Origin of the sequence: Frischella sp. Ac48 (assembly GCF_019641635.1) — a bacterium.
Classification (GTDB): Bacteria; Pseudomonadota; Gammaproteobacteria; order Enterobacterales; family Orbaceae; genus Frischella; species Frischella japonica.
Genome location: NZ_JAETXP010000009.1, coordinates 639,323 through 696,993 on the forward strand (window position 1 = coordinate 639,323; position 57,671 = coordinate 696,993).

The following is a 57,671-nucleotide window of genomic DNA, read 5'->3' on the forward strand; positions in this document are numbered from 1 at the left end:
GGAAGTTTGATCCCAACCCATTAGACCATAATACCCAAGGGATTGTGACGGCGACGGATGCGGCGGGTAATACCAGTAACAATGCTGGTACGGGGATTGCCGATAAGATACCACCAACATTACCGACTATACATACGGCTAACATTGCTGGCGTAACAGGAATAGGAGAGCCTGGAACTACGGTCAAGTTAAAAGGGAGCAGCTCTAATATTGAACAAGAAGTTAGAGTTGATGATGATGGCAAGTGGGCACTTAGTTCAAATCCATTCGATGATGGTGAGTATATTTCTGCAAGTGCCGTTGATCAGGCAGGTAACGTAACAATTCCATCTACAAATGATAGTAATGGAATATTTAATGATGTGACCGCTCCAAATGATCCAAGAATAGAGACTAATACTGACCAAACATTAATAATTGCTTCAACACCCGGTGCAACAATAGTATTAAAAGATTCGAATGGTAACATTATTGCGCAAGAGCAAACGGATAATCGTGGTAAGGCGACATTCGAGCCTAATCCATTCAATCATTCGGGTTCATCGACTGGAACAATAGTTGCGGTAGATGCTGCAGGCAATGAATCCGAAACAATAAGCTATCCTACTAATAATAGTAATCAACAATATTCATCGGCAATCTCTCAAACTATTGAAGGTGATACCGCTGATAATATAATCAATGAAAATGAACACATTAAGGATAAAAGTGATTCAAATGCTGATATGCTTGAAGCAAATAATACCGCGTTAGCGAATCATCATGAGGTTAAAGGTCAAAGTATGTCGATTGATGATTCAAATCCTAAAACTGAAGAATCTGTTGAAGATCCACAGCCCATCGATACGAACGCAAACAATATTGCTGTTGACAACGAACAAGCAATGGCTGACGTGGAAAATAATAAAATAACAACGACAGAGCAAGCACTTGAACAAACTGATGCTGACATGATGACGAATAACACAACTGAACCAAGTGATAAACCCGCAACTAACGCCGTAGTAAATGAACCTGTTATTGACAATATTCATGAAGGCACCGCTGCTGATGATATCTTTAATTTAATCGATGGTACTCAACAAACATTAATTTATAAATTGTTAGATGCAGTAGATGCAACGGGAGGAAATGGTCATGATGTGGTTAATAACTTTACGATAGGTGATGCAACTATTAATAAAGATGCTGATATTATCAATTTAAAAGAATTATTAAATTTCAAAGGTACGGTATCTTTTTATAATGATGATGGAGAACTAAAACTTGATGATAGTTCAAAAGAAATCTTGGACTATATTAGAGTTGATCATGAAGGTAATGATACGATTATTAGTATTGATCGTGATGGATTAGCTGATGGTTATGAATTTACCAAAATATTAACGTTGAAAGATACAGATACTGATTTGCTAACATTGTTGTCGAATCATCAAATTATCTTTTAGTATACTTAACCTATTGTAGATAAACCTTCTTGCCATTGTGAAAGCAAGAGGGTTTTTTTCATTATAATAATAAGAAGGATAAGATTTTGCTTTCTATAAAAAAAATAATGATATTGTTATCGATAGTATTGGTAACACCTTGTATAGCGCAAAAACCACAACTAATGAAAATATCTGGTGAAGAGCCATTTATTTTAGCTAATGAATGCCAAGCAGGTAAATCATCCACTTTAAAAGAACTCACTTTAGTTGATGTTGTTTGCATTGCCGTTCAGCGTTATCCAACAATTGCTTCTGCAATATCAGGTTATCAAGGGCAAATGGATATGATTGATGCTGCACAATCAGGTTATTATCCACAAATTAATTTTGAGATACAGACCAGCAAGTCCAGTGGCATTCGCGATGGCTATGCTAATACACCAAAATTAACTGTGCGCCAAAAACTATATGATTTTGGCAAACAGCATAGTTTTGTTGAGCAATCTAAGGCTGAAGTCGAACGGCAAAGAGGTTATTTACAGCAAGAAATTGATAATGTCATAATTAATTCCAGTAGTATAGCTCTAGAAATACAACGTTTAGAATATATTGAAATAAAAAGTAAATATTTGATACAAGAGATTAAAAAAATATTAGAAATAGCTGCATCACGTGCCAATTCTGGGATCAGTACACATTCGGATTATATTCAGGCAAAATCTCGTTTAGAAGCAGCTGAAGCAAATTTATTTGATATACAAACACAATTGCAAACTGCAAGACGAAAATTGGTGACATATTTAGGTCATAATTATCAAAATAGCAAGATAGTGACAATTGGGGATAAATTTTTCAACCGTACTATTTTAAAATATAAAATTAATGAACAAGAGATCCCTAACTTAATCATAAACCAGGCTTCCTATGCTCTGGCGCAGGCTCAATTGGATGGCGCAAATGCGGGATTACTGCCAACTATTTCAATGGTAGGGTCAATAGAAAAAACATTGCATGGCTATAATCCCAATAATGGTAAATATCACGGCAATTATAATTATGTCGGTTTATCGGTGGAACAAAGTATTTCAAGTGGCGGTGAAAATGTAGCCAAGATTAAATCAGCACAACGAATGCTAAATTCGGCTAGTTACAATATCAAAACTGCAAGATTAGAGTTAAATGATCAAATTGATTCATTGAAATTGAATATTTACGGTATCGAATCGCGTTTAAAAGTTTTAAACGATAGATTAAAAAGTATCAATGAAACACGGATTTTATATCGTGAACAGTATACCTTAGGAAGTCGGCCAATTTTAGATTTACTCAACTCAGAAGAAGAAACATTTCGGGCTGAAGAAAATTTAGTCAATGCTAATCATGACAAATGGTTATACTATCTTCAATATCTTGTTTATACAGGAAATGCACGACAAGTTTTCAAATTAAATTCAATCATTGATAAGATATTAGGGCAGAAGAATGCAGAATAATCCTTATAAGCAATGGTTGGCATGTTTTTTGATTGTAGCCAATCATTATGGTTTAGATGTATCAAAAGAGAGTGCAAAGACATTTGTTGATTGGGGTAATACACTCAATAAAAAACAATTTTTAGTACAGTTAGCAAAACAGTTGGGACTTTCTATTCGATTTCAATCAGTGACCAAAGCCATATTTGATCCCTGGCGGTTACCGTTAGTGATTGACATGGGAAACGACAATATTGGCGTGATCATTAAATCAGATAGCAACAATAAAGTATCGTTGATGATGGCGAACGATGATGGTTTATCGATAGATATCACTTTTAAAGAATTATTGGCTAAAGCCAAACAAGTCATCGTGTTGCGTCCAGAATCTTCAATTCCAGATGCCAGAGTTGACGAATATATCAAACGCCCAGAAAGAAATTGGTTCTGGCAAATCGTTTTAAAAGATTGGAAAAGTTATTTCCATATTATAATCGCTTCCCTATTTGCAAATTTATTAGCATTAGCATCCATTATTTTTTCAATGCAGGTTTATGATCGGGTGATTCCAGCCCAGTCACAATCGACATTATGGGTATTATTTAGTGGTGTGATGATGGCAATTATTTTTGAGTTTTTACTGCGTTTTTCAAGAACGCATGTTTCGGATGCAATTGGAAAAAAAATTGATTTGCAAATTTCTGATAAAGTATTTGGTCGAGCATTGCGGTTACGCAATGATCAGCGTTCTTCTTCGACAGGATCATTTGTTTCTCAATTACGCGAAATCGATCATCTTAGAGAAATAGTTACCTCTACGACAATTAGTGCTATTGCCGATGTGCCGTTTGTCATCGTATTTTTGGTGATTTTGTTTTTTATTGGTGGACCGCTAACAGTAATAGCTTTGTTCATGATCCCTTTATTAATCATACCGGGTCTTCTCGCTCAACGAACTTTGGCCAATTTAGCTAGAGAGGGAGTAAGGGAATCGGCTATTCGTAATGCCATCATTATCGAATCGGTTGAGGCGATTGAAGACATTAAATTAATGCGGGCGGAATATCGTTATCAAAACCAATGGAACCATGTCAATACCGTAGCTGGTAGCGTGAGTTTAAAACAACGACGAATTATAAGTTTTCTGGTTTCATGGTCGCATGAACTACAATCATTAACTTATGCCGCTGTGTTATTAATTGGTGCATATTTAGTCATTCAAGGAGATATTACTACTGGTACATTAGTTGGCAGTTCGATTTTATCATCGCGTTTAATAGGGCCGTTAGGACAATGGACAGGCGTGTTATCGCGATTACAACACGCTAAAGCAGCTTATCATAGTATCAACGAATTGATGTCAAAATCTGTGGATTATCCCGAAAACAGTAATATGTTACATAAACCGAGTATAAAAGGTGATTACGAACTCAATTCGTTAGAGTTAACCTATAATATTAAAGATAAATCCCCTGCTTTAGATATAAAATCACTAAAGATTAATGCTGGTGAACGGATCGCCATTTTAGGTCGTATGGGATCTGGCAAGTCAACACTATTAAATTTATTATGTGGTATGAGTATTGCCAGTAAGGGGGCAGTATATGTTGATCATTCCAATATTCGTAATATTGATCCATCAGATGTGCGTCGTGATATCGCCTTACTGGGGCAAAACTCAAGACTATTATTTGGTTCGATTCGCGATAATTTATTAATGGGAAATCCGCAAGCGACGGATCAAGAAATGATAGACGCCATTATGATTTCTGGTGCCTTTCCGGTTATTCAAAAGCATGGAATTGATTATTTAATTAAAGAAGGTGGTCATGGTTTATCCGGTGGACAAAAGCAAACATTATTGTTAGCCAGAATTCTATTAAAAAATCCTAACGTTTTGTTACTTGATGAACCAACTGCGGCAGTAGATGAACTTACTGAAGCGCATATTATTAATTCGTTAGAACAATGGTTAGCAAATCGCACCTTGATTTTATCAACCCATAAACCTGCCTTATTAAAATTGGTTAATCGTATTATTGTATTGGAGCAAGGGAAGATAGTGATCGACGGTTCAAAGGAAGCGGTTTTATCGTATCTAACTAAACAAGGACAAAAAAAGGCCGTAGATGCAGTTGAAGGAAATGAGTTATGAGCAGGAAATCTTTAAATAGTTGGGATATTGTAGAGGGTGGTGCAACAAAAACTAAAGTAATCATCTGGCTTATAACGTTTTTTTTAGTCTGTTTTTTTATTTGGGCCTCAAGTTTTAAATTAGTGGAAGTATCTTCAGGAATCGGTAAAGTGATTGCATCATCGAAAGAACAGGTAATTCAATCCTTAGAAGGGGGAGTTCTCAAACAATTAAACGTTAAAGAAGGGGATTTAGTCGAGCTTAATCAAGTTTTAGCTATTATCGATCCGACCCGAATGGAATCAAGTGTGGGAGAATCACAAGCAAAATTGAAAGCAGCTAAAGCAACGGTTGCTCGATTGCAAGCTGAAGTTAACGAAATGCCATTAGTATTCCCCGAAGATGTTATTAATGATAGCAATTTAGTCAAATATGAAAGTGATCTGTATGACTCCAGACGTAAAGCATTAACTGAATCGATCGAAGGATTACAACAATCACAACAATTAATCTTAGAAGAATTGGAATTAACTGAACCACTGGTGTTGAAAGGGGCGGCAAGCAATGTTGAGATTCTTAGATTGAAACGACAGTTAACTGAACTAAAATCCAAAGAAACTGATATTAAAGGTCAATATATAGTTAAAGCCCGTGAAGAATTAGCTAGAGCAACTGCTGAAGTTGAATCTCAAATGGAAATTTTACGCGGTCGCCAGGATGCTTTAATGAGAACTACAATAGAATCACCCGTTAGAGGTATTGTTAAAAATATCACTATATCGACTTTAGGTGGAGTTATTCCACCTGGTGGACGTTTAATGGAGATAATTCCAGTTGATGAGCGTTTACAGATTGAAGCTCGTATTTCACCAAGAGATATAGCTTATATCCGTGATGGTTTACCTGCTATTGTGCGTATAACTGCTTATGATTATTCAATTTATGGCGCCTTAAATGGCGTAGTTGAAACCATATCACCCGATACGATACAAGATGAGGTAAATCGGGATAATTACTATTATCGGGTTTACATTAAAACTGATAGCGACCAACTCGTCGACAAAAATGGTCGCAGTCATATTATTAAGCCTGGTATGATTGCAACCGTTGATATTCGTACTGGTGAAAAAACGGTTTTAGATTATTTAATCAAACCATTTAATAAAATGGGTGAGGCACTTAGGGAACGTTAATTTAAAATTAAAGGTATGTTAAATTTAGCACAATATTAGTCAAACCAGCCTAATACCTTCTTATATCATTCCTATATTACACAATTATTAAAACGACAGATCATAATACAATATTTATACCTATAGATAATAAGGTATAAATATTGCATAAGTTAATGTAGCGTCGCTAAGGCGATAACTAATTTTTTATTATTTTTTTATAATTGGGAATTTAAGTTAGCTTATATTTTATCTCAATAAGCAATTTGATTTAATAGCTAGTAGGGATGAATTTATATCACTATTGATGTCTATTTCTTGCTTAAAAGGAATAAATCACTAATAGGGTTATAATTTTTATTTAATAGAAATTCAATTCATCAACAATCACTTTAGTCAGTTATCAGTCTGATATACTGTAGATATTACCGATAACCATCAAGTAAATTAATCATCTAAATTGGAAACTTTATGATGATGAACAATAACGATCAGGGAAGATATAAAATATCTTTAGGTTTATAATGGCTTTTGTCGAAGTTATTACTTTAAGTTTTATGAGAGATTTAAGGGTAAATCTATAATAGGGTGTATTTAATTTTTGATAAATCATAAATGTTTTTAGTGTGACCAGTTAATATGTCGCTATTTCACTGATCACAGTTCATCAATAACGTTTATTTAAAGCTGACTGCATTAAGCAGTGAATGCGGATCTTTTAATAGTTTACCAACAGGGACTGCAAAAGATTCTGCTCGACCAGGTGATGGCGACCATATAACCGCTGTGATAGCATAAGCAATGGCCACGTCTTGCCAATTATCATAAGCATTTTGAACGGGCTCTTTTATTTGGCTAACATAATGCATAAATTCATCATGATTAATGTAGCCACAATTTAACGACCATCGACAAAGATTGACCAAACGTACAGCATCCCATGCCCACAAATTAGTGACAGCCATATAATCAGCAATGTGTTCTTTATAAAGTTCTGGACAATATGAAACGATATTAAGTAATTTTCCTAACATGGCCGGTTTTAGATCATTATCTTTCATAAACTGTTTCAAAATATTTTTATTTTTAAATTGGTAATAAACGATTCCAATATTAGGGATAGTTTCATAAATCGATTTAAAGAAATTATTGGCATGTTCAATTTCTAAATGGTAATGTTTAATTAAGTTTAGTCTTGGTAAATATTTTGTTCTATGACCTTCATTAATTAACCAATTTGCTGTGTCTTTAAAGGTTTCATTGTCGGTAACTCCCCACATGGTTTCAAGGCTTTGTTTTATCCAATCTATGTGAAGATTATTTTTGATATCATTGACATAATCACCGTTATAAGCACTGAGAATCGATCCTAATGCAAGATACCATTGATATTCTTTAGGATAATGACAATCTGTAGAAAAAAATAAATCTTCATTGTAAGGTTCAAAAATTGACATGCCTATTCCTTATTATTTTTTATATAATTTTTTTGATTAAATAATTCGGCAATTATAAAACATTAAATTTGTCGGCAATAGTGGAATTTTATAAAATTATTTTTATATACATTGAACTTATATTAAGTGATTTAATTGTATTGAATTATGCAATTACAGTGATCTACCAAGATGGTTAAAGTTTTTATCAGAAATCGCCCATATTTCCAAGTGCAACAATCTTATAACGGATAATTAATGATGCTAGAAATTTTATTGTACTCATTGGTTAGCCGATATTAAAAGCTACATCAATCTAATGTTTGGCTAATAAATAATAGGTTATTTGTTAAAGCCTGATATCAAGAAGATATAAAATACCGTTTGCCGCATGACGCTGTCTTAATCATCATTTGCCATTGATTAAAAAAAATCACACTATGATAGACAATAGACATTTCTCTTATGAGGGCGATTTATCGCCCATCTTTGTGTTTATTAACTTAAATTAAAATAACTTTATTTATATATCCCCTTCATACCTTCGGGTGTATAACGTTCACCTTTTATACAAATCTGATTTTTCAAATCATTCAGTATCATGACATCTTCTTTTGTTAGCTTAACCGAACAAGCATTGATATTTTCTAGCAAGAATTTTTCTTGTTTTGTTCCAGGAATGGGAACAATACAATCCCATTGCGCAAGTAACCATGCTAAAGCAATCTTACCACTAGTACATTGGTATTTTATGGTCATTGGTTTTATAGCGGTTAAAAGTTGTTTATTATGTTCGATATTGGTATCTAAAAACCTTGGATTAGATTTACGAAAATCACCATCGGCAAAGTCTTTAGCAGATTGATATTTACCGGTTAAAAAACCACGACCAAGCGGAGAATATGGTACTAAGCCAATATCTAACTCTTTTAATAATGGTAAAATATCATCCTCAATATCGCGTGTCCAAAGGGAATATTCGCTTTGGATTACATCGACAGGAAATGTCGAATGTGCACGAATTAATAAGTCGGCAGTTACTTCACAAAGTCCGATATGTTTAATTTTACCTTCTTGTACCAATTTAGCCAACGTTGCCATTGTTTCCTCAATTGGATTTTCAGTATTAATACGATGAATATAAAATAGATCAATTTGTTCAACCCCTAAGCGTTTTAGTGAGGCCTCGCAACAAGATTGTATATAATTAGGTGAATTATTGATGCTTCGTTCATACCCATTTGAATGACTTCTGTCTATACCACATTTTGTTGCGATAATTAATTGTTCTCGTTGGGATGGTGTTAATTGTTTAAGAAAGGAACCAATCAGTAATTCATTTTGACCACGACCATACATATCAGCCGTATCAATCAAGGTTACACCATTATTTATAGCGGTATGCAATAATTTTATTGATTGTTGTTCGTTTGTCGGACCATAGAATTCACTTAATCCCATCGCGCCATATCCTAAAGCGCTAACTTTAAGATTTCTACCTAATGCTCTTTGTGGTATTTTTTTCATCAATATTTCTCCATATTGTCGTTGTAAAAATTAATTTTAAGATTGTAAGTTAAACTTATTGCAACGCATTAATTGACAGGTGATTTGGGTAATATTAATATTTCGTGAATAAAGCCTTCATTATGGATGTAAAAAAAGAAACTAAGATTAACAATCACAAAACATGTTTGTGTACATCCTAATTATTCTTTGTGTATTGCCATATTCATTTCCAACACAAGCAAATTAAACTTATGGTATAAAAGATTATACAAAAAAGACTAAATCCCGAAATACTTATTTAGTGATAGGAAATTTATATCGAAGCATGTGGCAAAATATCATTTATGCCAATTATAGTTATGCTGTTTTTTATTTGCTAAGTTGTTATAAAAAAGAGTCAAATCATTTTTAAGAACAAAATAATTGGGTTACAAAGTTACTCTCATATGTTATAAAAAGCAGTATTTATTAAAGATAACCAATTGAAATATTTACATATATTTTATTTAACTTTTTGTTATGATAATTAAATCATTAAAGGCTAGATTTAATCAAATAACGCGGCGATTAGCCGCATTATTTAAACAATAGCGAAATAATTATTTTTAATTAATTATTCATTTTAAATATTTTGTAGCCCCCAGTGGCATAAATCACACCACTTATCACCAAAATTGCTCCAATTAATTGTAATAAATCTGGAATTAAGCCAGTGATAAGAGTGAGTAACATAGTGAAAACGGGGACTAAATTAAAAAATATTGATGTATTAGCTGTACCAAGTTGTTTTACACCGACATTCCAAAATAAATATGCTAATACGGATCCGAAAATAGCCATATAAATAAGTATTATGTGGTGATAGAGAGTAATATCGGCAATTTCCTTCACTAAGGTTCCTTGATAAATCGAAAATATGACAATCCCTAATGTGCCAAATAACATCGTAAAACTGGTGGTTTGTAATGGTGTCGAATGGGATATAAATTTTCGACATCCAATAGTATAAATTGCCCAGACTATATTTCCTGACAGAATGATTATATCACCATAATTAAAACGTAATTTCATTATATTATTTATATCGCCATTACTAATCACAAATGCTACCCCGATTAAACTAATAAACATACCAACTCCTTGAGAGAATGAGATATGGTGCTTATTCGCAATTAAGGCTATTAATGCAGTTGTCACTGGGGATGTCGCCATAATGAGCGCGCCATTGATTGGTGAAGTAGTCTGTAATCCTATGAAAAAGGCTAAGTTGAATCCAGTGATGCCACATAAACCAAGTAAAATAAAGGGGAACCAATTCAGTTTAAATGTAATGATATTATCTTTATCCTTAATTATCATAAAAATAAAGATTATTAAAGTAGCAATAATAAAACGTTCTGATGCCGCAGTAAGAGGGGATATTACTGTAACAGCTTGTGCACCAACATTAAAATTAGATCCCCAAAAAAAGGCAGATAATGTCACAAGTAAAAGTGCTATTTTATTTTTTTTCATTTTCATCTCCATTTTGTAACAAAAAGTACCTATAGTTATCTAGGGAATCAATAATATTTTCTAGAGTTGTTTTAACTACATAAATATGAATGTTTTTTCTTTTTAGATCAGATAATTAGTAATAAAACTAATTAACAGGCTATGATTTTATTTATATTTCATTTATAGTGCAATAAACAAAATTGTAATATCAAATTTCAAAAATGAAATTATCTATTGATGACTTAGTAATTTTTGTAAAGGTAATTAAAGAAGGAAGTATTGTTAAAGCTTCAGAAAAGCTTTCAATACCCTCACCTACTATAAGTCGACGCTTAACTCAATTGGAAAAAGCGATCGGTGGTCTTTTAATGTATAGAAGTCATCGAAAAATTATGTTGACTGCGTTAGGGCAAATGTATATCACTAAATTTACTAATTTAGTTGAAGAATTTATTGAGACAGCTGAAAATTTAGAGGATTATTATAAAAAATTGTCGGGAACGATTAGAATAACTGCACCAATAAGTTTAACTCATCAATGGTTTGGTAAATGCATTTTTTCATTCATGAGGCAATACCCTGATATCAAAATAGATTTAATAGCAACTAATAAAATTATTGATTTAGCGGATATGAATATTGATATTGCTATCAGAGTTGGGGATCTGAAGGATAGTGATTGGATAGCAAAAAAAATATTATTATCTAAAAATATACTGTGTTCATCAAAAGATTATTTAAATCAAATTCATAACTGTGTTAATCCGGCTGATCTATTGGATAAAAATTTACTTAATATTACCCAGAATTTAAGTTGGTCATTAACCAATACCAATTTACATGAATATTATGAAGTGCGAGCAAACCCATATTTAATTATGGATGATACTGATCTTATTATTGATGCAGCAAAGGAAGGAATGGGGATCTGCTTTGTACCATCTGAGTTTGTAAAAGAAAGTATATCTAATGGTGAATTAGTGCAAATTTTACCTGACTGGGTGGGTAATCCTAGACCTATCTCCCTCATATTTAAAGATAGAACCTACCTGCCAAATCGAGTTAGATTTTTTAAAGAATACATTGAAAATTATGTCAGTTTAAATAAATAGGCTTTTAGACATCGTGGATATTTATAACAAAAAGTTACCTACAGTTAAGCAATTACAGTATTTTGTCGCTGTGTGTGAAGAACGTAGCTTTAGAGGTGCGGCTGAAAAGTTAGGTGTTAGTCAACCGCCACTTTCTGTACAAATTAAGGAGTTAGAAGAAAAGTTAGATGTGATGTTATTTTTAAGAAATTCACATAATGTAGTTTTAACCACAGAAGGAGAAGCGCTTAAGTTAAGAGTAACACGGTTATTAAATGAACTTTGTACAATAACGCATGCGATTAAGACAAAAGATGTTGCAAAGCCCGTATTTGGCACAACTAAAACACTTAGTTTTGACTTTATTCCTAGTATTAAATTATTTTTCTCTAATTTTGGTGAGCAAATCGAAATTTATAAACATAACTACACATCCAAGGAACTTTTACTGGAATTACAAAAAGAAAATATTGATTTCGCGTTAGTTTCCGATTACCCAATGCGGAATCAAAATGACAATTCACTTTTAATACATCGAGAACCATTGCTCTTAGTACTACCAGAAAGCCATCCTTGTAGTCAACAAGAAAAAGTTGATCTTAATGACGTAACCGATTTACCGCTTTTTTGGTTCAGATCCTATTTGAATCCTGTTTTTTATCAGCAGTGTGAACACGTATTTAAAACACTCAATTTTCCACTTATTCGTCGTGCAGAATTACCGGATAGTTTATCTATGTTACTTGAAGTGTCGTTAGGTAAAGGTATGATGCTTTTACCACAGTCAATGGCACAAGCAAAAGTAACGGGTGTGGTATATAAGCAATTAATTAGAAATCAAGATAGAAAATTAAGCATTCCAGTATATCTTATGTGGCGCAAAAATTTGCCAAAAAATTCGCTAAATGATGTGATTATTACTTACTTTCAAGATAAATTATGTGATGTTTAATTTAAACATCGCCTTTTTCAAATGTTGCAAAAGAACAAGTTCAGGCGTCTATCAAATCGACATTAAATACGTGAGATATATAATCCGTATATAATAGTGTAAATTGTTTTTCATTGTCGTAAAGAAACAGCACATCGCTGTTATAACGTCACTATGAGTAATTAGTTTTTTTGTTTTGAATTATTTTTCTTATAAATTAATATTTAAAGTGTCATGCATTAAATCAATAAAGAATATAAAATTAACATCTCATTTATCATTCGGTACGATTCTATTATTTGATGACTTAGATAATGTTTTTTGGGTTGGAAAAGCGTTAGATATATTAAGTTACTTGGATAGTAAATGTAGATATATTTAATGACTAGCTCATACATTATGGCATCATTTTTGGAAATTTTTAAAATTTGCAGTAGTTTCGCTATATAGCAAGTTAAAAAAGATTTGCTCATAAATAAGAACTGTTTTAATCAAATTAAAACAACATTAATCGTAAATATTTGCAATTCAAGGTTATCTTATTATGAACAATCATAACGGTAAAATAACATTAACTTAGCTGATGAAAATTATTTAATTTAGCTTTAAAATGATTCACGTCTGTTTAGTATAAAATTGTTCATCTTAACAAGCTTCATCCTTAATAAAAAGGCGATAAAAAATGTTGAAATATAATCTATTGTTTTTATCTTTATTAAGTAGTCTAAGTGCATCCTTATTTGCAGCACAGCAAGATCCTCTGCTAGAACGTTGTCAATCGTTAACCTCTTTGAAGTTTGATGATGCAAAAGTCGTTAAGACAGAATATATTACCGACCAGTTTATTCCACCCACCGAGTTAGCAGATACTTTACGTGGTGCTAAATCCAATGTGATTGCAAATTTACCACAAATTTGTCGAGTACAATTAACCATAGAACCGAAGAATAATATTGAAGTATGGTTGCCAATGGCATGGAATCATCGGCTACAAGCAATTGGTGGCGGTGGATTTGCTGGATTTATTCCATTTGATAAACTAGCTGTAGCTGCTAGAGATGGTTATGTTGCTGTAACTACTGATACAGGTCATGCAGGCAGTCTGATGGCAGGTAATTTTGTGCTTAAAGATGCGCAATTACAGGCTGAGTTGATTACAGATTTCGCTTATCGCAGTGTTCATGAAATGACGGTTAAAGCTAAACAAGTCATAGAAGCTTTTTATGGGCAAGGGCCAAGTTATTCGTATTGGAATGGCTGTTCAACCGGTGGGCGTCAAGGCTTGATGGAAGCACAAAGATTTCCAAATGATTATGACGGTTTGTATATTGTGGCACCAGCTATTCAGTGGGATAAATTTGTACCATCAGAATTATGGCCACAAGTAGTGATGCTAGAAGAGTTAGGGCAGCCGATTGATCCTGTCAAGTTAACAAAAGTTCGAGAAGCTATTATTGACTTAGTTGATGAACAGGACGGAATTAAAGATGGATTGGTCAATGATCCGTCAGCGGTAGTGATTAATGATGCTTTCTTACAACAGATAGGTCTTAATGATGCTGAAATTATAGCATTAAGAAAAATCTGGCAAGGTCCAACTAATCAAACCGGACAATCATTGTGGTTTGGACTTGAAACCACGGCGCCTCTTGATGCCTTGGCAGGTAAAGATCCTTTTCTCATAGCAGTTGATTATTTGAAATATTGGATAAAACAAGATACCAATTTTGATTGGAAGACATTGGGTTACGAAGGATTTGAAAATTATTTTAATGAATCGGTTGAGGTATTTAGACCAATAATGGGCACAGATAACGCTGATTTAAGTCAATTTAAAAAATCTGGCGGAAAAATGATTATTTGGCATGGTTGGGATGATCGTCTAATCGCCCCAAAGGGAACTATTCATTACTATAATCATATCGTAAAACTTATGGGTGACCAAAGAAATACTGATGAATTTGTTAGGCTTTATATGGCACCCGGTGTTGATCATTGTAATGGGGGGAGTGGGGCTGATACTATTAATGGATTTGAAACGCTAGTTAATTGGGTTGAAAAACATCAGGCTCCGACAACACTCATTGCACAGAAGATAGAAAAAGATCAAGTGGTTTTACAACGCCCTATATGCCAATATCCACAACAGACTGTCTATAAAGGTGATGGCGATACCAATGTTCCGACTAACTTTGAATGTAAATAGTTAAAGTTTAAAAAGTTTACTTAGCCTAAATGGTTAGTATCAATTTAGGTTGTTTATTAGGGTGAGCTGTTAACTGTTTTCATTTTATGTTTGATTGACAGTGTGATATTTTTTCAAACCATCGCATTTGGCGATCTTTTCGGTGTTATAATGGTAGTATAAAGTTCATCAAATTAAAATGATAATATGAAAGAGATTAAACAATTACATCAACAAATCGGTTTATCGACGCTTAAGTTTGTTATTTTTTATATCCTTACATTAGGATTTTACGATATGGTTTGGCTTTATTCAGCCAATAATGCATTTGAGAAATGTTTAAATACCAAAGTTAAAAGTGCAACTTACCTAATCATGTATGTTATTGTTTGCGCATGGAGTCATTTTTTTCTGAGTTTTCCTGACGAAGAAAGTTATCAAATTTTTCTAGCTATCGGTGCTTGTTTAAATTTTGTTCAATTCGTTATGGGTTTTATATGGGCAAATTCGGCAAGGTATCAATTAACTTATCACTGTTTAGCAAAACATAATATCCAACTTAAAACTCATACGATTTATGTTTTATTATTCAATTATTTTTATATTAATTATCTAATAAATCACTTAGCTAAACTTGAGTTAACCGAATCGGCATAATATAAGTCAAAAATAACCTAATGACTCAGCATAACACTAAAATAAGTAATCCATAGTAGTGGATTACTTAATAAGGAAATTCCTGTTATAGTCAAATATTGACAAACAAGTATAAAATAAATTATTACCATTTCCCTGTGGTTGATCCTCCGTCAACCACCATGATGGTACCGGTTACAAATTGAGAATCCGTAAGATATAATACGGCATTCACAATATCATTAACATGACCAATCTGATAAGTGGGGGCTAAGGATTTTAATGCCGTTACGATTTCTTGTTCCTTAGAATGCATTGGTGTTTCAATGATGCCAGGCGCAATGCCATTTACCATAATATTATCGGCAGCCAGTTCTAAGGCTAATCCTCTAATAGCACTATTAATACCGCCTTTAATCATAATAGGTAACAAAGCCGGAATGGCAATATTAGGTTGCATTGCGAGTGCGGCTGTAATATTAATAATATGTCCTTGCCGATTTACCTTCATTTGCTTAGCTGCCATTTGAGCAGGATAAAAAAAGCCTTTTAAATTCGTATCGATAAGCCTATTAAGATCCTCAGTGGTATAATCCTGAATCGGTTTAGAAATAAATACTCCTGCATTGTTAACTAAAATATCAACTTTACCAAAATGCTCTTTAGCTTGAGCAAACAAATCACGTGCTGTTTCAGGTTTGGCAATATCTCCTGCAATTAATAGCAAATTAGCTGGATGTTTTAACTGTTTAGCAGCATACTCTAAGCGTATTTTATCTCTTCCATTAGCGATAACATTATATCCACGGTTCAAATAGGCTTGAGTAATTGCAAAACCGATGCCACTTGAGGCGCCAGTAACAATCACCGTTTTTTGGGTACCCATATGATGACTCCTTAATTATGAAGTGATAAATGAGTATAAATGAGATCTATTTTTTAAAAAATAGCGTATGATTTACTTCATTTGTAACACGCTGTAATAAATGAGAAAGAATATGGTTAATTTATTGGATGATGTTCAATTAGGAAGTATTAAATTATTTTGTTTAGTGGCTAAACTTGGCAGCTTTACTGCAGCCGCTCATGAATTAGGTATTACGCCTGCTGCTGTCAGTTTAGCTGTTTCAAGAATTGAGCAACGATTAGGCGTACGTTTATTTATTCGGACTACGCGACAAATACGCTTAACAGATATCGGTCAACAATACTTTGAGCATTGTCAGCGAGCTATCATGTATATCACGGCAGCCGAACAATTAATTGTTAATGAACAAGTCATTCCTTCAGGAACTTTACGGCTAAGTGTTCCAACGGTTTATGCTCATTATCGATTACTTGCTAAGTTACCACTATTTCAGCAAATTTATCCAGCGATTAAAGTCGAGCTTCATATTAGTGATCATAATATTGAATTTACCGATAGTCCATTCGATTTGGCGATCCGCGGAAATAACTTGCCCGATTCAGGATTGATTGCTCACAAACTCGAAGATGCGCAGTTAATTATTGTTGCCACACCAGAGTACCTTCATCGTTATGGTTGTCCGTCACATTATGATCAACTTATAAATCATAATTGTATTCAATATCAATTACCTAGTACTAACAAAAGAGTACCATGGCAATTTTTAGATCAAAATCGATATATTGAATTAGAAACTAATGGCTGCTATTGTTGCCAGGCTGATTTTTCAGCTACACATACCTTAGTTAAATATGGTGGTGGCTTAATGCAAGTATATCGATTTTGTGTCGAAAAAGAATTACAGTCTGGTGAATTGGTAGAAGTGCTAGCTGAATTTGCTGGTGTTACTCGGCCTTTTATGTTGATTTATCCCCATGCGAAGTATATTCTCCTTCGCATGCAAGTATTCATAGATTTTTTACTATCACAGCGAATTACTTTTAAATAATAAGAACTACAAAACTTTGATAAAACTTATTTTACATTTCGCGATAAGTTGATAAAAACCACAAGTTAACCACTTGTGGTTTAATAACTTAATCAAATTTTTGACTATTTATTTTTTTCAATAGGTTTTAAAGTGTCATAAGTTTGTTTCTTTTGTGCGGGCGTCAATTCATGCGCTTTTTGTTGCGCTGCATGATAAGCATCTTGGGATTTTTCTTTGATGGCATCATATTTTTCATGCGCTTGTTCTTTTACCGAATTATAAGTGTCATTTAATTTTTGCTTATAATCTTGGTTTGTTTTGTTGATTGCATCATTGGTATTATTTGAATTGTTTTTATCACTAAGATTGGATTGTTCTTTTGTTACCGGCTGAACTTGTTGATTATTAGGCTGTTGATTAATAACTTTGTTTACCTCATTTTGTTGAGTAGCTGTATTATTAGAGGTTGGATTAATATTCGTGTTTGGTGTAATAGGCGGTTGTGAATTTGTATTAATACGGTTTGATGAATTATTATCATTAGTTAATTTATCATTACTGGATTTAGTAGCGTCATTATTAGTCTTATCTTTGCTTGAATCAATCATTTGATTAATTTTCTCTTTAGACGCATCATAGGCATCAGAACCAACTTGCTTAATATCTTCAAAGGCATGTTGAGTACTTTCCTTGGCTTTATCTAAAGATTGGTCTACTTTTGAATGATTACTATTATCACAAGCTACAAGTGTAAAAGTAGTAATAGCTAAAATAACAAATTTTTTCATGACGATATAACTCCAGTTTATTTCTTAAAACTTTGGATGAGTGTTTAAGTTCAATCCGCATAGCTTTACAGCTTTATTCATATTAACACTTTGTTTTTTTTAATAAAAGCTGAATAGCTTATCCAAAGTAATCAATTTCGCCTATCACTATAATTTGTTAAATGCATGAAAAATATAAAGTTTTTTCTTTTTATGAAAGAAATTCAAGTAATAGCAATGAATTAAGATGGTTATAAAAATAACTAACTATTATTAATTATATGATTATGTAAGATTTGAATGTTTACTAGCCGTTCAATTTATTGCTCATGATCACAACATGTTGATGGGGAATAATTAATTTTCTTATTCTTAATTATTTGCAAATAACAAAGTGAAAATGATTATTTCATTAATTAAAAAATTTTTGTTATTATAAAAATGATTATTAATCAAATGGTTAATTTAAAATAATAAAAATGATATATAAATCATGCGATCAAAGATTTGCCTCAATCATTTTCTAAAATTAACAATTAATTTAAAAAAAATGGTTAGAATTGCTGTAAAATTGCGTATTAGGAGAACGACATGAGTTTAGCAAATAAATATTTACAACCACTTGGTTGGGTAGCAACCATTACCGCTTTTTTCATGTATGTTTCATATATCCCTCAAATTATTGATAATCTTCACGGCATAAAAACTAATCCAACTCAGCCTTTAGCTGCAACGATAAACTGTTTGTTATGGGTCTGTTATGGTTTATTAAAAGAAAAAAAAGATTGGCCACTTTCGATCGCTAATGCACCAGGGGTTTTTTTTGGCTTATTAGCATTTATTACAGCTATATAGCTGATAATTCCCAGAATAGGGGGGTATAAAAAACTGAATTAATGCTTATAGATTAATTCAGTTTGATTTTTAGATATGTCAAATAACTAACAGGTTTTATGTTCGCTGGATTGAATAAAATTAGCCAAATTTTCTAAACCTATACGAACAAACTTTGGCATTGAATCTAAATCGATAGAGTCCATTAAATTCTTTACACAAAGTCCTAACTCAGTATCTCCTTCAACAAGTAATTTACGTTGGAAAAACAATGTATCAGGATCTTGTCGTCGAGTGGCAATCAAAACGAGATCATTCATATTACCGCTGAAACTCACATCAGCAATTTCTGCTCGGCTTACAATTAGCTTATTATCAATGTTACTAATAAACCAGACTAATTGTAAATCTCTTACTTCGATTTTGAGCCAGCGATTTTCCAAAAAATCTAAATCGCCTTCTTCCAGTGATTGTTGAAATTGTGTTTGTAATAGTTGCTCGATAATTTTTCTTTTTAAAGAAAACGGCACTAATTGTAACGGTTTACTCAATATAAACGGCGTATTTTCAACAACCATTGAATGTATTTTATTTAACATATCATTCCTTTAACAACAAACAATTAAACGCCTCAAACTTTAGTTGCTATCGGTTAGCATCGCTTCGTAGATATCTAAACCAGTACTTAATCGTTCAAATGTTTCTTCAGAAATTTCATTACGAATCTTCAGTTGATACAATGCTGCACGTTCGCTACCAATGGCAACTAGTCGCATACGTCTTTCAAGATTTTCCGCCTCTAAGGATTTTTGCTCAAGCTCTTTTAATCCTGTTCTGCGGCGCAACGATCCAATAACACGTGAACCAACTTCAATAACGATTTCACTATCGATTCCATCTGTATCTGCTAAGATGCTATTTTGCATTTTTTCTAGACTACCGATCGCTTCTTCAGCCATAAAACCTTTCGCATACATTGCTTCATTATCAACTTGGCTATTATTTAAAATCACCTTACCGTGTAGAAGTATTGGTAATACAAATACCGCGACAATTAAAGATAATAAGATCACACCGGTCGCAATGAAAACTAATTCGTAACGACCAATAACCTGAGCTGGGATAGATAGTACCCCAGCTAAGGTGATCGCCCCGCGAACACCGGCAAAGGTTGAAACCCATAAATCGCGTATAGTATAGTTTTTAAACTCAAGTGGTTTTCTTAGGATAATTGGTAAATTAGGTAATTTTTGCATTGCGAGCAACCATAGAAAACGGGTTGTCATTAAAACTAAATAAACAAAGATTACAATAAAACAGAGTTCCCAAAATTCAATTGCCGAACCATCCACAGTAGTGGCGATAAATGTATCAGAAATAATTTTTGGTAACTGAATACCTAAAAGAATAAAGACAAATCCATTGAATACGAAAGTTAACATTGACCATGTACTTTCAGATTGTAGGCGAATATTGAGTGGCGCATTACGCATAATGCCAGATTGTCTTACGGTCATACCAGCACTGACTGCCGCTAAAATGCCTGAAAAACCAATGTGCTCAGCTATTAAATAAACTGCAAATGGTAGTAAAAATAGTAATACAATCTGTATAGCAGGATCATTTTTAGTTAATAAATTAATTTTTCTTAATAATATTGTATAAATCCAAGTAACCAAAATCCCAGTGGCCAGTCCACCAATGGCAACGAATACAAAAGAAGCCGAAATTTGGAATAAATTGAATTCCATTGTTGGATCGCTTAAAAAAAGTATTGCGAAATTCAAGCAGACTAGACCTGATGCGTCATTCATTAACGCTTCACCTTCAATAATCTCCATTTTACTTTTTTCAATTCTTCCTTGTCCAACAATTCCACCTAAAGCCACAGCATCGGTCGGTGATAATACTGCTGCTAATGCTAATGCAGCGGCTAAAGCAAGATTTGGAACAGGTAAAATCCAATAAAGTATATAACCCAACGCGATTACCGTAATGACGACAAGAACCAACGCTAACCCAACGATTTCTCGTACATTGTGAATAAAGTCTTTTAATATGGTTTTACGACCATCAGCAAAAAGTAGTGGTGGTATGAATAGAACAAGAAAAAGTTCATGATCAAATTCAACATAAAAATTGAATGCAGCCAGAATGCAACCCAGAGCAATTTGCATTAAAGGCAAAGGCACCTGAACTGGCAAAAGTTTAACGACAATTCCTGATAATGAAACTAACAGAATTAAAATAAGAATAGTAGAAAATAGCTCCATGATATCTTTATACATTATTATTGAGGATAATTCATTATAACGTATATGTTAATAAAATTCAGTGAATATCTGATAAAAATTTCATTTTTTAATAAATAATAATCATTATTTTGTAAATTTTTTAACATAATGCTATTGACATTTAAAATATATTATTATGCAACATAAAAATGATGTATTTTCTAAGATTTAATCATAAAATACGTTATTGCAAAACGTCTTTTCATATATCGTAATGATTTCCGCTATTATCAAACCAAAAAATATTGAGTTTGATAATTTTTCAATATCATATGGTTATTATTTTTTAGTAAAAATGTATTTAGCATGAAGGATTGGCATAAAGCTTTTATTTTACATACACGACCTTATAGTGAAACTAGTTTATTAGTAGATTTGTTTGTAGAATCTATGGGGCGGGTAACGACGCTAGCAAAAGGAGCTAGACGTAAACGTTCTGTTCTTAAAGGGTTTTTACAACCATTTACGCCGTTAATTGTACAATTGTCAGGAACCGGTAATGTTAAAACACTTTTACATACCGAAGCCATTTCTTTATCCTTACCTTTATCAGGTGCTGCATTATATAGTGGTTTTTATCTAAATGAATTAATTCATCGTGTCATTATTTCTCAATCAGATACCAGTGAAATTTTTCAAGCTTATTTAGTAAGTTTACAAGAACTTGCACGTAAAATACCGCCGGAACATGTATTAAGAAAATTTGAATTAAATTTATTGGAATTTCTGGGTTATGGAATCGATTTTGAAACATGTTATGCGACGGGAGATAAAATTGTCGAAACGATGACTTATCAATATGTTGCCGAGAGTGGCTTTATCAGTAGTTTAATGCAAAATAGTACTAGTTTTACTGGTAAACATTTGAGAGCATTCGCTAAAAGATCATTTACTGATGAAGATTGCTTAAAAGCGGCTAAAAGATTCACTCGACTCGCATTAAAACCTTATGTTGGCTCTAAGCCATTTAAAAGTCGAGAACTCTTTATGAAATTATAAATTAAAAGCATACTCAAGATAAGTCAAAGTATGCTTAAATTAAATGTTAAAGATATTATTTAATTTCAAACGTTATTCACTATCAATGTCATCGAGTGAATCACCTAAAAGTTGTTCTCTTTGTTGTTGCCTTTTTTCATTAATTGTGCCGCCCGTTGCTAAAAAATCATTACGTTGAAAATAGGCGTTACGCATAAAATTATAGGGATCATTACTACTATTTAATAACTCTTCATATTGAATTGCTTGTGCTCTTGCCTCAATACCATCCAGTAAATAACGTGCAATCGACATTTCCACAGTGAGAGAACTTAATGGTGGATAAAGATAATCAACAAAACTTCCACCATCTTGCCGCAATGTAGCTTGACCATAAAATGGCAGTACGACATAAGGTCCATATGGTACGTCATAATGACCAAGTACTGAACCAAATGTATGTCTATTTCCTTTACTTAATTGTGGGTCTGCCATACTAGCAACATCTAATAATCCGCCAAAACCAAAGACAGTATTTAGCATAAATCGAGCCATATGTGTTCCCGCTTGATGAACATTGCCCTCTAATAAACTATTGACCATGGAAGCGGGTTCCGTAAGATTGCTTGAAACACCACTTATCCCACTTCGGATAGGGGAAGGAATATAATCTTTCCATGCAACGGCAACAGGTCGTAATAAATAAGGATCAAGTATATAGTAATTAAAATCAAACATCTTACTATTAAAGCCTGATAGTGGATCTGAATAATCATTAGATTCAGCATTATAGGTTGCACAACCATTAAGTGTGACTATAACTAATAGTAAACTTAAAATCTTTATTTTCTTCACGCTAACTATCTCATTGTTGCTTAGTTTATTTACATGTGATTTATATTGTAACATTGAGTATAAAATTAATCGAAAATTTTCTGCTATTTCCATCAAGAATAGGTGTTTCCTAACAAGAATAGTTAAATGATTTTTTAGTTAAAAAGTGTTATAGGTAGTCAATAATATAGAATCATTAAATAGATGACAGTAATCGCTTAAGTGATATATTTATTATTAACATCAATAAAAATGCAGTGTTTAAGCATTCAATACATTAAATTTGTTTCAAGTAAGGAAGTAATGATAATCAGCTAAAACTTAAATTTAGCTCGTTTATTTTAAGATGACCTGACGATACTAAACTGCTAAAAACGGGTATCGTTAGGTTATTTTTAAATCGAATTGTGGAAAATGAGAAACGATTTTTAAAATATATTTACTGATATTTTATTAATGAAATAGCTCTTCAACTATCAATAGTATGGTAGGAATAAATAACAATATAATAACAAGTTGGGTTTCTACTTAGTTGATGAGCTCCAAGATAACATGAGTATCAATTATTTTAGTTCATATTATAGAAATTAATGAAAAACTATAAATTATAATTTTTAACATGATTAATCGTAATAAATTGGCAGTGTGTTTTGACCCCAGCAGGAATCGAACCTGCAACTAGCCCTTAGGAGGGGCTCGTTATATCCATTTAACTATGAGGTCGTAGGCGCTCTATTGTAAAGGATTTTAAAAAAAATTCCATTATTTCTTTATCCAAATTAAAACCGATTTGATCTTTATAACGCATAACAAAAAGAGATCGTAAAGAACAATAATGTGTGAATTACCATTTTTCTTGATTTATCATAGGTTCTTTATTCTTCACAAATACTTCACAATATTTTCAATAGTCTTTCATACTTTTCTGATATTTTAGCTAAAAATAATGATGAAAAGGATGAAATGATGAATTCACGTTATAGTTTATTAATTAAAATTGTTACGTTATTTGTTTTGGTAATAGTGATGTTAATTCCTACCCGACTGATTATGGGAATTGTCGATGATCGATTCTATTATCAGAATGAGGTAATCGAATCGGTTAGCCGTAGTAGCAGTGGAGAACAAACTATTGTAGGACCAATTATCGCCATTCCCTATATTGAAACAAATATTTACTATGAAGATTCAAAACAAATAATAAAGCGCACCAGAAACATACACTACATCTTACCTAAGACATTAGATGTGAAAGCTAAAGTTGACGTCGCGCCACGTTATATAGGGATTTATCAAACCCAAAATTATCAATCAGATTTAGAATTTAAGGGAACGTTTGAAGCTACATCCTTTGTGCATGAAGAGAATATTGAACTGGATGAACCTTATGCAGTAGTGCTGATATCCGATACGCGTGGTATTATGCAGATTCCTGTCATGAACATCGATCAAAAAACAATTAACTTTGAGCCGGGAATTAAAGAAAATGGTTTTACGACCAGTTCCCAGCTAGGTGGTATTCATGTTCCAATAAGTTTTAAACAGTTAGAAAACAGCCTCAGTTATAATTTTTCCTTAAAATTACAAGGTATGAACCGATTAGCAATTGTACCGGTTGGACAATCAACGCAATATCAATTAGATGCAAATTGGCCACATCCTAACTTTTTAGGTTTTAGTTTACCAACCAAGCGTCAGATTAATGAAAAAGGGTTTTCTGCTGAATGGCAAAGTACTTGGTACGCAAACAATATCAATAGTTTATTTGCTGAAGATTCGCAAATAAGTGAAGAAAGATATAAAAACAAAGTCTGTGGTTCTTACGTCGACAGTTGCATGCCAATGTTTAAAGCCAGTTTTATTGAACCCGTCGATCAATATCAACTGACAAAACGGGCAATTAAATATGATATATTATTTACTGTGCTAATTTTTGTTAGTTTCTTTATCTTTGAGATTTTAAAACAAATTAAAATTCATCCTGTGCAATATTTACTTGTAGGTATGGCTTTAGCGATTTTCTATCTACTATTGTTAGCAGCTTCCGAGCATATAGGCTTTACGTTAGCTTATATAATAGGGGCATTGGCATGTAGTATATTAATAGGTTTTTATTTATCGGCAGTATTGAAAAGCATCAAATGGAGTTGTGGGTTCACGGTATTTTTACTAACTTTATATGCATGTCTGTACATTGTGATGAATTCTGAAGGTAATTCACTATTATTTGGTACTACTTTATTATTTTTGGTTTTAAGTGGCATCATGATCCTTACTCGCCATATTGATTGGTACTCTGTCGCTAAAATTGATTTAAATAATATTGACAAAGTAACACCTATAAATGAGCAAAGTAATACTAATCCTGAAAGTAATTAAGGCTGCAATGATTGCCAAAATGAAATAATGATCTTTTCTGATAGGCGTCGTTTTTGCACACAGACGCCTATATCAAATGGTTCAATTAGATTCGATGACCACTCAATGATTCTTTCTCGAATTCTTTCAGGGCTATTTTCCATCACCACTTTTGGTAATAATGCTATCCCACAGCCAACAGCAACCATTGATACAATGGCTTCATGTCCAGCAACGGTGGCATAGATGTGTGGTGTGGTAATTTTGTTATGTTTAAACCATTGATCGATACGATGACGACTCGGTCCATGTTCAGGTAAAATAAATGGAATGTTATGCCAGTCTGGTTGTTTTTGATGCAACATTTCGCTAAATGAACATTTCAATCGAGGAATCAATAACACCATTTCGATTTCACCTAACTTAAAAAATTCAATACTATTTGGAAGCTGCTTAGGTCGACCAGCAATGGCTAAATCCGCATCATTCGATTGAATTTTATCAACCGCATCAGCGGCATCGCCAGTAATCAATTTAATTTCGACTAACGGGTAGAGAGCGCGAAATCTGTCCAAAATATCAGGTAGATGACTGTAAGCAGCCGTTACTGAACAAAATAAAGTTAATTCACCTGATAATTGTTGATTATTTTCTTCAAAGGTTTGCTGTAAATGTTGCAATTCAGTCAAAACATGCTTAGTGAAAATACGAAATTGTTGACCGGCAGGGGTGATTTCTACTGAACGATTATCGCGAATAAATAATTGTTGATTCAGCGATGATTCAATACGTTGAATTTGTCTAGATAAGGTCGAAGGTGTTATATGCATAGCTTTGGCTGCTAAGCCAAAATGCTTTGTGTCACATAAGGTTAGAAACGTTTTTAAATCATGAATATTCATAATCGACTTATTTTAATGTTGCGATAATTGCAATATATTATTCAAAATATATCAATTTTAGCAATAAAAAAATTTCGGTATAGTATGTTAAATTTTTACAACACAGTTAACCTATCTCTTAAATTAAATCATCGATAAGGTTAATGCAAAACAAACATATTGATAAAGGATATAACATGTCAAACTACTTTAACACCTTAAGCTGGCGAGAAAAATTAGCGCAATTAGGCAAATGCCGATTTATGGGACGTGATGAATTTGCTTCTGAAGCTGATTTTCTAAAAGGTAAAAAAATTGTCATTGTTGGTTGTGGCGCACAAGGTTTAAACCAAGGTTTAAATATGCGTGATTCAGGTTTAGATATTGCTTATGCGTTACGTAAAGAAGCTATTGCCGAAAAACGAGCATCTTGGAAAAAAGCAACTGAAAATGGTTTTAAAGTTGGTAGTTATGAAGAGCTTATACCAACAGCAGATTTAGTTATTAACTTAACTCCAGATAAACAACATACTGCTGTTGTGCAAGCAGTGCAACCATTAATGAAACAAGGCGCGGCATTAGGTTATTCACATGGATTTAATATCGTTGAAGTTGGTGAAAAAATTCGTTCTGATATCACTGTCGTTATGGTTGCACCAAAATGCCCAGGTACAGAAGTTCGCGAAGAATATAAACGTGGATTTGGTGTTCCAACATTAATAGCTGTACATCCTGCTAATGATCCAAAAGGTGAAGGCTTGGCGATTGCTAAAGCATGGGCAGCAGCTACTGGTGGACATCGTGCAGGTGTATTAGAGTCGTCATTCGTTGCTGAAGTCAAATCGGATTTGATGGGCGAACAAACCATTCTATGTGGTATGTTACAAACTGGCTCATTATTATGTTTTGATAAATTAGTTTCGGAAGGTGTTGATCCTGCTTATGCCTGTAAGTTATTGCAATTTGGTTGGGAAACCATTACTGAAGCTTTAAAACAAGGTGGTATTACATTAATGATGGATCGCCTGTCTAATCCTGCTAAATTACGTGCGAATGCCTTGGCACAAGAGTTAAAAGTGATTATGACAGATCTTTATCGTAAACATATGGATGATATCATTTCTGGTGAATTCTCTCGAACTATGATGGAAGATTGGCATAATAATGATAAAAATTTACTTACCTGGCGTCAGCAAACTGGTGAAACAGGATTTGAAAAAGCGCCTGAATATCAAGGCAAAATTGAAGAACAAACTTATTTTGACCAAGGTGTTGTTCTGATTGCAATGGTAAAAGCAGGTGTTGAATTGGCATTTGAAACTATGACAGAAGCTGGCATTTTAGAAGAATCAGCTTATTATGAATCTTTACATGAATTACCATTAATTGCTAACACTATAGCACGTAAACGTCTTTATGAAATGAATGTGGTTATCTCAGACACTGCTGAATATGGCAACTATTTATTTTCTCATGCTGCTGTTCCATTATTAAAAGAGAAATTTATGCCATTATTACAACCCGGTGATCTAGGTAAAGCGATACCAGAAGGCAGTGTTGATAATGCGCAATTACGGGATGTTAATGAAGCTATCCGTAATCATCCGATTGAGAAAATTGGTCATACTTTACGAAGCTATATGAAAGATATGAAAAAAATTAATGTAGCAGGTTAATTTGATCTAAAAAATAAAAAGGCGTATTAAACGCCTTTTTTATTGCTAGTGATGCTCAATCAACTAAACGTCTGGTGGGGTTTCTACTTCGCTAAAAGTTGATAAAAGTTGTAACAAACGATATTTTGCTTGGACGGCTTTCCCTGATTGTAAATGTAAGCGATCTGCTGTCAGTGGCTCTAATGCTTCCAGACGTTTGAAACGTTGTTCTTTCAGTAAAGTTTCTGAAAGAATTTCGCTGTTCGGAGCTCTCGAATCCAAAGTTAATGCCGATTTACCAGCCAATGCTTTTTGGGGATCATAGCGATATAATGGCCAGAATCCTGATTTGACCAAATCTTTCATCTGTTCGTGTGATTTAGCAAGATCGTAACCATGCTCTTCACATGGACTATAAGCAATAACAAGTGACGGACCATTGTAAGCTTCAGCTTCCTGTAATGCTTTTATCGTTTGATTAAGTTGAGCACCGATAGCAATTTGTGCCACATAAACGTGCCCATACATCATTATACTCACCCCTAAATCTTTACGTGCTTTTTGTTTACCTAAATCAGCAAATTTAGATACTGCCCCCATCGGGGTCGATTTAGACTGTTGACCGCCAGTATTGGAGTAACATTGAGTATCTAATACTAAAATATTAACATTCTCAGTCAAACTCATTACATGATCTAGTCCACCAAAACCAATATCATACGCCCAGCCATCACCACCAATTGCCCAGACAGATTTATCAATCAAATAATCAGCGTGAACTAATAATTCTCTTGCTTCAGGTGATGCTAATACTGACAATTGACGGCGTAACTGTTCAACTAATTGACGTTTCTCATTTAATGATGTTTCGTTAGATTTTAAGCCAACCACTAAATCAGGTGGAATTTCAGCTGCAACTTGATCTAATAAGCGTAGTACTCGTCGTTTATGTTGATTGTAGGTTAAGCGATAGCCCAAAGCAAATTCAGCATTATCTTCAAACAAGGAGTTTGCCCATGCAGGACCTCGTCCATTACTATCGGTAGTATAAGGGGTAGATGGCATATTACCACCATAAATCGATGAGCAGCCAGTAGCATTAGCAATCGCCAAGTGATCGCCATATAATTGTGTTAATAATTTAATATAAGGGGTTTCGCCACAACCTGCACATGCACCCGAGTATTCAAATAATGGGGTTAATAATTGTGATGTACGGATATCAATGCGTTCCATGCTATTAGGATCGCGATCGGGAAGCGTAATAAAAAATTCATAATTCTTTTTCTGAGTGACTAAATTATCGATACGAGGAGCCATATTAATGGCTTTAATATCAAAATTATTACGATCACGTGAAGGGCAGACTTCAACACATAGATTACAGCCAGTACAATCTTCTGGGGCGACTTGTAATACATAACGTTGACCTTTCATATCACGCGCTTTCACTTCCAGTGAGGATAAAGTATCGGGTGCTTGTGTTAGTGCTTCCGGGGCTACAACTTTAGCGCGTATCGCGGCATGTGGGCATGCAACTACACAATGATTACATTGGGTACATAATTCTGGCTGCCAAAGTGGAATTGTTTCAGCAATGTTGCGTTTTTCCCATTTAGTTGTGCCGGTTGGCCATGTACCATCCGGCGGGAAGGCCGAAACGGGTAAACTATCGCCAACCCCAGCTAACATTGCCGCAGTCACTGTTTTAACAAAATCTGGAGCATGATCAGGAACAATAGGCGGACGTAATGGACTAGTATGATCTAAACAAGTTAGCGGAATTTGTTCTAACGAATCGACAGCCATATCAATCGCTTGCCAGTTGCGTTCAACTAAGTCCTGTCCCTTACTGCTATATGCTTTAGCTACAACATCTTTCAGTTTTTCAGCAGTAAAATCCTGTTTAAAAATTTCTGCTAAATAGAAGAATGTTGCTTGCATGACAGTATTGATCCGCGCTCCAAGCCCACATTCGCGAGCAATTTTTGCTGCATTAACAATGTAGAATTGGGCATTTTTCTTAATCAGTTCAGCTTGTACTTCTTTCGGCAATCGGTGCCAAACTTCATCTTTATTATAAGGGGTATTCAATAAGAAAATACCACCTTCCTTCAAATGTTCGACAATCTGATATTTATCGATAAATTGATCTTGATGGCAACCAATAAAGTGTGCGCTATCAATCAAGTAAGAAGATTCTATCGGATTTAAACTAACGCGCAAGTGAGAAACCGTTAAGCCACCTGCTTTTTTCGAATCATAAACAAAGTAACCTTGCACATTAAATGGAGTGCTATCACCAATAATTTTAATATTATTTTTAGTCGCAGAAACAGTACCATCACTACCCAATCCATAAAAAAGCGCTTCCAATGCAGATTTTTGGGGAATAGACTGTTTGGGTAACGGTAATGATAATCCTGTAATATCATCATAAATACCAACTGTAAAACGCGGTCGAGGAGAGGCTAATTTTAATTCATCATAAATAGCTAATACACAACGTGGATCAAATTCTTTACTTGATAATCCATATCGGCCACCAATAATTAACGGGAAACATTGCCGTTCATGACGCGAAATAGCTTCAGCAAACGCCGTCATAACATCCAAATATAATGGCTCAGCCAATGCCCCAGGTTCTTTTGTTCGATCCAACACCGCTACTTTTTTAACAGTCTGTGGTATCACGGCCAATAGATGGTGGGCTGAAAAAGGACGATAGAGTCTAACAACCACTACACCAACTTTTTCCTTTTGTGCCAATAAATGATCGACCACTTCATGACACGTACCGATTGCTGAACCCATTAATATAATAATTTGTTCCGCATCCGCCGCTCCATAATATTCAAATGGTTGATAGTGACGACCGGTTTCTTTAGCAAAAGCTATCATAGCATTGACGACATGCATATAAGTCTGGTCATAATACCGATTCACCGCCTCGCGACATTGGAAAAAAGTATCTGGATTAGCTGATGTTCCTCGAATAAAAGGTTGATCAGGTGTCAAGGCTCTGGCTCGATGCGCGGCAATAGCATCATCAGGTAATAGATTTTTAATCGAATCATCACTTATTGGGGTAATTTTATTAATTTCATGTGAGGTTCGAAAACCATCGAAAAAATGGACAAAAGGGATACGGCTATTTAATGATGCTATTTGTGCAATTAATGCAAAATCTTGAGCTTCTTGTACCGAACTTGAACAAAGCATCGCACAACCTGTTTGACGCACAGCCATTACATCGGAATGATCACCAAAGATAGATAAAGCATGCGTTGCAACAGAACGAGCAGCCACGTGCAAAACAAATGGCGTGAGTTCCCCCGCGATTTTGTATAATGACGGAATCATCAACAATAAACCTTGCGAGGAAGTGAAGGATGTGGCTAGTGCCCCAGTCATCAGAGCGCCATGTACAGTTGAAATGGCACCGGCTTCTGATTGCATTTCGATAACTTTAGGTATATCTCCAAAGATATTTTTCTTGCTAAACTCTGACCATGTATTGGCTTGCTCCGCCATTGAAGAACTCGGGGTAATAGGATATATTGCAATTACTTCGTTAGCGCGATACGCAACCGAAGAAACTGCGCTATTGGCATCAGTTGTAATCATTAAAAAACCTTATATCTACTACTTTGACATTACTCTATAATTTTATCATCAAACATTGTAACAGAAACTCAAAAAACTTTATCTATTTTATCAATTAAAAGATGAATTAATTTTAATTAATTGAGTAGAATTCTAAAGATGTATGTTGAATTAATAGTCTTAATAATTGTTAACAATGTCATAAACCCTGTTAATTTTTCGAAAATTAACAAAACTAATCAAGTTTCAAATGATTGTGACTTGATTATTAATTTATTTTATGGCAAAACGTCAATTGCTACTGGATAAATGGTGAGACATAAGTTAGCATTACACCAAAAATTTTTACTTAAAATGACATAATATATTGGGGTTGATATGCTTAGACAATCTTATTTATGGATAATGGCTTTTGCAGCCCTGTTTTTGCTTAATGCGTGTGATGACCAAACGAAGCAGAATCAGGTAAGTCAAAATGTCGAAGTTAAAAAACAAACTATTGTCATTGGATTAGATGATGATTTTCCACCTATGGGGTTTCGGGATCAGAACAATGAATTAGTTGGTTTTGATATTGATTTAGCTCGTGAAGCGGCAAAAAGAGCAGATTTAAATGTAGAATTTAAACCGATTGACTGGTCAGCAAAAGAAGCTGAGCTTAATAGTAAGCGTGTTGATGCATTATGGAATGGTTTAACAATAACTGATTATCGTAAAGAAAATATTCTATTTTCAAAACCTTACATGATTAATCATCAAATTATCGTAGTTAGAGCTGATAGTGATATTCAAACTAAAGCAGATTTAGTAGGTAAAGTAATTGGTTTACAAGATGGTAGCAGTGCATTAGATGCGGTAAATGCGGATCCTATTCATACTAATTTTGCCGAATTAAATCAATATGCCGACAATGTAACGGCATTGTTAGATTTGGCAAATCAACGTCTTGATGCTGTCGTCGTTGATGGAGTCGTTGGACATTATTACGTTGCTAAAAAACCCGATGAATATAGAGTATTAGAAGATAATTTTGGTGAAGAACAATATGGTGTAGGATTTGAGAAGGGTAATGTCGAACTACATCAGAAGATCCAACAAGCATTAACCAGCATGATTAATGACGGAACGGCGGCCCAAATTTCACAAAAATGGTTTGGTACCGACGTCACAAAATAAACCGAAAGTATGGTTTGTTTAAGCGCAGCCCTTATTGGACTGCGTTGTTTTTATAGGACTTTAGATGGATTACTTAGTAAATTTTATAGAACAATTTTGGATAACCCTTAAAGTTAGCACTTTTTATTGTATCGATATATCTCCGCAATTATGGGAAGGAACTAAACTTACCCTAGGGCTATTTATTGTGACTTTATTGTTATCTATTCCTTGTGGTTTAATATTAGCATTATTAAGACTATCGCGGTTAAAATTCATTAGCTTTTTGGTTAATGCTTATATCTGGTTGATGCGTGGCACTCCCTTAATGCTACAAATCTTTTTTATCTATTTTGCCTTGCCGATGTTAGGTATCCGTTTCCAAAGTTTTTCAACCGCTGTAATTGCCTTTACGCTAAATTATGCTGCTTATTTTGCTGAAATTTTCCGTGCTGGAATACAAGGTGTTAATAAAGGTCAGTACGAAGCGGCGAAAACGCTAGGTATGAGCTATGGTCAAACAATGTGGCGGATAGTTTTACCCCAAATGATCAAAAAGATTCTGCCACCCCTGTGTAATGAAACTATTACATTAATCAAAGATACCTCTTTAGTTTATGTTTTGGCTCTACAAGATCTGATGCGTATTGCTTATCAACTCGTGAAACGTGATTTTGATTTATCACCGTTTTTTATTGCCGCAGTATTTTATTTGGTAATGACTTTAATTTTAACGATGCTTTATCAAAGATTGGAGAAATATTATGCCCGTTATGACGACTGATATTATGATTAATGCACAGCAGATTTATAAGTCATTTGGAAATCTTTCAGTATTAAAAGGTGTTAATTTAACCGTAGAAAAATCAGAAGTCGTCGTAATAATCGGATCTTCTGGCTCGGGTAAATCTACTTTACTTCGTTGTATAAATCATTTGGAAAAAATTGATTCAGGATCTATTGCCATAGAGAATGAGCTTATGGTTAAAAATAACGAAGCTAATCAAGCTATTTATCAACCAGAGCAGGAAATTAAACGCATTTGTTCAAAAATGGGCATGGTGTTTCAGCATTTTAATCTTTTCCCGCATATGACTGTTTTGCAGAATATTATTGAAGCTCCGATGACAGTAAAAAAAATGAAGCGTGAAGAGATATTACCTTTAGCACGTGAATTATTGCAAAAAGTTGGTCTGTCTAATAAAGAAGATAGTTATCCATCCCAACTGTCGGGTGGGCAAAAGCAACGTGTTGCTATTGCCCGAGCACTTGCAATGCAACCCGATATTATGTTATTTGATGAACCTACTTCGGCGCTTGATCCGGAATTAACCGGTGAGGTTTTAAAAACGATGCAAAACCTTGCTGAAGATAAAATCACTATGGTGGTAGTCACTCATGAAATGGGCTTTGCCAGAGCTGTGGCCGATAAAGTCGTGTTTATGGATGGTGGCGTGGTGGTAGAGCAGGGCAAACCTGAAGAGGTGCTCGTTAATCCAAAACATCCAAGAACATGTGCATTTTTATCGCGATTTATTGATTAAATCCATCGATATTAAGTAAAAAAACGGAATTGTCTGCAAAAAATGATATTTATTTGCATTATTAAATTTTTATAAATGTTCAATATATTTAACAGTCCATGTTTATTATGTAGACTGAGCTTGAAATAAATAGGCTGTCAGGATATTAATTTTTGAATTGTTAAACTCGCATCTATTTTAATTATTTTTTTAATGAATCATTTTGCGCTTCTGATTTTATTTTATATTCATAAATTGATGTAGCGGTTAAATGGGCTCTCAACACTAAAAATATTTAATGCTAAATACAGAACAATATTTGAAGCGAGTTATATCAATATTGTTCGCTACTTGGTTAATATCGTATAATTGAATGTAACTTAATCAGAAATTTTATCCCATCAGATAGATTGAAATAGAGAATAAATCTAGGGAGAATTTAAAATCACCAAAATAATCAAATTATCATCTTAACAATCACCATAATAGCGAAAACAATAATCTAAAAGACAACAAAAAGTTTGTACATCAAACCTCTCTTTAGCTAACTATTCTTGCCAAAATTTTATTAATTCAGCAAATAAAAAATAGGTTGTATGATTAAAGCGATCAAGGTTGTATTAATGCTAGGGGAATTTTTGATTTATATAATGAGCAATAATTATTTAACTTAGATGTTGAGTTTAAAAATACACTGTATTATGCAAGGGAAAAGTTATTTATTAGGTATTGCTATGGCAATAAAGCTAATGGTTCATCGATTGTGTTGGTAAGTCATACGTTATCACTAAATATAGTGAGGCTAATTGTTGAATTAAATAGATTTTAATATTTATGGTAAGTAGTGGTATTTAATTTGAGGATTAATTAAATAAGATAGATAAAATACCTAAAGGTCTAATGAAAAAAAAGATTAAAACAATTAAATTATATATAGCAAAAATGCGAATAAAATATGCCATGGGGGGTGATAGAATTGCTATAAATGAAATAATCAAGCCATATATTACTGAGTTTAACAGAAAAGGAGTTCCATAAGATTCATCACGAAATAGCATAAAATCAACATTTGTCGCTATAAATGTCAGAACAAAACAAATTATAATAAACGAAATATGCTCTGATAAATCCCAAAAGGACCAATCTTTCGTTGAAAAATCAATCATTCCTGCCACTAAAAAGCTTGGAACAATAATTAAAATCAATAGGATTGTTTTTAAACTGACAAGTGACCATTGTTTCATAGGTAATTGAGTGTTTTTTATTTTAAGTTATCTAACAATCGTAATTATTGTACTATATGATACATTTTAAATAAATGTTAGTTGCATTTTTCAATTTATCTGATTAATAACATTAACCTGATTATTTTAAATAATATTAAAATAGTCAAAGTAAATAAACTGAGAAGAGCAGTTCAATGATAAAATTACCAACAGTTTGTATTAGGAGCATTTTAATAAATGCAATTAACAATGGTCGCAAATAAGTTATATATAGTTAGTTGCAAATAATAAACCTATAGCATCGATTATTAAACAGACACTTGTCATATCGATTTAAACTGAATTTAACAAAAATGTGTTTTAATCTTTTTATCAATATTACAAAATAATTCAATTTTTTTTAAATAAAAAAGTTTACACCTTGTTGTTATCATTTTGAGATTTATGATTAACCTATTAAATATAATTAAAAGTAAATAGCTTGATATTATAGCCATTTGAGGTTACAAGTCAGTGACTTTAGCAATACAATAAAAGGAATAAATAAATGCAACAACTTATCTCAGGTCAAAATACTTTATTGCAGAGCCAGCAATTTACGCTTACTGTCGATTATAAAACGAGTAATCAATGGCAACAAAGTAGTATCGATGCAGCAGTTTTTTTGCTTGATCAAAATGATAAAGTCCGTAATGATGAAGATTTTATCTTTTATAATCAACTTGATTCCAAAAATGGTAGTATTCGTTTAAAGAATCAAATGAATGGAGCCTCGATTGAGGTTAATTTGAATCTACTTGATAATACAACTAAAAAGGTTGCTTTTACTCTCGTTATTGATGGTAAAGATACATTAGCCAATCTGCAACAACTCACGCTGACTATCGCAAATCAGTACATTTTTGAGGTATTATTAGATAATCGAACAGAGAAAGCACTTATTCTTGGTCAATGCTATATGCATAATGGGGCATGGAAGTTTCGCGCCTTAGGGCAAGGTTTTAATGGTGGTTTGCGTCCATTAGCGGAGCAATATGGTGTAGAGATCATAGATGAACCGTCTGATGTTAATAGCCAAAGTAAGGCAAATCAAACTACTCCAATACCAAAATTAGAACAAACGTCACCTGTTGATCTCGCTAAAAAACTAGAGAAAAAAGCGCCACATTTGGTTTCATTAATCAAACCAATCACCATCAGCCTCGAAAAACATCAATTAACTCATGTGAAAGCAAGAGTTGCTTTTGTATTAGATGCATCGGGATCTATGCATAGTGAATTTAAAAAAGGTAATGTTCAACAAGTTCTCAATCGCATAGCAGTGCTGGCTGCTCAATTTGATGATGATGGCGCAATGGATTTATGGGGATTTGCCGAAAGACATAAAAAATATCATGATGTGACACTCGACAATGTTGATGGTTATATTGAACGAATTCAAACTGAAGATAGAAAAAAAGGTTTAAGGGGTTCTTTCACCGGAATATTACCTGGATTAGGTGGGGTTAATAACGAACCGCCTGTAATGAATGAGGTTCTTGATACTTTCAAATCGAGTAAAGAGCCAGCATTTATTGTATTTATTACTGATGGTGGTATTTCTAAAAATAGGCAAATAAAACAAATCCTTCAAAAATCCGCTCATTATCCTATTTTCTGGAAGTTTGTTGGTTTAGGTGGGCGGAGTTATGGTATTCTTGAAGATTTTGATGATTTTACCGATCGTATCGTGGATAATACTGATTTCTTTCCAATCGATAATTTCCGCGCTCTATCAGACGAAGAGCTATATGATAAATTGCTGGTCGAATTTAATGACTGGCTAAATAAAGCTAAACAGCTTGGTATACTTAAATAGAGTAACATTGATGTTTTTGTAAGTAGATATCATTTATTATTTAATGGGATAAATGATATCTAGTTTATTTTTAACATACTTGGCTGTCTAAGCTTTACTCGTTCAAAATGTCTATCCATCATAATAAATTGTGTCCGAAAAATATTATGAAATAGTTGCCTATTATTAAAAAATAAATATGCTATGTTAACTATTTTCATTCCGGCAAATTCAAAATATGATAATGAGTCCTTATAGTCTTACTCCTAAGATTGCACAGCAAATTGTAAAAAGAACCATGAAAATTATTGATTGTAATATCAATGTGATGGATGCGCATGGTTGTATTATCGGCAGTGGTGATTTAGAGCGTATTGGAGAATTACATGAAGGAGCGATGTTAGCCATATCTCAAAAACGCATTGTTTCTATTGATACTGCCATGGCAAAACGTTTACAAGGGGTTAAACCGGGGATTAACTTACCTCTAAAACTTAACGATCAAATTGTTGGCGTGATTGGATTAACGGGCGAACCATCTGATATTAGACAATTTGGTGAATTAGTTTGTATGTCAGCTGAAATGATGATGGAGCAAACGCAATTACTTCAAGAACTATCCTATGATAATCGCCTAAAAGAAGAATTAATTATCACGTTGATTGAAAAAGAGGTTTTACCTGATAGTATGGTTCAGTGGGTAAAACGGTTAGATATTGATCTTGAATTACCTCGCGTTGTTGTAATTATTGAAGTCGATAGTGGACAGCTTGGGATTGGCACAGCAATGAGCGAATTACAGAATTTACAAACGCAAGTGCAGTTAACTAACAAACATTATTTAGTTGCAATAAAATCGATTACAGAATTGGTCATTTTAATTCCGGCACTTAACCGTTATGGTAGATGGGAATTAGAAGAACATAAGAAAAAGCTAGCTAATTTAATCACTATTATAAAAAATAGAACCCAATTAGACATCCGCATTTCTTTAGGCAATTATTTTGATCAACATCCCTATCCACTTGTAAAATCTTACCAAACAGCCAAAACGACCATGCTTATTGGTAAACAGCGTATGCCGGATATCCGTAATTATCATTATCAAGAGTTAATATTACCGGTTTTGTTACATGGTTTAAGTTATGACTGGCAAGCTGAAGAGTTATTATTACCACTTAAAAAATTAAAGATGGGTGATAATAATGGTGTCTTGCAACATACCTTACAGATTTGGTTTAACAATAATGTGCAAAGTGGTGAGACGGCTAATGAGCTGTTTATTCATCGAAATACTTTAGAGTATCGACTAAATAAAATTGCTAAATTGACAGGGTTAAATTTGGCCAAATTTGACGACAGATTGCTGTTATATATTGGCTTACAATTGGATCGAAATGCCTAATAGTTAATAACATTGTCCTTATACATCCCAATAAGAACAATGTTATGATAGAGTTTTATTGCCTACTTATTATAAAAATATTATTGATATTAGGTGATTGGTGCTGGATTGAAAATAGCTAATGGATTATATAATCTCCAATGATCCGACCATGGTTTTTTGCGTCCACTTGCTACGTCTAGAATTAAATGAAATAGTCGCCATCCAATATCTTCAATCGTTGCTTTACCTAAAGCAATATCACCGGCACTAATGTCAATTAAATCAAACCATTGTTCAGCAACAATATTACGACTAGACATTTTAATGACAGGGACCATTGCTAGACCATATGGTGTTCCGCGTCCAGTGGTAAAAACTTGTAGGGTTATTCCTGAGGCCACTTGCTGAGCGCCACAAACAAAATCGCTGGCTGGCGTTGCAGCAAAAATTAACCCTTTTTTAGTTGGACGTTGTCCAGGCGATAATACTTCAACGATAGAACTCGTACCTGATTTGGCAATTGAACCCATTGCTTTTTCGACGATGTTATTTAGACCACCTTTTTTATTTCCTGGCGTCGTGTTCGCACTACGATCAACTTTACCCGCAGCGAGGTAATCGTCATACCATTGCATCTCACGAATAAGTGCCTTACCTACTTCTTCATTAGCTGCTCTTGGCGTGAGTAAATGAATACCATCACGAACTTCAGTTACTTCGGAAAACATCACTGTCGCACCACATCTAACTAATAAATCAGATGCAAATCCAACTGAAGGATTAGATGTTACTCCGGAAAAGGCATCACTACCACCACATTGCATGCCGATGACCAATTCCGAAGCTGGTACTGTTTCTCTTTTACGTTGATTAAGACGTTGTAGATGTTTTTCTGCAACATTTAAGATATGATCAACCATTGCTTTAAAGCCGTGTTCATCTTGTAATGTGACTAAATCATCCTCCAATAATTTAATCGGAATTGTATCTTGAGTACCTTTCAGTAATCTCTCTGGTTGGAGTTTTTCACAACCTAAACTCACCACCATAATTTCTCCACCAAAATTAGGGTTTTTGGCTAGATTGTGAATCGACCGTATTGGTACTATCGCCGCTGGAGCATCAATTGCTACACCACAGCCATAAAGATGGGTTAAAGCTACAACTCCATCAACATTTGGATATTTAGGAAGTAAATCCTGTTCGATAATTTTTGCCACATATTCAACAACACCAGAAACACAGTTAACGCTCATTGTGATGCCCAATATATTACGTGTACCTACTGAACCGTCTGCATTGCGATAGCCTTCGAATGTATAACCATCTAATGGCGGAAGTTCTTGAACTTTCTTGGTTGCGATTGGTAATTCGTTTAACTCTGGAGCATTTGGCATTTCTGTCACGCTTTCATTAATCCAACTGCCTTTTTTAATATTTACTTTAGCATAACCAATGATTTCACCATATCGAATAATGGCATTACCTTGATCAATATTATTTAACGCAACTTTATGACCTTGAGGTATGTGTTCTATTAACTTCAATCCATCAGAAAAAACAGTACCTTTCGGTAATCCGTTGTCATTGACAACAATCGCCACGTTATCAATATCTTTTATTTTTATGTATAGCGGCTTACTGGTATGGCTTTCCATTGTATAACTCCCATTACATACTATAGCTTTTAATTAATTTTTGATCAGTTTCATTATGATAAGTATTACTGATAGATTAGCTATATATTAAATGTGAATAAAATAAATAGCATTGTGAAAAGTTCCAATTTTAATTTTAAAATAGGCTATAAATTTATGAAGTTGAACATAAAATGGTGGATTGTATCACAAAATTGATGCAGTTATCTAAATTTTTGTGAAGAACATAACATTTAATTGTGCATTTGCATATAAATAACTGCTATTTTATCGTTTGTTTTGGTTTTTTACCGATGAAATTTTTAGCATAACTCTCCATACTTATTCCCCATTAGTGGATTACATAGACATATTTGATATCTCTTTATTTTCTACCCAGCCATCTATAAAAAATCAAGATCAACTGTTTATAATCAGTTTAGGAGCTAAAAATGGAAATAAAAAATACAACTCATAGCCCAAAGAAGACCAATGCCAGATGGTTAACGGTCGTTTTTCTCTTTATTGTAACGGCCATTAACTATGGTGATAGAGCGACCTTAGGGATTGCAGGAAAAGCAATGTCAGGTGAACTAGGGTTCGATGCTGCCGCCATGGGATGGGTCATGTCATCATTTGGCATTGCTTATGTAATTGGGCAATTACCTGGTGGTTGGTTATTAGATCGATTCGGTTCGAAACGTGTCTATTTTTGTAGCATTTTATTTTGGTCTATATTTACTCTATTACAAGGAACAGTACATTTTTTTATTGGTGCATGGGCGCTAATTATGCTCTTTACATTCCGTTTTTTAATGGGGTTAGCCGAAGCGCCTTCTTTTCCTGGTAATAGTCGAATTACTGCTGCTTGGTTTCCGTCAAAAGAACGGGCAACAGCGGTAGCAATTTTTAACTCCGCTCAATATTTTGCAACGGTAATCTTTGCGCCAATAATGGGATGGTTAACACACGAATATGGTTGGCAATCTGTGTTCTTCTTTATGGGTGGATTAGGTATATTTATTAGTCTTGTTACGATAATTGCAATTCGTAACCCTAAAGATCATCCTTTAGCTAATCAAGCTGAAGTTGATTACATTGTAGAAGGCGGTGCACTGGTTGATATGGATCAAAAAAAATCTGATGGTAAACAAAGTGGACCAAAATTAACTTACCTAATGCAACTTCTAACTAACCGAATGTTACTTGGAGTCTATTTAGGACAATATTGCATTAACTGTTTAACATTTTTCTTTATCACATGGTTCCCTATTTATCTTAACACCGAACGAGGTATGAATATTAAAGAAGTTGGTTTTGCCGCAGCTATTCCAGCAATTTGTGGATTTGTTGGTGGAATCAGTGGTGGGATTTTTTCCGATTTTCTAATGCGAAAAACGGGTTCTCTCTCTATTGCCCGTAAAACACCGATTATTCTGGGTATGTTATTTTCGATGACTATGATTCTATGTAATTATGTTGATTCAATTGCATTGGTCATTTTATTTATGTCTATGGCTTTCTTCGGTAAGGGCGTGGGGGCATTAGGCTGGGCTGTAATGGCAGACACAGCACCAAAAGAGATGAGCGGTCTAGCCGGTGGATTATTCAACATGTTTGGTAATGCCTCAAGTATCATTTCTCCTATTATTATTGGTTATATCGTAGCTTGGACTGAGCGTTTTGAATGGGCATTAGTTTTTGTTGCCGGTCATGCTTTGGTGGCAGCATTTAGTTACCTTATTATTGTTGGTCCAATTAAACGTATGGAATTAAAGAAATAATAAAAAATTAATCTTTATTTAATATATAGGAGTACCATCTTATGAATACACAGTCAGTTCCGATAATTAAGTCGATGCAAGTAATTCCGGTTGCTGGTCATGACAGTATGCTAATGAATATTGGCGGTGCCCATGGTCCTTACTTTACACGAAATATTGTTATTTTAACCGATAATGCGGGTCATATTGGTGTTGGGGAAGCGCCTGGCGGGGCAACCATTGAAAATGCGTTAAAAGAAGCGATACCACATGTTGAAGGTAGACCTATTTCAATACTTAACCGTATTGTTAATGATATGCATCAAGGTTACCTAGATGCAGATTATGACACCTTCGGTAAAGGTGCATGGACTTTTGAATTACGCGTCAATGCGGTTGCGGCCTTGGAATCTGCATTATTAGATTTGATGGGACAATTTTTAAATGTTCCAGTCGCCGAATTGCTTGGAGCGGGTAAACAACGTGATGAAGTGACCGTATTAGGCTATCTTTTTTATATCGGCGATGATAAAAAAACCGATCTTAATTATGATCAACCGCAACAACAAGGGCATGAATGGTATAACATTCGTCGCCGTCAAGCCATGACAGTGGAATCAGTAGTAGAGTTAGCTGAAGTAGCCAAAGATCGTTATGGATTTAAAGATTTCAAAATGAAAGGGGGCGTATTAGAAGGGGAGCAGGAAATTAAAACGGTTATTGAGCTTAAAAAACGTTTCCCTGATGCCAGAATTACGTTAGATCCAAATGGTGGTTGGTTACTAGATGATGCCATTAAATTATGTAAGGGACTCAATCACGTATTAACGTATGCAGAAGATCCCTGTGGGGCTGAACAAGGCTATTCAGGACGTGAAGTTATGGCTGAATTTCGTAGAGCTACAGGATTACCAACGGCAACCAATATGGTCGCCACTAATTGGCGCGAAATGTGTCATTCAATTATGTTACAAGCAGTTGATATCCCACTAGCAGATCCTCATTTTTGGACATTAACTGGCGCTAGTCGTGTTGCTCAACTTTGTGATGAATGGGGATTAACATGGGGCTGCCATTCAAACAATCATTTTGATATTTCGTTAGCTATGTTTAGCCATGTTGGCGCATCAGCACCAGGTAATCCAACCGCATTAGATACACACTGGATTTGGCAAGAAGGCAAGGAGCGTTTAACTAAAGAACCATTAAAAATCGTTAATGGCAAAATCAAATTACCTGATAAACCAGGTTTGGGAATTGAATTAGATATACAACAAGTAAAAAAAGCACACGAACTCTATAAGAAATTACCTAATAGTGCGCGAAATGATGGTATAGCAATGCAATATTTGATTCCCGGTTGGCAGTTTGATCGTAAACGACCTTGTATGATTCGTTAACACAGATTAAAAAAATAAAATTAAGAGGGAAGTATTATGAGTTCTACAACACCTATTGTCACAGAAATGCATGTCTATCCTGTTGCTGGTTATGATAGCATGCTATTAAATTTAAGTGGCGCCCATGCCCCTTACTTTACACGTAATATCGTTATTCTTAAAGATAATTCAGGAAATACCGGAGTAGGTGAAGTACCTTGTGTAGGTTCTGTCACGCAAACACTGCAAGATGCAAAACCATTAGTTATTGGTCAATCCATTGCACAATACAAAAAGGTTATGAATCAAGTCCGTAACCAATTTGCTGATCGAGATGTGGGGGGACGCGGTAATCAAACATTTGACCAACGATCCACTATTCATGTAGTGACAGCTATTGAAGCGGCAATGCTGGATTTATTAGGTAAACATCTTGGTGTTACTGTTGCATCATTATTGGGGGATGGTCAACAGCGAGATGAGGTAGAAATGCTTGGTTATCTATTTTATGTAGGGGACCGCAATAAAACCGATTTACCTTATCAAAGTCAACCTAATGAACAATGTGATTGGTATCGATTACGTCACGAAGAAGCACTAACACCGGAAAAAATCGCTCGATTAGCTGAAGCAACCTATGAAAAATATGGATTTAGAGATTTTAAATTAAAAGGTGGTGTTTTAACTGCTGAACAAGAAGCTGAAGCGGTGATTGCTATAAAGAAAAAATTCCCTGATGCGCGTGTGACCCTTGATCCAAATGGCGGTTGGTTATTAGATGAAGCTATTCGTATAGGTAAATACTTAAAACACACTTTGACTTATGCGGAAGATCCGTGCGGTGCAGAACAAGGCTATTCTGGCCGAGAAATTATGGCTGAATTCCGGAGAGCCACCGGCTTACCTACCGCAACCAATATGATCGCGACAGATTGGCGTCAAATGGCACATACTTTATCATTGCAATCCGTTGATATCCCATTAGCAGATCCTCATTTCTGGACGATGAATGGTTCTGTAAGAGTTGCGCAGTTGTGTCATGAATTTGGATTAACTTGGGGCTCACATTCCAATAATCATTTTGATATCTCTTTAGCCATGTTTACCCAAGTTGGTGCTGCTGCGCCGGGTAACCCAACTGCTCTTGATACCCATTGGATTTGGCAAGAAGGTAATCAAAGATTAACCAAAGAACCATTACAAATTGTTAATGGCAAAATTAAAGTACCTGAAAAACCAGGTTTAGGTATTGAAATTGATATGGAGCAAGTTATGAAAGCTCATGAACTTTTTAAAAGTATGGGACTGGGTAATCGTAATGATGCCATGGCTATGCAATACTTAATTCCTAACTGGAAATTTGACAACAAGAAACCGTGTTTAGTGAGATAGTCTAAAATGAAGTTCGAAACTGTATGAATACACATTATAAAGGTAAATTATGAAGAAAGTAACATGTCATAATCAATTTAAGCAAGATATGTTGGCACGAAAAACACTTATCGGTTGTTGGGCGGCATTAGGTAATCCAATCTCAACGGAAATACTTGGTTTAGCCGGTTTCGATTGGTTATTACTCGACGGTGAACATGCAATTAATGATGTAATGTCATTTGTGCCGCAATTGATGGCATTAAAAGACAGTGTCAGTGCGCCAGTCGTCCGTCCATCATGGAATGATCAAGTACAAATCAAACGATTATTAGATATAGGTTTTTATAACTTTTTGATCCCTTATGTTGAAACTGTTGAACAAGCAAAGCAGGCAGTATCTTTCACTCGATATCCACCAATGGGTGTTAGAGGTGTTTCGGTTGCACATCGTAGTAATGCATTTGGTGCAATCAGCGATTACTTTGAAAATATTAATCATAATATCTGTGTCATGGTACAAATTGAAACACAGCAAGCGGTAGATAATGTTGAAGCAATCACTGCTGTTGACGGTGTCGATGGTATTTTTGTTGGTCCAAGTGATCTATCGGCATCATTAGGTCATTTTGGCAATCCAAAACATCCTGATGTTCAAGCCGCCATAAGACATATTTTTGCTGTTGCTAACCAGCAGGGCAAAGCGTGCGGTATTTTGGCTCCGGTTGAAGCTGATGCGCGTCAATATATGGCAATGGGAGCAACATTTGTTGCAGTTGGTAATGATTTGGGCTTGTTAAGATATGCAACTCAAGCATTAGCAGATAAATATTTAAAATAACTAAGAGTATTTTAATCATAAAAAAGGAGAGTAAAATGAAAATTGGTTTTATTGGTTTAGGTATTATGGGTAAACCGATGAGCAAAAACCTGCTAAAATCTGGCTACTCACTAGTCGTTTGTGATAAAAACCAAATGGCAGTGGATGAAGTTGTCGCAGCAGGTGCACAAAGTGCAGCTAATGCAAAAGAAGTTGCTAAACTTTGTGATGTGATTATAACAATGCTACCAAATTCTCCGCATGTAAAAGAAGTGGTGTTGGGTGAAAATGGTGTCGTTGAAGGCGCAAAATTGGGCACAACCATTATTGATATGAGCTCTATCGCCCCGTTAGCTAGTCGTGAAATTCATGATGAAGTGGTTAAAAAAGGGCTATATATGTTAGATGCACCGGTTAGCGGTGGTGAGCCAAAAGCAATTGATGGCACATTATCTGTAATGGTAGGTGGTGACAAAGCCATATTTGATAAACATTACGATTTAATGAAAGCTATGGCTGGTTCTGTTGTCTATACCGGTGATATTGGGGCGGGTAATGTCACAAAATTGGCGAATCAAGTGATTGTAGCTCTTAACATAGCAGCAATGTCTGAAGCGCTTGTTCTGGCAACCAAAGCTGGGGTCAATCCAGAATTAGTTTATCAGGCAATCCGCGGTGGACTTGCAGGTAGTACTGTTTTAGATGCTAAAGCTCCAATGGTATTGAATCGCAATTTTAAACCAGGCTTCAAAATCGATTTACATATTAAAGATTTACAAAATGCCTTAGATACATCCCACGGTGTTGGAACCTCATTACCATTGACGGCAATAGTAATGGAAATGATGCAGGCACTAAAAACAGATGGTATGGGTGGTTGTGATCATAGTGCCTTAGCTCGCTACTATGAAACATTAGCAAAAATAGAAATAAAATAATTAATATGCATATTGAGTATGGCAACATACTCAATAATTTAATTCGTTCTGTAAGGATATGTATGAAAATTGTCATTGCTCCTGATTCTTTTAAAGAAAGTCTAAGTGCTATTGAAGTTGCTGAAATGATAAAAGCAGGATTTTCACAAGTTTACCCTGATTCAGAATATGCTTTGTTACCGGTAGCCGATGGTGGGGAAGGTACTGTTAATGCGATGGTCGATGCATTAAATGGGCATAAAGTTACAGTTTCTATTACTGATCCATTAGGGGAGAGAGGACAGGCTTTCTATGGTATATCTGGGGATGGTCAAACAGCTGTAATCGAAATGGCAGCCGCCAGTGGGCTGGAACGTGTTCCCTTAGATAAAAGAGATGCCAAAATTACCACCTCATACGGTACCGGCGAATTAATCAAAGATGCGCTTGATCGAGGTTGTAAAAAATTTATTATTGGCATTGGTGGCAGTGCTACCAATGATGGTGGTGCTGGAATGTTACAGGCGCTGGGTGTGAAACTATTAGACAAAGCTGGCAACCAGATTGGTTATGGTGGGCGTTCTCTAGGTGAATTGGCTAAAATTGATATTAGCCAAATGGATTCTCGAATTCAGCAATGTGAATTTGAAGTAGCTTGTGACGTAACAAACCCACTTACAGGCACGAATGGTGCATCAGCCATTTTTGGACCACAAAAAGGTGCAACACCAGACGATGTAAAATTATTAGATGCTAATCTAAAACATTTTGCTAACCTTATCAAACAGTATTTTAATATGGACATTGAATATACGCCTGGAACCGGTGCAGCAGGAGGGATGGGCGCTGCATTATTAGCATTTATGAATGCTAAATTAAGACCAGGTATAAAAATTATAACCGAATTACTTAATTTAGATACTTTAGTGCGTGAGGCTGATATTGTTATCACTGGTGAGGGACGATTGGATTATCAAAGTGTTAATGGTAAAGTGCCCGTCGGAGTGGCACATATTGCAAAACAATATCAAAAACCAGTCATTGCGATTGTAGGAAGTTTAGGTGATAAAGCTGAAGCGGTTTATCCGTATGGTGTAACAGCTATGTTTAGTATTCTAACTAATATTTCTTCTTTATCTGAAGCATTAGATCCTCAAACGGCCCGTGCTAACTTATATAGTACAGCGATGAACATTGCTTATACTCTTAAAATTGGCAAAACCCTTCAGCAATAAATCGATTAACCCTTTACCAGATAGGTATAAGGGTTTCATATGTTATTTAATCTAAATGTTATTGTATAACTTATCGTTGAATCTAAAATTATCTATACTAAAAAACATCGATTAGAAAGAATAACTTAATAACTCATACTTATTCAGCTCTGTCTGCTTTAATAAATAATCAAAGATTAAATGAGCATAATTAATGTATTGCAATTTTATTCAAATAATTGATATTGAACATAAGCAAGTTAACGATAAAGTAGTAATGATGGTTTCTTAAAAATATAGAGTTTTCATTATCGCTAATAATATAATATAGCTATTTTTTCTTTGTTTATCATACATAATATAGTTTTAGTAGTTGTATTTATATTATCTTTATCGTCTGATATTGTCTGGCAAATTTTTTATTTATCTTCATATTTTTTGTTGTTAGCGGTAATGACTGTGCTGAATTTGGTTTTGGATTATCTGTTAAGTTAAGCAATGTTGTTCATGATAATAAAGTGTTTTTTATAAAAAGTTAGGTAGTGTTATTCTGTTAACAGTTTTACTATGGATAGCATTAGTATATTTTACAATAAACAAAATTAAATCTTAATATTGTCATAGATAAACATTATTAATGTAGAAAAACGTATAACAATAAAAAGGATAATTGTAATGCGGAAATTAACTAGAAAAGACGGGCTATTATTGCTGATATCGCAATTACCAAGTATAACTTTTTCATTGATGCCGTTAATAAATTATTATGATAGTAATATTTTTTCAGGGTTATGTATCATTGCTAATATCATCTCCATAGTTTTTCTTTTCATCAGTTTATGTTGGTACGATAATTTTTTATTTTTATTTTTCATTTTAGTATTAATTACTTCGTCAGTGCTCGTTTATTGTATTAATTATTGGATAACGGTGCCGATAATACATGAAATACTACTCAATTTTTGCTTTTCAAATGTTGGTTTTTTACTTTTCTTTATAGTGATTGTGATTATAATTAAAACAGGTATATATCAATTCTTTGAATGAATATTAAATTGCCGAATCGCTAGAGATTCGGCAATTTAATATTAGATAAAATAATAACAATTATGAGATTAAGTGATTAATAGGCAGTTTATTATTCTTAATTTACATTAATCAATAACCTTGCTTTAGTATTATTTATCATACTTAATCATGGTGATTGATTATATGCATAAATCAATCGGTTGATAAGTTTTAACATCAAATAGTCCATTTGAGGTGAGCTTTAATTCTGGTATGACGGGTAACGTCATAAACACCAATGTCATTAATGGATGGGCTTTAGGATTGATACCAAAGGAATGTTTAGCAACCTCAATCATATGATGCAGTTGATCAGCAACCTGTTGCGCCGGCTGATCAGACATCAGACCAGCAATAGGTAACGGTAAATGCGCCAGAATTTTACCGTCTTGGCATAATGAGAAACCGCCCCCCATCGCTTCAACATCTTTTACGGCAACAAGCATATCAGCATCATTATCTCCCACTACGACTAGATTATGTGAATCATGGGCAACTGTGACAGCAATAGCACCATTTTTTAATCCGTAATTTGCTAAAATTCCTAGTCCCATATTACCCGTAGCATGATGTCGTTCAATCACTGCTAACTTATTCAATCCCGGATTGAGCTTACAATCAAAATGGTCATGAGCGTCTTTTTTGACATCAAGTTGTAAATGTGATGTTAGTACGCTACCTGGTTGAACACCAATCGCATTGACTTTTTCACTCGTCAAAGTCAATGTAAAATTTTGTTCGGTTAAAGTGGGCAAACGAACCGTATTGAGTACATTATCCGCTACATAATCATCCCATTGAACCAACAATTTACCGTCACGAGCAATCTCTTGGCCAGCAACAAAAACATGTTTCGGTTCAAAGGATTGCAAATCTTTTACAATCAGAAGATCGGCATCATAGTTTGGCGCAATAGCACCTTTACCTTTTAGCCGGTAACATTCAGCTGCATTTAAGGTGGCAAGTGTTATGGCTAATACTGGATCAAGTCCATGTTTCACCGCTAAGCGTAAACTTTTATTGATGTGTCCTGTAGTAAGGATATCGGCAGGTTCACGATCATCGGTACATAGTACACAACGACGAGCATTTGCTGGTGTAATTGCTGGAATAAGGTTAAGTAAATCTTTACAAGTTGATCCTTCACGTAATAATACATATTGACCCAACCGAATTCGTTCTAACATCTCTTTCTGGGTGCTGCATTCATGATCGGTCATAATGCCTGCCATAACATAAGCAGTAAGTGCTTTACCGGTTACCCCAGGACTATGGCCATCAATGATGCGATCATGATCTTTAGCCATCCAAAGTTTATTCATCATTTTTGCTTCATGATCAATTACACTGGGATAATCCATCACTTCCCCTAAACCTTTGACGCCTGGTTCATTGATTAACTGCACTAAATCTTCGGCTTCAAGCACACATCCCGCCTGTTCAAAAGGAGTAGCTGGCACGCAAGACGGTAACATAATTTGTACATTAAGCGGTGTTTTACGTGAAGCGTCAAGCATATAGCGTATACCATCTAATCCAGAAACATTTGCTATTTCATGGGGATCGGCAATTATCGTAGTGGTGCCAAAAGGTAAAATACAACGGGCAAATTGTGTGGGGATTAATGATGATGATTCGATATGGACATGACCATCAATTAAACCCGGCATCACATAACCCCCTTGGGCATCTATTGTTTGCTTGGCTTGATAGTCACACCCATAACCAACAATTTTACCATGACCAATAGCAAGTGGCCCGTCTACAATTAATTGATTAAAAACATCAATCACTTTACAGTTAGTAATCAATAGATCAACGACTTGACGGTTAGCCGCCATGTCAATTAAATCATTTAGTTGTTGTTTATCTGTCATAAACACCTCATTTATTAGTCATCTGTAGCTTGCGATAATCATTATTCATTTAATTGAACGATTTGCCTACTTTTAATCATATACTCGATCAGTCGTGGCATTTCGTTTGTAATTTACCGTGGCTACAGCCACACTTAAATACCGGATCCATAACCGCTTGTTTATGAAAATCAATGACACCTAAATCTGTAATGGCATAGTCAGGAATTGCTGTGATTTGTAAACAACACATATAAAATAATGGATCAGGTAAGTCACAACCTAACTCACGAGCAAGTAATAACAGTTTTTCCTCTTCTTGTGCCATTGTATGTGGATCGAGATCAGATACAATGCCACAAATTGGTAATGGTAAGAAACCAATAACTTTCCCTTGATTTACAATCACTTGGCCGCCACCGTGTTCAGCTAAATGGTTGATCGCTAATGCCATATCTTCAGAGTTAGTACCAATACAGACAACATTATTATCATCGGGGGCACAAGAACTTGCCATTGCACCAGATTTTAGTTTCCAGCCAGAGCAAAAACCAACTTTTGCAGTACCATCGGTTTTACCAAAGCGTTCAACAACGGTGACATAGAGTACATCATTTTGTATATCAGGTAACACCACGCCATCTTGCACATTTAATTCCACCTGACGCGCACGACGAACAAACGGAATGTTAAAATCAACATCTAACGATAAGGCCTTGACCTTGGTTTGTTTAATATTAGTAGTTACTTTAAGTGCTGAGGCCGTTACAGGTTTTAATTTCATACTTTGTAATAACACCGCACTGCGTTTTGGTGGGACAAAGTTGAATACTGTTGCTTGATTTTCAACAACTAACTGACCTTTGGCAATAACCGTATCAATATCAAATTTAACTAAATCAGAAACTAAAAGAATATCAGCAAAACGACCAGGAGAAACTGAACCAACTAAGTGATCAATACGATAAGCTTCAGCTGAATTGATGGATCCCATTTGTATAGCAGTTAAAGGATCGACACCTTTAGCAATTGCCATGCGAATTAATTTATCCATATGACCATTGGTCACAATATCGGAAGCAATAACATCATCGGTACAGAAACTGACGCGACGTGCTAATCTAGGGTTGAGATGCGTAATCACCTTAATGTTTTCAGCTAAAAAGTGGGAAATTGATGATTCGCGAATTAACACATTCATTCCTTTACGGATTTTTTCCATCATTTCGGTATGATCATAACTTTCGTGATCTAATCGAACACCGGCACAAAGAATAGCATTAAGTTTATTTCCGCGGGTCATTGGCGCACAACCGTAAATAGGGAGACGATGTAACCGAGCATATTCAATTGCTTTCATCACATCGCTGTGTTGATTTTCAATAAATTCACTGACTGTTTCCCAAACCCCGAATACTTCCGGCCATTTTTGTACTTCGGCATGGGTTTTGGCTGTAACATTAAAACCGACATGACTTTGTGGTAATGTGTATGGCGTTAAGAATGGTAGACCCCAGAATACCTTTAATGGCGTACCGTCAATCTCGTGTAAAATTTCTCTAATGCCATCTAAGCCAGCAGTGACAATATATTGATCTAAACCAGAAATAATGCTGGTAGTGCCGTGTGGTAATACTGCTTTAGCAAAGCTAGTCATCGATAATTTACTGCATTCAATATGTAAATGACCATCAATTAGTCCTGGAACAATATATTTACCTTTAGCGTCAATTGTTTTGGTGTTTTCACCGATATAACTTACTACATCTCCGGTTGCGACAATACGTGATTTATAAATTGCTACATCAGCGGGGTAAATCTCACTAGAGTTTACATTGACTAATAGACCATTAGTAATAATTAAATCAGCAGGCAGCTTGGCTAATCCTGCATCAATCATTTCACAAATTGCTTCTTTATACATTGAAGTCATAATTATATTCCTTGTTTATCTTGTATGCGTTATTCTTTTTAATTAACTTGATTATGTTATTGATAAATAAGCAGGCTTTAAAGAAATATGTAACGAGCTAAAAATAGTATAGCCATGATTACTGAACATACGGTTAAGTCTTTAAATTTGCCGCAACAAACTTTCATAATCACAAAAGTAATAAATCCCGTAGCAATACCTTCGGTAATGGTAAAGCTAAATGGCATCATAATCATAGCAACGAATGCAGGTACAGCTTCAGTCAAATCATTCCATTTCACTCGGGCTAAATCAGATGCCATTAAAACGCCTATATAAATTAGTGCTCCGGTAGTTGCATAAAGAGGGACCATTTTTTCCAGTGGAGATAAGAAAACTGAACATAAAAACAAAATACCAACGCCCAAAGCCATCATACCCGTACGTCCACCGACAGCGACGCCGGAAGCACTTTCGACATAAGCTGTAACAGCTGATGTTCCCATTGCTGAACCTAAAGCAGAGCTTGCACTATCGATATAAAGTGAAAGTTGTTGATTAGGGTATCGGCCATTTTCGTCAGCAAGTCCTGCTTTATCTGTTACAGCTATAAATGTACCTGAAGATTCAAACAAGTTAATCAGCATTACGGATAATATGATACCGACTAATGAAATTTCAAAAATATGATTAAAATCTAGTTGACCAACAACCCCGGAAATATCGGGTGGTAGGCTAATTATGCCATGATAAACCACTTCAGGATCAATTACCCAACCAACTAACGTTACCAGTACAAATGAAATTAAGATTGAAGAGTTCCAACCACGTTGGGCCAAAATAGCCACAATAAGGAAGCTTAAACAACCTAACATAAATGGAACAGAGGTTGGATCACCTAACCGCACCATTGTATCAGGATCGGCAATAATAATATGGGCATTATGTAAACCAATTAATGTAATTAATAATCCACAGCCACTGCTCACACCTATACGAATTGAAAAAGGAATATTGGCGATCATCCAATAACGTAGACGAAATATCGAGAGTAAAAATAATCCTGTAGCACCCATGAAGATCAGCGTCATGGCAGTTTGCCAAGTTAGTCCCATAGAACCAACCAGCACATAAGCAAAATAGGCATTAATCCCCATGCCTGGTGCTAGCGCGATAGGTAATCTGGCGATAATCCCCATTGCCATACAAGCGATGCCGGTGATTAGAGCTGTTGTTACAAAAACCGCTTGCGAATCCATTGCTGCATCACCAAGTATTTTAGGATTCACAAAAATAATGTAAACCATGGTAATAAAAGTGGTAAAACTGGCAATAAGTTCGGTTTTCAATGAAGTTTTATTTTCCTGAAAATGAAAATAGCGATCTAATAACGATCGTTTTGTCGTTGAAGGATATGTAGTCACGAGAGAACTCCAAAGAATGGAAAAAAAGAAATGTTTATTGAATTATTATTATAAGAGTGATTAATCATGCGAAAAATCTCAATACACATCAGTCACTTTGGCGCGGAGTGCGCTAATAATAGTTACTGATGCTTTGGCGTCATATTATATCCATAACGATTAAAATCAGGCAATTAAAAAAATGTATTAATGTTAATTAATAGCAATATTATTTTTCTGTTAAATAAAAATCAATATGTTATGGTTTCTAACTAGGAATTAATCCTAAATTTATATTCATTAAGCTTGTGGTGACGGAATAAAATTTATGAATTTTGTCATCAATATACTCTGCATAACAAATTGAAATTTAGATTATCTGGTTGTTGATTATTAGTATTGTAGTATGACAATATTTACTGATCCAAACCCTTTAAATGAGGATCAATTAAGCGACATAATCAAAGCATAAAAATCGATCTAACTCGTTATAAAATTGAAATAAATCAACATTATTTTACTTAGTGATTAAGTAAATCTGGTAACAAATTTGATTATCTATTAAAATTAATTCATTACAACTGATGAGGTAGTCGATATGCGATGGCGTGACCAGAGAGAGAGCGACAATATTGAAGATCGTCGTTCACAATCAGGGAGTAGTACAGGAATAAACATTCCAATGGGTGGTAAAGGTAGATTGATATTATTTATCATTGTGCTGGTCGCCGGTTATTATGGTGTCGATTTAACCGGCTTGCTGAATTCCGATCTCATTGAGCAAAATAATTCGCAACAAACCGCCACGCCATATTATGATGAAGATCCTGATGCGGCAAAATTCACCTCGGTTATTTTGGCCAGTACCGAAGATTATTGGCGTCAAGCATTTCAACGTTTAGGGAAAACCTATATTCCGCCTAAATTAGTACTCTATACTGGTTCTACGCGCACTTCTTGCGGTACTGGTCAAACCTATATGGGGCCCTTTTATTGCAGTGTAGACAAAACGGTTTATCTTGATATCTCATTTTATCAAGAGATGAAACGGAGGTTGGGTGGTGGTGGTGATTTTGCTCAAGGCTATGTCATCGCACATGAAATTGGTCATCATGTACAAAATTTATTAGGTACATTTAACCAAATTCAACATCAACAACAAAATTCTAGATTTAGCAAAAATCAATTATCAGTTAAATTAGAATTGCAGGCGGATTGTTATGCGGGTTTGTGGGGAAATGCCATGCAGAAAAAAAATATTTTAGAAGTTGGTGATATCGAACAGGCGTTAAAAACGGCCGAAGCCATTGGTGATGATCGTTTACAACGTCAAAGTAATGGCTATATAGTGCCAGATAGTTTTACCCATGGATCATCCCAGCAACGTTATACGTGGTTTAAACGAGGATTTGATAGTGGTATTATTGAACAATGTAATACATTTATCGAATGAAAAAACAATTAAAAGCCCAATCTTATATAAAGCCTAGTTGAATAAAACAGATATCGCGTATTTGTTAGTGCAATTTTATATAGTGAAAATGAATGGGAAACACAATTTCCTATGGTTAATAAGTAACTAAAAAAGAGGATTGACTAATGATATCAATCCTGTAGGGTGAATCAAATTATCGAAATAATTTTAGCTTAGAATCCAAAACATGTAGCGCTGACAAGATGAGCGACTTCAGCTGATGAAATAGCGATAATGTTTAATTATTTTAAATATGATAATTTGATTGCTAATATCACTATTAATAGACATTTTAATAATGTTGTAAAGAAGGGAAATAGTTTGAATAATCAAAAAGAACAATTATGTAATATTATTCTGCCAAAAAATCAACCCATCTTAGATGGTTGCTTACCACTAAGTTTTCGGCAGTGTTTGCAAGACAACTTGGATAAACAATTAGCGATTTTAGAACAAAAAGTTGCAGACGAAATTGCCCTTAATAGCACGTATCACTGTCAATGTACCCATCAACAGCAGCGTTATCAAAAATTAAAAGCGATTAAACCCGGTGATCTTGATCAAGTATTTGCTTATCTAAACGGTCAGGCAATAATTCCGAAAATCGATTTAGGGAAAAACCAAAGCATTTTCGTTGATCATAATGATTTACTCTTACTTGCCTTGTATCAAGAATCATTGCAAAACTTACCAGAATGCAATTTATGGCACTTATTGCGGGCATATTATCTTGAAAGATCTGAGCTAATTACCCAACACCTCGCTACTCTCTTTGAAAATGAGTTACTTATTTGTCAAGCTGATTTAAGACAAGTTGCAACCATACTTAGTCAAATTACGGGTGATCATCAAGTAGTGTCATGGATAGCGAATGCCTTTTTGAGTTATTTTACTTTGCCGATGCTTCAACGTTATATTGTAGGTAGAGAAAATAAGGTTTGGCCTTTTTTTGCCGAAAATTTGCAATTTATTGATCAAGCATTGGGTTTGACCAATGATACTAAAGGCTTCAAAGTCGCCAATGCACTCGCTATAGTTTCCCTGTTTCCTGAAGTTCCAGCTAAATATATTTCTCACCTTTTGGCGCTAGCATTAGGCACAAATCAAAATTTACGTGTGCAGGCTCAACTAATTCTGAATAAAATTGAAAATATCCATCTTGAGGTTGAAAAAGCCTTAATTGCTAGCAAACAAGAAATACGGATTATTGCTATCAATTGGTTGGCATTGTTAGGAGCAACATCATCTGTTGAACGATTATATCAGGTGTTAGCGGTTGAAAAAAAAGCCTTAGTACAGGCAACAATTCTCAGTGCTTTGAATCAGCTTGGTCAAGATATTTCTTATTATCTATCACACGAATATTTATTGCAGGATGCACAAAAAGGTTTATTGGCCAAAAAACCGATTAGTATTGAGTGGTTAGATCCTAACATTTTACCTAATTTATTTTGGCAAAATGGTGACAGCGTGGCAGTAGAGATTCTTTACTGGTGGATCGTTTCAGCGGTTAAATTAAAGCAACCAATGGGCAATGCATTAATTGATCTCTATTTAGGTTTATTGGATGCTAAAAGTCAAAAAAATATTGGTCAATTTATTTTGCAAATGTTTATACAGCAAGATATTAAAACAATTTCAGATTTGACTGATGAATATCAAAGTACAGTGCTAGAAGCAAAAGGAGTTTTAGCACTTATTAAATATATAGATGCCTATCAAGCGGTGCAAATTGTACGCCCTTATCTTAAACAGTACACTAGCAGAAGGTCAGAGATATGTGCTATTTTGGAAGCTTTAGCTACCATTTATCATCCTGAAATTATTCAACTATTATTGTCGATTTCAGCCGGATATAGTTCAAATATTGTCCGTAAAAAAGCGGCAAATTTGTTGGGACAAATTGCAGATAATCGGGCTTGTTCAGTTCAAGAACTATCAGAACGAATGGTACCAACGGCTAATTTGAATAGCAATGGGGAGATAATACTTAATTATGGAGATCGTATTTTCAAAGCATTACTAGATGAAACGTTACAATTAATTGTCAAAAATGTTGATGGTAAAACTATAAAATCTTTACCAGCGGCAAACAAAAATGATAATGAGGAATACGTTAAAGCGTGTAAAA

General features: G+C 34.5%; 41 protein-coding genes and 1 tRNA gene (2 of these 42 running past the window's edge). 26 read left to right on the forward strand and 16 right to left on the reverse strand.

The window, feature by feature from the left end:
* The 4 genes from JMI89_RS07615 to JMI89_RS07630 form a co-directional block, all read left to right on the forward strand.
* On the forward strand, nt 1-1,448 hold the 3' portion of the coding sequence (locus tag JMI89_RS07615; protein WP_220679723.1) for an Ig-like domain-containing protein. The gene continues 922 nt to the left of window position 1, outside the view; only the last 1,448 of its 2,370 coding nucleotides appear in the window; the start codon falls outside the window, past its left edge; it ends in the stop codon at nt 1,446-1,448.
* A gap of 86 nt (nt 1,449-1,534) precedes the next feature.
* Complete coding sequence (locus tag JMI89_RS07620) at nt 1,535-2,923, forward strand: TolC family protein (RefSeq protein ID WP_187755028.1); 1,389 nt, start codon at nt 1,535-1,537, stop codon at nt 2,921-2,923.
* Nucleotides 2,913-5,057 (forward strand): type I secretion system permease/ATPase, encoded by a 2,145-nt coding sequence (locus tag JMI89_RS07625; RefSeq protein ID WP_220679724.1) that lies wholly within the window; start codon nt 2,913-2,915, stop codon nt 5,055-5,057. The genes JMI89_RS07620 and JMI89_RS07625 overlap by 11 nt, the downstream gene beginning before the upstream one ends.
* Nucleotides 5,054-6,229, forward strand: coding sequence for an HlyD family efflux transporter periplasmic adaptor subunit (locus JMI89_RS07630; RefSeq protein ID WP_187755030.1), 1,176 nt, complete (start codon nt 5,054-5,056; stop codon nt 6,227-6,229). Before JMI89_RS07625 ends, JMI89_RS07630 begins: the two co-directional genes overlap by 4 nt.
* Before the next feature lie 656 nt (nt 6,230-6,885).
* Here JMI89_RS07630 and JMI89_RS07635 read toward each other — a convergent pair.
* From JMI89_RS07635 to JMI89_RS07645, 3 genes are all read right to left on the reverse strand, one after another.
* Nucleotides 6,886-7,665 (reverse strand): DUF1266 domain-containing protein, encoded by a 780-nt coding sequence (locus JMI89_RS07635; protein ID WP_187755031.1) that lies wholly within the window; start codon nt 7,663-7,665, stop codon nt 6,886-6,888.
* 498 nt (nt 7,666-8,163) lie between these two features.
* Nucleotides 8,164-9,171 carry an aldo/keto reductase gene (locus tag JMI89_RS07640; RefSeq protein WP_220679725.1) on the reverse strand — a complete coding sequence of 336 codons (1,008 nt, stop codon included), beginning with the start codon at nt 9,169-9,171 and terminating at the stop codon, nt 8,164-8,166.
* A gap of 591 nt (nt 9,172-9,762) precedes the next feature.
* A complete protein-coding gene (locus JMI89_RS07645) occupies nt 9,763-10,668 on the reverse strand; it encodes a DMT family transporter (protein WP_187755033.1) in 906 nt (301 codons plus the stop codon).
* A 203-nt stretch (nt 10,669-10,871) separates the two neighbouring features.
* Between JMI89_RS07645 and JMI89_RS07650 the strand changes: the two genes are divergently transcribed.
* The 4 genes from JMI89_RS07650 to JMI89_RS07665 all read left to right on the forward strand — a co-directional run bounded on the left by JMI89_RS07650 (nt 10,872) and on the right by JMI89_RS07665 (nt 15,514).
* The gene (locus JMI89_RS07650; RefSeq protein ID WP_187755034.1) at nt 10,872-11,762 is read left to right on the forward strand and encodes a LysR family transcriptional regulator; all 891 of its coding nucleotides are present in this window, start codon (nt 10,872-10,874) and stop codon (nt 11,760-11,762) included.
* A 13-nt stretch (nt 11,763-11,775) separates the two neighbouring features.
* On the forward strand, nt 11,776-12,693 hold the full coding sequence (locus JMI89_RS07655) for a LysR family transcriptional regulator (protein ID WP_187755035.1): 918 nt from the start codon (nt 11,776-11,778) through the stop codon (nt 12,691-12,693).
* Nucleotides 12,694-13,354: 661 nt separating this feature from the next.
* The gene (locus tag JMI89_RS07660; protein ID WP_220679726.1) at nt 13,355-14,878 is read left to right on the forward strand and encodes a tannase/feruloyl esterase family alpha/beta hydrolase; all 1,524 of its coding nucleotides are present in this window, start codon (nt 13,355-13,357) and stop codon (nt 14,876-14,878) included.
* 186 nt (nt 14,879-15,064) lie between these two features.
* A complete protein-coding gene (locus tag JMI89_RS07665) occupies nt 15,065-15,514 on the forward strand; it encodes a DUF4234 domain-containing protein (protein WP_220679727.1) in 450 nt (149 codons plus the stop codon).
* A 124-nt stretch (nt 15,515-15,638) separates the two neighbouring features.
* On the opposite strand, the gene JMI89_RS07670 is transcribed toward JMI89_RS07665, so the two are convergent.
* Nucleotides 15,639-16,379 carry an SDR family NAD(P)-dependent oxidoreductase gene (locus JMI89_RS07670; protein WP_187755038.1) on the reverse strand — a complete coding sequence of 247 codons (741 nt, stop codon included), beginning with the start codon at nt 16,377-16,379 and terminating at the stop codon, nt 15,639-15,641.
* A gap of 112 nt (nt 16,380-16,491) precedes the next feature.
* On the opposite strand from JMI89_RS07670, the gene JMI89_RS07675 reads away from it, so the two are divergent.
* Nucleotides 16,492-17,409, forward strand: a complete 918-nt coding sequence (locus JMI89_RS07675; RefSeq protein WP_220679728.1) for a LysR family transcriptional regulator — start codon at nt 16,492-16,494, stop codon at nt 17,407-17,409.
* Nucleotides 17,410-17,513: 104 nt separating this feature from the next.
* On the opposite strand, the gene JMI89_RS07680 is transcribed toward JMI89_RS07675, so the two are convergent.
* Entirely contained in the window at nt 17,514-18,179 is a 666-nt protein-coding gene (locus JMI89_RS07680) for a hypothetical protein (protein ID WP_187755040.1), read from the reverse strand.
* A gap of 570 nt (nt 18,180-18,749) precedes the next feature.
* Between JMI89_RS07680 and JMI89_RS07685 the strand changes: the two genes are divergently transcribed.
* Nucleotides 18,750-19,013 carry a SemiSWEET family transporter gene (locus JMI89_RS07685; RefSeq protein ID WP_187755041.1) on the forward strand — a complete coding sequence of 88 codons (264 nt, stop codon included), beginning with the start codon at nt 18,750-18,752 and terminating at the stop codon, nt 19,011-19,013.
* 86 nt (nt 19,014-19,099) lie between these two features.
* Here JMI89_RS07685 and JMI89_RS07690 read toward each other — a convergent pair whose 3' ends face one another.
* Both JMI89_RS07690 and JMI89_RS07695 read right to left on the reverse strand, forming a co-directional pair.
* Entirely contained in the window at nt 19,100-19,591 is a 492-nt protein-coding gene (locus JMI89_RS07690) for an SCP2 domain-containing protein (protein WP_187755042.1), read from the reverse strand.
* A 39-nt stretch (nt 19,592-19,630) separates the two neighbouring features.
* Complete coding sequence (locus JMI89_RS07695; RefSeq protein WP_187755043.1) at nt 19,631-21,265, reverse strand: Na+/H+ antiporter; 1,635 nt, start codon at nt 21,263-21,265, stop codon at nt 19,631-19,633.
* A gap of 327 nt (nt 21,266-21,592) precedes the next feature.
* Between JMI89_RS07695 and recO the strand changes: the two genes are divergently transcribed.
* Nucleotides 21,593-22,285 carry a DNA repair protein RecO gene (recO, locus tag JMI89_RS07700; RefSeq protein WP_187755044.1) on the forward strand — a complete coding sequence of 231 codons (693 nt, stop codon included), beginning with the start codon at nt 21,593-21,595 and terminating at the stop codon, nt 22,283-22,285.
* 72 nt (nt 22,286-22,357) lie between these two features.
* Here the strand turns inward: recO and JMI89_RS07705 are convergent, their stop codons facing one another.
* Together JMI89_RS07705 and JMI89_RS07710 are read right to left on the reverse strand one after the other, a co-directional pair.
* Complete coding sequence (locus tag JMI89_RS07705; protein WP_220679729.1) at nt 22,358-23,119, reverse strand: MlaA family lipoprotein; 762 nt, start codon at nt 23,117-23,119, stop codon at nt 22,358-22,360.
* A 630-nt stretch (nt 23,120-23,749) separates the two neighbouring features.
* Nucleotides 23,750-23,821 (reverse strand) — tRNA-Arg (locus JMI89_RS07710).
* 243 nt (nt 23,822-24,064) lie between these two features.
* Between JMI89_RS07710 and creD the strand changes: the two genes are divergently transcribed.
* Nucleotides 24,065-25,477 carry a cell envelope integrity protein CreD gene (gene creD / locus JMI89_RS07715; protein ID WP_220679730.1) on the forward strand — a complete coding sequence of 471 codons (1,413 nt, stop codon included), beginning with the start codon at nt 24,065-24,067 and terminating at the stop codon, nt 25,475-25,477.
* Here creD and ilvY read toward each other — a convergent pair.
* Nucleotides 25,474-26,358: an HTH-type transcriptional activator IlvY gene (gene ilvY / locus JMI89_RS07720; protein ID WP_220679731.1), complete on the reverse strand. Its 885-nt coding sequence runs from the start codon at nt 26,356-26,358 to the stop codon at nt 25,474-25,476. The two genes, creD and ilvY, sit on opposite strands and share 4 nt — an antisense overlap.
* Nucleotides 26,359-26,534: 176 nt before the next feature.
* Between ilvY and ilvC the strand changes: the two genes are divergently transcribed.
* On the forward strand, nt 26,535-28,013 hold the full coding sequence (ilvC, locus tag JMI89_RS07725) for a ketol-acid reductoisomerase (RefSeq protein ID WP_220679732.1): 1,479 nt from the start codon (nt 26,535-26,537) through the stop codon (nt 28,011-28,013).
* A 63-nt stretch (nt 28,014-28,076) separates the two neighbouring features.
* On the opposite strand, the gene nifJ is transcribed toward ilvC, so the two are convergent.
* The gene (nifJ, locus tag JMI89_RS07730) at nt 28,077-31,619 is read right to left on the reverse strand and encodes a pyruvate:ferredoxin (flavodoxin) oxidoreductase (protein WP_220679733.1); all 3,543 of its coding nucleotides are present in this window, start codon (nt 31,617-31,619) and stop codon (nt 28,077-28,079) included.
* A gap of 357 nt (nt 31,620-31,976) precedes the next feature.
* Here nifJ and JMI89_RS07735 point away from each other — a divergent pair, with 357 nt between their 5' ends.
* The 3 genes from JMI89_RS07735 to JMI89_RS07745 all read left to right on the forward strand — a co-directional run bounded on the left by JMI89_RS07735 (nt 31,977) and on the right by JMI89_RS07745 (nt 34,297).
* Entirely contained in the window at nt 31,977-32,774 is a 798-nt protein-coding gene (locus JMI89_RS07735; RefSeq protein WP_220679734.1) for an amino acid ABC transporter substrate-binding protein, read from the forward strand.
* Between the two features lie 64 nt (nt 32,775-32,838).
* On the forward strand, nt 32,839-33,537 hold the full coding sequence (locus JMI89_RS07740) for an amino acid ABC transporter permease (RefSeq protein ID WP_220679735.1): 699 nt from the start codon (nt 32,839-32,841) through the stop codon (nt 33,535-33,537).
* Entirely contained in the window at nt 33,518-34,297 is a 780-nt protein-coding gene (locus tag JMI89_RS07745) for an amino acid ABC transporter ATP-binding protein (RefSeq protein WP_370633718.1), read from the forward strand. Before JMI89_RS07740 ends, JMI89_RS07745 begins: the two co-directional genes overlap by 20 nt.
* Nucleotides 34,298-35,139: 842 nt before the next feature.
* Here JMI89_RS07745 and JMI89_RS07750 read toward each other — a convergent pair.
* Nucleotides 35,140-35,520 (reverse strand): hypothetical protein, encoded by a 381-nt coding sequence (locus tag JMI89_RS07750; RefSeq protein ID WP_220679736.1) that lies wholly within the window; start codon nt 35,518-35,520, stop codon nt 35,140-35,142.
* Between the two features lie 529 nt (nt 35,521-36,049).
* Between JMI89_RS07750 and JMI89_RS07755 the strand changes: the two genes are divergently transcribed.
* On the forward strand, nt 36,050-37,360 hold the full coding sequence (locus JMI89_RS07755) for a VWA domain-containing protein (RefSeq protein ID WP_220679737.1): 1,311 nt from the start codon (nt 36,050-36,052) through the stop codon (nt 37,358-37,360).
* A 223-nt stretch (nt 37,361-37,583) separates the two neighbouring features.
* Nucleotides 37,584-38,744 (forward strand): sugar diacid recognition domain-containing protein, encoded by a 1,161-nt coding sequence (locus JMI89_RS07760; protein ID WP_187755098.1) that lies wholly within the window; start codon nt 37,584-37,586, stop codon nt 38,742-38,744.
* An 89-nt stretch (nt 38,745-38,833) separates the two neighbouring features.
* Here the strand turns inward: JMI89_RS07760 and garD are convergent, their stop codons facing one another.
* A complete protein-coding gene (gene garD, locus JMI89_RS07765; RefSeq protein WP_187755053.1) occupies nt 38,834-40,384 on the reverse strand; it encodes a galactarate dehydratase in 1,551 nt (516 codons plus the stop codon).
* Between the two features lie 431 nt (nt 40,385-40,815).
* On the opposite strand from garD, the gene JMI89_RS07770 reads away from it, so the two are divergent.
* From JMI89_RS07770 to JMI89_RS07795, 6 genes are all read left to right on the forward strand, one after another.
* Complete coding sequence (locus JMI89_RS07770; RefSeq protein WP_187755054.1) at nt 40,816-42,147, forward strand: MFS transporter; 1,332 nt, start codon at nt 40,816-40,818, stop codon at nt 42,145-42,147.
* A 41-nt stretch (nt 42,148-42,188) separates the two neighbouring features.
* The gene (locus tag JMI89_RS07775) at nt 42,189-43,526 is read left to right on the forward strand and encodes a glucarate dehydratase family protein (RefSeq protein ID WP_220679738.1); all 1,338 of its coding nucleotides are present in this window, start codon (nt 42,189-42,191) and stop codon (nt 43,524-43,526) included.
* 36 nt (nt 43,527-43,562) lie between these two features.
* Complete coding sequence (gene gudD / locus JMI89_RS07780) at nt 43,563-44,897, forward strand: glucarate dehydratase (RefSeq protein ID WP_187755056.1); 1,335 nt, start codon at nt 43,563-43,565, stop codon at nt 44,895-44,897.
* Nucleotides 44,898-44,946: 49 nt separating this feature from the next.
* Nucleotides 44,947-45,717, forward strand: coding sequence for a 2-dehydro-3-deoxyglucarate aldolase (gene garL / locus JMI89_RS07785; RefSeq protein ID WP_187755057.1), 771 nt, complete (start codon nt 44,947-44,949; stop codon nt 45,715-45,717).
* A 35-nt stretch (nt 45,718-45,752) separates the two neighbouring features.
* The gene (gene garR / locus JMI89_RS07790) at nt 45,753-46,634 is read left to right on the forward strand and encodes a 2-hydroxy-3-oxopropionate reductase (protein ID WP_187755058.1); all 882 of its coding nucleotides are present in this window, start codon (nt 45,753-45,755) and stop codon (nt 46,632-46,634) included.
* 62 nt (nt 46,635-46,696) lie between these two features.
* Nucleotides 46,697-47,848: a glycerate kinase gene (locus JMI89_RS07795; protein WP_220679739.1), complete on the forward strand. Its 1,152-nt coding sequence runs from the start codon at nt 46,697-46,699 to the stop codon at nt 47,846-47,848.
* A 1,187-nt stretch (nt 47,849-49,035) separates the two neighbouring features.
* Here the strand turns inward: JMI89_RS07795 and ade are convergent.
* The 3 genes from ade to JMI89_RS07810 all read right to left on the reverse strand — a co-directional run bounded on the left by ade (nt 49,036) and on the right by JMI89_RS07810 (nt 54,087).
* Complete coding sequence (ade, locus tag JMI89_RS07800; RefSeq protein WP_187755060.1) at nt 49,036-50,772, reverse strand: adenine deaminase; 1,737 nt, start codon at nt 50,770-50,772, stop codon at nt 49,036-49,038.
* Between the two features lie 88 nt (nt 50,773-50,860).
* Entirely contained in the window at nt 50,861-52,675 is a 1,815-nt protein-coding gene (locus JMI89_RS07805; protein ID WP_370633732.1) for an adenine deaminase, read from the reverse strand.
* A gap of 86 nt (nt 52,676-52,761) precedes the next feature.
* The gene (locus JMI89_RS07810; RefSeq protein ID WP_220679741.1) at nt 52,762-54,087 is read right to left on the reverse strand and encodes an NCS2 family permease; all 1,326 of its coding nucleotides are present in this window, start codon (nt 54,085-54,087) and stop codon (nt 52,762-52,764) included.
* A 577-nt stretch (nt 54,088-54,664) separates the two neighbouring features.
* Here JMI89_RS07810 and JMI89_RS07815 point away from each other — a divergent pair.
* Both JMI89_RS07815 and JMI89_RS07820 read left to right on the forward strand, forming a co-directional pair.
* Nucleotides 54,665-55,519 (forward strand): neutral zinc metallopeptidase, encoded by an 855-nt coding sequence (locus JMI89_RS07815; protein WP_187755062.1) that lies wholly within the window; start codon nt 54,665-54,667, stop codon nt 55,517-55,519.
* A 342-nt stretch (nt 55,520-55,861) separates the two neighbouring features.
* Nucleotides 55,862-57,671: the 5' portion of a DUF4132 domain-containing protein gene (locus tag JMI89_RS07820; RefSeq protein WP_220679742.1), read on the forward strand. It continues 731 nt past the right edge of the window; 1,810 of the gene's 2,541 nt are visible here — the first part of the coding sequence; it begins with the start codon at nt 55,862-55,864; the stop codon falls past the right edge of the window.

Bases quoted from the DNA above. Each gene is read 5' to 3' on its own strand.
- JMI89_RS07625 (WP_220679724.1), top strand. From the start codon at position 2,913: ATGCAGAATAATCCTTATAAGCAATGGTTGGCATGTTTTTTGATTGTA.
- JMI89_RS07675 (WP_220679728.1), top strand. From the start codon at position 16,492: ATGGTTAATTTATTGGATGATGTTCAATTAGGAAGTATTAAATTATTT.
- JMI89_RS07795 (WP_220679739.1), top strand. From the start codon at position 46,697: ATGAAAATTGTCATTGCTCCTGATTCTTTTAAAGAAAGTCTAAGTGCT.
- JMI89_RS07645 (WP_187755033.1), bottom strand. From the start codon at position 10,668: ATGAAAAAAAATAAAATAGCACTTTTACTTGTGACATTATCTGCCTTT.
- JMI89_RS07690 (WP_187755042.1), bottom strand. From the start codon at position 19,591: ATGTTAAATAAAATACATTCAATGGTTGTTGAAAATACGCCGTTTATA.
- JMI89_RS07775 (WP_220679738.1), top strand. From the start codon at position 42,189: ATGAATACACAGTCAGTTCCGATAATTAAGTCGATGCAAGTAATTCCG.
- JMI89_RS07805 (WP_370633732.1), bottom strand. From the start codon at position 52,675: ATGTATAAAGAAGCAATTTGTGAAATGATTGATGCAGGATTAGCCAAG.
- JMI89_RS07695 (WP_187755043.1), bottom strand. From the start codon at position 21,265: ATGGAGCTATTTTCTACTATTCTTATTTTAATTCTGTTAGTTTCATTA.
- JMI89_RS07735 (WP_220679734.1), top strand. From the start codon at position 31,977: ATGCTTAGACAATCTTATTTATGGATAATGGCTTTTGCAGCCCTGTTT.
- creD (WP_220679730.1), top strand. From the start codon at position 24,065: ATGAATTCACGTTATAGTTTATTAATTAAAATTGTTACGTTATTTGTT.
- JMI89_RS07670 (WP_187755038.1), bottom strand. From the start codon at position 16,379: ATGGGTACCCAAAAAACGGTGATTGTTACTGGCGCCTCAAGTGGCATC.
- JMI89_RS07740 (WP_220679735.1), top strand. From the start codon at position 32,839: ATGGATTACTTAGTAAATTTTATAGAACAATTTTGGATAACCCTTAAA.
- JMI89_RS07660 (WP_220679726.1), top strand. From the start codon at position 13,355: ATGTTGAAATATAATCTATTGTTTTTATCTTTATTAAGTAGTCTAAGT.
- JMI89_RS07760 (WP_187755098.1), top strand. From the start codon at position 37,584: ATGAGTCCTTATAGTCTTACTCCTAAGATTGCACAGCAAATTGTAAAA.
- nifJ (WP_220679733.1), bottom strand. From the start codon at position 31,619: ATGATTACAACTGATGCCAATAGCGCAGTTTCTTCGGTTGCGTATCGC.
- JMI89_RS07755 (WP_220679737.1), top strand. From the start codon at position 36,050: ATGCAACAACTTATCTCAGGTCAAAATACTTTATTGCAGAGCCAGCAA.
- JMI89_RS07815 (WP_187755062.1), top strand. From the start codon at position 54,665: ATGCGATGGCGTGACCAGAGAGAGAGCGACAATATTGAAGATCGTCGT.
- ilvC (WP_220679732.1), top strand. From the start codon at position 26,535: ATGTCAAACTACTTTAACACCTTAAGCTGGCGAGAAAAATTAGCGCAA.
- JMI89_RS07635 (WP_187755031.1), bottom strand. From the start codon at position 7,665: ATGTCAATTTTTGAACCTTACAATGAAGATTTATTTTTTTCTACAGAT.
- ade (WP_187755060.1), bottom strand. From the start codon at position 50,772: ATGACAGATAAACAACAACTAAATGATTTAATTGACATGGCGGCTAAC.
- garL (WP_187755057.1), top strand. From the start codon at position 44,947: ATGAAGAAAGTAACATGTCATAATCAATTTAAGCAAGATATGTTGGCA.
- gudD (WP_187755056.1), top strand. From the start codon at position 43,563: ATGAGTTCTACAACACCTATTGTCACAGAAATGCATGTCTATCCTGTT.
- JMI89_RS07750 (WP_220679736.1), bottom strand. From the start codon at position 35,520: ATGAAACAATGGTCACTTGTCAGTTTAAAAACAATCCTATTGATTTTA.
- garD (WP_187755053.1), bottom strand. From the start codon at position 40,384: ATGGAAAGCCATACCAGTAAGCCGCTATACATAAAAATAAAAGATATT.
- JMI89_RS07650 (WP_187755034.1), top strand. From the start codon at position 10,872: ATGAAATTATCTATTGATGACTTAGTAATTTTTGTAAAGGTAATTAAA.
- JMI89_RS07665 (WP_220679727.1), top strand. From the start codon at position 15,065: ATGAAAGAGATTAAACAATTACATCAACAAATCGGTTTATCGACGCTT.
- JMI89_RS07745 (WP_370633718.1), top strand. From the start codon at position 33,518: ATGCCCGTTATGACGACTGATATTATGATTAATGCACAGCAGATTTAT.
- JMI89_RS07770 (WP_187755054.1), top strand. From the start codon at position 40,816: ATGGAAATAAAAAATACAACTCATAGCCCAAAGAAGACCAATGCCAGA.
- JMI89_RS07630 (WP_187755030.1), top strand. From the start codon at position 5,054: ATGAGCAGGAAATCTTTAAATAGTTGGGATATTGTAGAGGGTGGTGCA.
- ilvY (WP_220679731.1), bottom strand. From the start codon at position 26,358: ATGAATATTCATGATTTAAAAACGTTTCTAACCTTATGTGACACAAAG.
- recO (WP_187755044.1), top strand. From the start codon at position 21,593: ATGAAGGATTGGCATAAAGCTTTTATTTTACATACACGACCTTATAGT.
- garR (WP_187755058.1), top strand. From the start codon at position 45,753: ATGAAAATTGGTTTTATTGGTTTAGGTATTATGGGTAAACCGATGAGC.
- JMI89_RS07685 (WP_187755041.1), top strand. From the start codon at position 18,750: ATGAGTTTAGCAAATAAATATTTACAACCACTTGGTTGGGTAGCAACC.
- JMI89_RS07680 (WP_187755040.1), bottom strand. From the start codon at position 18,179: ATGAAAAAATTTGTTATTTTAGCTATTACTACTTTTACACTTGTAGCT.
- JMI89_RS07640 (WP_220679725.1), bottom strand. From the start codon at position 9,171: ATGAAAAAAATACCACAAAGAGCATTAGGTAGAAATCTTAAAGTTAGC.